Source organism: Paenibacillus algorifonticola (assembly GCF_050481745.1).
Taxonomy (GTDB): domain Bacteria; phylum Bacillota; class Bacilli; order Paenibacillales; family Paenibacillaceae; genus Pristimantibacillus; species Pristimantibacillus algorifonticola_A.
In genome coordinates, this window is sequence record NZ_JBCNGR010000008.1 from 863,728 (window position 1) to 921,398 (window position 57,671).

At 47.1% G+C, this 57,671-nt stretch carries 57 protein-coding genes (2 of these 57 only partly in view); 16 read left to right on the top strand and 41 right to left on the bottom strand.

From position 1 onward, the window contains the following. Positions 1-575: the end of an ATP-binding protein gene (locus ABEW34_RS11365; RefSeq protein ID WP_430158346.1), read on the top strand. It extends 742 nt beyond the left edge of the window; the window shows 575 of its 1,317 coding nt (coding positions 743-1,317); its start codon lies beyond the left edge, outside the window; its stop codon occupies positions 573-575. Beyond that, a complete protein-coding gene (locus ABEW34_RS11370) occupies positions 565-1,461 on the top strand; it encodes a response regulator (protein WP_430158349.1) in 897 nt (298 codons plus the stop codon). The genes ABEW34_RS11365 and ABEW34_RS11370 overlap by 11 nt, the downstream gene beginning before the upstream one ends. 102 nt (positions 1,462-1,563) lie before the next feature. Here ABEW34_RS11370 and ABEW34_RS11375 read toward each other — a convergent pair whose 3' ends face one another. The 3 genes from ABEW34_RS11375 to ABEW34_RS11385 are packed head-to-tail and all read right to left on the bottom strand — an operon-like array spanning position 1,564 to position 3,426. After that, complete coding sequence (locus tag ABEW34_RS11375) at positions 1,564-2,178, bottom strand: ABC-2 transporter permease (RefSeq protein WP_430158352.1); 615 nt, start codon at positions 2,176-2,178, stop codon at positions 1,564-1,566. After that, the gene (locus ABEW34_RS11380) at positions 2,159-3,043 is read right to left on the bottom strand and encodes an ABC transporter ATP-binding protein (RefSeq protein WP_430158354.1); all 885 of its coding nucleotides are present in this window, start codon (positions 3,041-3,043) and stop codon (positions 2,159-2,161) included. The genes ABEW34_RS11375 and ABEW34_RS11380 overlap by 20 nt, the downstream gene beginning before the upstream one ends. Beyond that, entirely contained in the window at positions 3,040-3,426 is a 387-nt protein-coding gene (locus ABEW34_RS11385; protein ID WP_430158356.1) for a GntR family transcriptional regulator, read from the bottom strand. The genes ABEW34_RS11380 and ABEW34_RS11385 overlap by 4 nt, the downstream gene beginning before the upstream one ends. A gap of 310 nt (positions 3,427-3,736) precedes the next feature. Here ABEW34_RS11385 and ABEW34_RS11390 point away from each other — a divergent pair, with 310 nt between their 5' ends. From ABEW34_RS11390 to ABEW34_RS11400, 3 genes are read left to right on the top strand one after another with little or no spacing between them, the layout of a single operon-like run. Beyond that, the gene (locus ABEW34_RS11390) at positions 3,737-4,537 is read left to right on the top strand and encodes a transporter substrate-binding domain-containing protein (protein WP_430158358.1); all 801 of its coding nucleotides are present in this window, start codon (positions 3,737-3,739) and stop codon (positions 4,535-4,537) included. 40 nt (positions 4,538-4,577) lie between these two features. Then, a complete protein-coding gene (locus tag ABEW34_RS11395; protein WP_430158361.1) occupies positions 4,578-5,234 on the top strand; it encodes an amino acid ABC transporter permease in 657 nt (218 codons plus the stop codon). Further along, the gene (locus tag ABEW34_RS11400; protein WP_430158364.1) at positions 5,231-5,953 is read left to right on the top strand and encodes an amino acid ABC transporter ATP-binding protein; all 723 of its coding nucleotides are present in this window, start codon (positions 5,231-5,233) and stop codon (positions 5,951-5,953) included. The genes ABEW34_RS11395 and ABEW34_RS11400 overlap by 4 nt, the downstream gene beginning before the upstream one ends. Positions 5,954-6,075: 122 nt before the next feature. On the opposite strand, the gene gtfA is transcribed toward ABEW34_RS11400, so the two are convergent. From gtfA to ABEW34_RS11445, 9 genes are all read right to left on the bottom strand, one after another. Beyond that, positions 6,076-7,545, bottom strand: a complete 1,470-nt coding sequence (gene gtfA / locus ABEW34_RS11405) for a sucrose phosphorylase (protein ID WP_430158367.1) — start codon at positions 7,543-7,545, stop codon at positions 6,076-6,078. A gap of 11 nt (positions 7,546-7,556) precedes the next feature. Beyond that, complete coding sequence (locus ABEW34_RS11410; RefSeq protein ID WP_430158370.1) at positions 7,557-8,513, bottom strand: carbohydrate kinase family protein; 957 nt, start codon at positions 8,511-8,513, stop codon at positions 7,557-7,559. Positions 8,514-8,538: 25 nt separating this feature from the next. Continuing rightward, a complete protein-coding gene (locus ABEW34_RS11415; protein ID WP_430158372.1) occupies positions 8,539-9,363 on the bottom strand; it encodes a carbohydrate ABC transporter permease in 825 nt (274 codons plus the stop codon). Then, positions 9,363-10,244 (bottom strand): carbohydrate ABC transporter permease, encoded by an 882-nt coding sequence (locus tag ABEW34_RS11420; protein ID WP_430158373.1) that lies wholly within the window; start codon positions 10,242-10,244, stop codon positions 9,363-9,365. Before ABEW34_RS11420 ends, ABEW34_RS11415 begins: the two co-directional genes overlap by 1 nt. Before the next feature lie 110 nt (positions 10,245-10,354). Continuing rightward, positions 10,355-11,710, bottom strand: coding sequence for an ABC transporter substrate-binding protein (locus tag ABEW34_RS11425; protein ID WP_430158376.1), 1,356 nt, complete (start codon positions 11,708-11,710; stop codon positions 10,355-10,357). 228 nt (positions 11,711-11,938) lie between these two features. Next, positions 11,939-12,946: a LacI family DNA-binding transcriptional regulator gene (locus ABEW34_RS11430; RefSeq protein ID WP_430158378.1), complete on the bottom strand. Its 1,008-nt coding sequence runs from the start codon at positions 12,944-12,946 to the stop codon at positions 11,939-11,941. A 219-nt stretch (positions 12,947-13,165) separates the two neighbouring features. After that, entirely contained in the window at positions 13,166-14,110 is a 945-nt protein-coding gene (locus ABEW34_RS11435; RefSeq protein ID WP_430158380.1) for an alpha/beta hydrolase, read from the bottom strand. Positions 14,111-14,136: 26 nt separating this feature from the next. Then, positions 14,137-15,114 (bottom strand): LacI family DNA-binding transcriptional regulator, encoded by a 978-nt coding sequence (locus tag ABEW34_RS11440; RefSeq protein WP_430158383.1) that lies wholly within the window; start codon positions 15,112-15,114, stop codon positions 14,137-14,139. Positions 15,115-15,423: 309 nt separating this feature from the next. Next, on the bottom strand, positions 15,424-16,548 hold the full coding sequence (locus ABEW34_RS11445) for an NADH:flavin oxidoreductase (protein WP_430158385.1): 1,125 nt from the start codon (positions 16,546-16,548) through the stop codon (positions 15,424-15,426). 239 nt (positions 16,549-16,787) lie between these two features. On the opposite strand from ABEW34_RS11445, the gene ABEW34_RS11450 reads away from it, so the two are divergent. Then, positions 16,788-17,384, top strand: coding sequence for a TetR/AcrR family transcriptional regulator (locus ABEW34_RS11450; RefSeq protein WP_430158387.1), 597 nt, complete (start codon positions 16,788-16,790; stop codon positions 17,382-17,384). A gap of 16 nt (positions 17,385-17,400) precedes the next feature. Here ABEW34_RS11450 and ABEW34_RS11455 read toward each other — a convergent pair whose 3' ends face one another. The 10 genes from ABEW34_RS11455 to ABEW34_RS11500 all read right to left on the bottom strand — a co-directional run bounded on the left by ABEW34_RS11455 (position 17,401) and on the right by ABEW34_RS11500 (position 23,551). Further along, positions 17,401-18,333: a metallophosphoesterase gene (locus tag ABEW34_RS11455; RefSeq protein WP_430158389.1), complete on the bottom strand. Its 933-nt coding sequence runs from the start codon at positions 18,331-18,333 to the stop codon at positions 17,401-17,403. A gap of 281 nt (positions 18,334-18,614) precedes the next feature. After that, a complete protein-coding gene (locus tag ABEW34_RS11460) occupies positions 18,615-20,369 on the bottom strand; it encodes a methyl-accepting chemotaxis protein (protein WP_430158391.1) in 1,755 nt (584 codons plus the stop codon). Positions 20,370-20,686: 317 nt separating this feature from the next. Continuing rightward, the gene (locus ABEW34_RS11465) at positions 20,687-20,863 is read right to left on the bottom strand and encodes a hypothetical protein (RefSeq protein WP_430158393.1); all 177 of its coding nucleotides are present in this window, start codon (positions 20,861-20,863) and stop codon (positions 20,687-20,689) included. After that, the gene (locus tag ABEW34_RS11470; protein ID WP_430158395.1) at positions 20,853-21,035 is read right to left on the bottom strand and encodes a hypothetical protein; all 183 of its coding nucleotides are present in this window, start codon (positions 21,033-21,035) and stop codon (positions 20,853-20,855) included. Before ABEW34_RS11470 ends, ABEW34_RS11465 begins: the two co-directional genes overlap by 11 nt. Before the next feature lie 51 nt (positions 21,036-21,086). Next, positions 21,087-21,413 (bottom strand): low molecular weight protein tyrosine phosphatase family protein, encoded by a 327-nt coding sequence (locus tag ABEW34_RS11475; RefSeq protein ID WP_430158398.1) that lies wholly within the window; start codon positions 21,411-21,413, stop codon positions 21,087-21,089. Between the two features lies 1 nt (position 21,414). Next, positions 21,415-21,708, bottom strand: coding sequence for an antibiotic biosynthesis monooxygenase family protein (locus ABEW34_RS11480; RefSeq protein WP_430158401.1), 294 nt, complete (start codon positions 21,706-21,708; stop codon positions 21,415-21,417). A 40-nt stretch (positions 21,709-21,748) separates the two neighbouring features. Beyond that, positions 21,749-21,931: a hypothetical protein gene (locus ABEW34_RS11485; RefSeq protein WP_430158403.1), complete on the bottom strand. Its 183-nt coding sequence runs from the start codon at positions 21,929-21,931 to the stop codon at positions 21,749-21,751. A 61-nt stretch (positions 21,932-21,992) separates the two neighbouring features. Then, positions 21,993-22,766: a glycerophosphodiester phosphodiesterase gene (locus tag ABEW34_RS11490; protein ID WP_430158405.1), complete on the bottom strand. Its 774-nt coding sequence runs from the start codon at positions 22,764-22,766 to the stop codon at positions 21,993-21,995. A 400-nt stretch (positions 22,767-23,166) separates the two neighbouring features. Beyond that, on the bottom strand, positions 23,167-23,313 hold the full coding sequence (locus ABEW34_RS11495) for a DUF3502 domain-containing protein (RefSeq protein WP_430158408.1): 147 nt from the start codon (positions 23,311-23,313) through the stop codon (positions 23,167-23,169). Then, positions 23,288-23,551, bottom strand: a complete 264-nt coding sequence (locus tag ABEW34_RS11500; protein ID WP_430158411.1) for a hypothetical protein — start codon at positions 23,549-23,551, stop codon at positions 23,288-23,290. The genes ABEW34_RS11495 and ABEW34_RS11500 overlap by 26 nt, the downstream gene beginning before the upstream one ends. 277 nt (positions 23,552-23,828) lie before the next feature. Between ABEW34_RS11500 and ABEW34_RS11505 the strand changes: the two genes are divergently transcribed. Beyond that, positions 23,829-25,070 (top strand): aspartate aminotransferase family protein, encoded by a 1,242-nt coding sequence (locus ABEW34_RS11505; protein WP_430158414.1) that lies wholly within the window; start codon positions 23,829-23,831, stop codon positions 25,068-25,070. A 78-nt stretch (positions 25,071-25,148) separates the two neighbouring features. Here the strand turns inward: ABEW34_RS11505 and uxaC are convergent, their stop codons facing one another. Further along, the gene (gene uxaC / locus ABEW34_RS11510; protein ID WP_430158417.1) at positions 25,149-26,555 is read right to left on the bottom strand and encodes a glucuronate isomerase; all 1,407 of its coding nucleotides are present in this window, start codon (positions 26,553-26,555) and stop codon (positions 25,149-25,151) included. Between the two features lies 1 nt (position 26,556). Next, positions 26,557-27,855 (bottom strand): Gfo/Idh/MocA family oxidoreductase, encoded by a 1,299-nt coding sequence (locus ABEW34_RS11515; protein ID WP_430158419.1) that lies wholly within the window; start codon positions 27,853-27,855, stop codon positions 26,557-26,559. Positions 27,856-28,103: 248 nt separating this feature from the next. Here ABEW34_RS11515 and ABEW34_RS11520 point away from each other — a divergent pair, with 248 nt between their 5' ends. Then, positions 28,104-28,955, top strand: a complete 852-nt coding sequence (locus ABEW34_RS11520) for a helix-turn-helix domain-containing protein (protein ID WP_430158422.1) — start codon at positions 28,104-28,106, stop codon at positions 28,953-28,955. Between the two features lie 156 nt (positions 28,956-29,111). On the opposite strand, the gene ABEW34_RS11525 is transcribed toward ABEW34_RS11520, so the two are convergent. Continuing rightward, positions 29,112-31,703: a KAP family P-loop NTPase fold protein gene (locus ABEW34_RS11525; protein ID WP_430158424.1), complete on the bottom strand. Its 2,592-nt coding sequence runs from the start codon at positions 31,701-31,703 to the stop codon at positions 29,112-29,114. Between the two features lie 260 nt (positions 31,704-31,963). Between ABEW34_RS11525 and ABEW34_RS11530 the strand changes: the two genes are divergently transcribed. From ABEW34_RS11530 to ABEW34_RS11555, 6 genes are all read left to right on the top strand, one after another. After that, positions 31,964-32,965 carry a Gfo/Idh/MocA family protein gene (locus ABEW34_RS11530; RefSeq protein ID WP_430158427.1) on the top strand — a complete coding sequence of 334 codons (1,002 nt, stop codon included), beginning with the start codon at positions 31,964-31,966 and terminating at the stop codon, positions 32,963-32,965. Positions 32,966-33,019: 54 nt separating this feature from the next. Next, positions 33,020-33,967 carry a helix-turn-helix domain-containing protein gene (locus ABEW34_RS11535; protein ID WP_430158430.1) on the top strand — a complete coding sequence of 316 codons (948 nt, stop codon included), beginning with the start codon at positions 33,020-33,022 and terminating at the stop codon, positions 33,965-33,967. A gap of 18 nt (positions 33,968-33,985) precedes the next feature. Next, a complete protein-coding gene (locus ABEW34_RS11540) occupies positions 33,986-35,077 on the top strand; it encodes a Gfo/Idh/MocA family protein (protein WP_430158433.1) in 1,092 nt (363 codons plus the stop codon). A gap of 226 nt (positions 35,078-35,303) precedes the next feature. Next, positions 35,304-36,386, top strand: coding sequence for a Gfo/Idh/MocA family protein (locus ABEW34_RS11545; RefSeq protein ID WP_430158436.1), 1,083 nt, complete (start codon positions 35,304-35,306; stop codon positions 36,384-36,386). A 161-nt stretch (positions 36,387-36,547) separates the two neighbouring features. Next, entirely contained in the window at positions 36,548-36,745 is a 198-nt protein-coding gene (locus ABEW34_RS11550; RefSeq protein ID WP_430158607.1) for a DUF6199 family natural product biosynthesis protein, read from the top strand. Between the two features lie 86 nt (positions 36,746-36,831). Beyond that, complete coding sequence (locus ABEW34_RS11555; RefSeq protein ID WP_430158439.1) at positions 36,832-37,317, top strand: hypothetical protein; 486 nt, start codon at positions 36,832-36,834, stop codon at positions 37,315-37,317. A 335-nt stretch (positions 37,318-37,652) separates the two neighbouring features. Here the strand turns inward: ABEW34_RS11555 and ABEW34_RS11560 are convergent, their stop codons facing one another. Further along, positions 37,653-39,464, bottom strand: coding sequence for a glycoside hydrolase family 2 protein (locus tag ABEW34_RS11560; protein ID WP_430158442.1), 1,812 nt, complete (start codon positions 39,462-39,464; stop codon positions 37,653-37,655). Positions 39,465-39,746: 282 nt separating this feature from the next. On the opposite strand from ABEW34_RS11560, the gene ABEW34_RS11565 reads away from it, so the two are divergent. Continuing rightward, positions 39,747-40,757 (top strand): hypothetical protein, encoded by a 1,011-nt coding sequence (locus tag ABEW34_RS11565; protein ID WP_430158445.1) that lies wholly within the window; start codon positions 39,747-39,749, stop codon positions 40,755-40,757. A gap of 235 nt (positions 40,758-40,992) precedes the next feature. On the opposite strand, the gene ABEW34_RS11570 is transcribed toward ABEW34_RS11565, so the two are convergent. The 15 genes from ABEW34_RS11570 to ABEW34_RS11640 all read right to left on the bottom strand — a co-directional run bounded on the left by ABEW34_RS11570 (position 40,993) and on the right by ABEW34_RS11640 (position 56,447). Continuing rightward, the gene (locus tag ABEW34_RS11570) at positions 40,993-42,324 is read right to left on the bottom strand and encodes an LLM class flavin-dependent oxidoreductase (RefSeq protein WP_430158447.1); all 1,332 of its coding nucleotides are present in this window, start codon (positions 42,322-42,324) and stop codon (positions 40,993-40,995) included. Between the two features lie 22 nt (positions 42,325-42,346). Continuing rightward, entirely contained in the window at positions 42,347-42,898 is a 552-nt protein-coding gene (locus ABEW34_RS11575; RefSeq protein WP_430158449.1) for a GNAT family N-acetyltransferase, read from the bottom strand. A gap of 48 nt (positions 42,899-42,946) precedes the next feature. Next, positions 42,947-44,122, bottom strand: coding sequence for an amidohydrolase (locus ABEW34_RS11580; protein WP_430158452.1), 1,176 nt, complete (start codon positions 44,120-44,122; stop codon positions 42,947-42,949). 100 nt (positions 44,123-44,222) lie between these two features. Continuing rightward, positions 44,223-45,239 (bottom strand): LLM class flavin-dependent oxidoreductase, encoded by a 1,017-nt coding sequence (locus ABEW34_RS11585; protein WP_430158455.1) that lies wholly within the window; start codon positions 45,237-45,239, stop codon positions 44,223-44,225. A gap of 40 nt (positions 45,240-45,279) precedes the next feature. Then, positions 45,280-46,032 (bottom strand): amino acid ABC transporter ATP-binding protein, encoded by a 753-nt coding sequence (locus tag ABEW34_RS11590; RefSeq protein ID WP_430158458.1) that lies wholly within the window; start codon positions 46,030-46,032, stop codon positions 45,280-45,282. After that, positions 46,029-46,739 carry an amino acid ABC transporter permease gene (locus ABEW34_RS11595; protein ID WP_430158461.1) on the bottom strand — a complete coding sequence of 237 codons (711 nt, stop codon included), beginning with the start codon at positions 46,737-46,739 and terminating at the stop codon, positions 46,029-46,031. The genes ABEW34_RS11590 and ABEW34_RS11595 overlap by 4 nt, the downstream gene beginning before the upstream one ends. Before the next feature lie 5 nt (positions 46,740-46,744). After that, positions 46,745-47,512: an amino acid ABC transporter permease gene (locus ABEW34_RS11600; protein WP_430158464.1), complete on the bottom strand. Its 768-nt coding sequence runs from the start codon at positions 47,510-47,512 to the stop codon at positions 46,745-46,747. Between the two features lie 48 nt (positions 47,513-47,560). Then, on the bottom strand, positions 47,561-48,421 hold the full coding sequence (locus ABEW34_RS11605; protein WP_430158467.1) for a transporter substrate-binding domain-containing protein: 861 nt from the start codon (positions 48,419-48,421) through the stop codon (positions 47,561-47,563). A 213-nt stretch (positions 48,422-48,634) separates the two neighbouring features. Continuing rightward, a complete protein-coding gene (locus tag ABEW34_RS11610) occupies positions 48,635-49,525 on the bottom strand; it encodes a LysR substrate-binding domain-containing protein (RefSeq protein WP_430158470.1) in 891 nt (296 codons plus the stop codon). Between the two features lie 236 nt (positions 49,526-49,761). After that, positions 49,762-50,427, bottom strand: a complete 666-nt coding sequence (locus ABEW34_RS11615; RefSeq protein WP_430158472.1) for a polysaccharide deacetylase family protein — start codon at positions 50,425-50,427, stop codon at positions 49,762-49,764. Positions 50,428-50,857: 430 nt separating this feature from the next. Beyond that, on the bottom strand, positions 50,858-52,426 hold the full coding sequence (locus tag ABEW34_RS11620) for a PucR family transcriptional regulator (protein WP_430158475.1): 1,569 nt from the start codon (positions 52,424-52,426) through the stop codon (positions 50,858-50,860). Positions 52,427-52,502: 76 nt separating this feature from the next. Beyond that, on the bottom strand, positions 52,503-53,501 hold the full coding sequence (locus ABEW34_RS11625; protein ID WP_430158477.1) for an ABC transporter substrate-binding protein: 999 nt from the start codon (positions 53,499-53,501) through the stop codon (positions 52,503-52,505). Between the two features lie 52 nt (positions 53,502-53,553). Next, positions 53,554-54,423 (bottom strand): ABC transporter permease, encoded by an 870-nt coding sequence (locus ABEW34_RS11630; RefSeq protein ID WP_430158479.1) that lies wholly within the window; start codon positions 54,421-54,423, stop codon positions 53,554-53,556. A gap of 34 nt (positions 54,424-54,457) precedes the next feature. Further along, positions 54,458-55,234, bottom strand: a complete 777-nt coding sequence (locus ABEW34_RS11635) for an ABC transporter ATP-binding protein (RefSeq protein ID WP_430158482.1) — start codon at positions 55,232-55,234, stop codon at positions 54,458-54,460. Then, positions 55,218-56,447, bottom strand: a complete 1,230-nt coding sequence (locus ABEW34_RS11640) for an amidohydrolase family protein (RefSeq protein WP_430158485.1) — start codon at positions 56,445-56,447, stop codon at positions 55,218-55,220. The genes ABEW34_RS11635 and ABEW34_RS11640 overlap by 17 nt, the downstream gene beginning before the upstream one ends. Positions 56,448-56,749: 302 nt before the next feature. Here ABEW34_RS11640 and ABEW34_RS11645 point away from each other — a divergent pair, with 302 nt between their 5' ends. Beyond that, a protein-coding gene (locus ABEW34_RS11645) for an amidohydrolase family protein (RefSeq protein WP_430158487.1) crosses the window boundary here: on the top strand, positions 56,750-57,671 show its 5' portion. The gene runs 332 nt beyond the window's last position; the window shows 922 of its 1,254 coding nt (coding positions 1-922); it begins with the start codon at positions 56,750-56,752; its stop codon lies beyond the right edge, outside the window.

Below are 57,671 nucleotides of genomic sequence, written 5' to 3' on the forward strand. Positions count from 1 at the left end.
AGGTTAAAAAAGATACACAGCGTATTCTCGCTGGGCTGCTAAAGCTGTTCAATAATGAGACACTTACCCAGATGAGCCTCGTAGAGGTCGTCCATTATGTGAGGAAAGGCAATATGGAGTATAGCGAAATGCTGGGGAAAAAGATTGTTTTCAAGCAGCAGGTAGCGCTTGATCTGATTACGCCTCATTATATAGCCCTGCTCACTATATTGAACAATTTGGTGGCAAATGCCGTAGAAGCGATTGAAAGCAGCGGTTCCATTGACATTGAAATCAGCCAGCATGGCGGCAAGCTGATCTTTATCGTTGCCGATTCTGGCAAAGGCATACCGCCAGAGGAAGTGGAGCTTGTATTTGAGCCAGGCTTCACCACCAAATTTGATCAGACGGGAATCGCAGCAACCGGGATCGGATTGTCCCATGTGCGTGATATTATTTCTTCATTCGAGGGCTCGATTCGCGCAGAGCAGCTGGATGCTGGGCCGGGCACCGCTTTTATCGTCGAGCTGTCGCTTGCTGCGTTAAACCATCCTAATACAACGCCAAACTTGAAGGAGGTACTCCATGTCCATTAGCTTCGTAATCGTAGATGATGATGCCGTCAGCAGACGTATGCTGCACAATATAATTGAACAATCTGGTTTAGGCGAAGTATTGGGAACAGCTGGAGGAGGAGTTGAGGCTGTGATGCTGATCGATGAGCTGAAGCCGGATGTTGTATTGATCGACATGCTCATGCCCGATCAGGACGGCATTACGACGATCGACCAGCTCCGGGCCATCCGCTACGCCGGCAAGTTTATTATGATCTCGCAAATAGATAACAAAGATATGGTTGGAAAAGCTTATCGCAGCGGCATTGAATTTTTTATCCATAAGCCCATCAATCGCGTTGAAGTGCAAGCTGTTCTACATAAGATGAATGAAAGCTGGAAATATGAGCGTTATGTAACGGAAATGAAGCAGTCGCTCGCCAAGCTTGATATTGTCGAGCGTCCGCCAGCCGTGCAGGAGCGCAGCATCCGCGAAGCTGCCCGCCACATTTTAATGGATATGGGCATTATTAGTGAAGCTGGAAGCCGCGATATGATCGCCGCCGTCGAGCATTTGGCCGCGCAGCCGCAGCCCGCTGCTTTCCCGCCATTAAAGGGATTGTATGAAGCCGTTGCTCGTACCAGCAAGCAAAGCCAGAGTGACATAGACAAGGAAAGCAAAGCGATTGAGCAGCGGATGCGCCGCGCCGTCTTGGCTGCACTAACGAATATTGCCTCCATCGGGCTGACGGATTACAGCAATCCGAAGTTCGAGCATTATGCCCCGCTTTATTTTGATTTTAAGGATGTCCGGCTCAAGATGAAGATGATGGACGAGGACACCGCGCCCGATAAGGGCAAGGTCAATATCAAAAAGTTTCTACAAGTGTTCTTTATGGAAGCAATGGAAAAAATGAAACAAGCGTAAACGGCTGTCGCCGTCCTCTGGCGGCTAAGCTAACGTTTCGCGGAGAAATAGAGAGAATGGATCCATACATCATATCCTTTCCTCTATTTCAAGCGTAAACGGTCAGGCTACTCCTTTTTTATCCAGAAAGAATAGGGAAAGCCGATAAGAAACAATTAGCAGTAAACAGCCCACCGCTAGAAGGACTGCACTCACTGCAGCCGGAAAGCTTAGCGAATCCGAGCTGCTGGACACACCTCCCAAAGCCATAAGAAAAGTCACAGGAAGGGCAACCGCAACCAAGCCAACTATCCGACTTGCACTAAAACCAAACCGGTAATAGATCGGATAATAAAGCGAAGCATAAACAGCAATAATGAAAAAAATGATTGGAATAAAGGAAGCCGCATACACCATTTCCCTTCCTACTATTGTTATATTGATGGCGTATACGGAAGCACTCGCGACAATCCCTATGAGTGCAAATAAAAGGACGGCTGCATATTTCGCCTGCACGATCGATTTACTGCTGACAGGCAGGCTGGCAATGACGATCATGCTTTTATTTTTGGCATCCAAGGAAGCGGAAAAGGTCATGAGCATAATAGCAGAAAGCGCAGCTACCAAAATGAAGGAAGCTTGGTTATACATTATGAAGCCGAATAAATACAAATAAAGCAGCACATACAAAAAGTAATAGCGCAAAATAAACAAATCCTTACGTAACAGCAGCAGCATAGCCCTTCTCCCCCTTTGCGGTAAAATACATAATATCCTCCAGTGTAGGCCGGCTAAGCTGCGCGCTTGTTCCCACTATGGCAGCTATTGCCTGCCCCTTGTCTGTCAGTCCCTCAAATCCGACCAACGATTCCCGAATGCCGATAATAGAGGCTTTGACATTCGGAGCCTCAAGCAAGCTTGATGGTCCTTTCACCAGCACATACCGCTCCTGAATTTGCTCCTTCGACTCGTTAAAGACCAGCCTGCCGCGATGTAGAAAAGCTATATAATCCGCAATCCTGTCCAGATCGGTCGTAATATGGGTCGAAAATAAGATCGATTTCCGCTCATCCAGCATGATTTCGGCCAGTAAATCCAGCAGCTCGCGCCTGAAAACCGGATCAAGCCCCGCTGTCGGCTCATCCATAATGAGCAGATCCGCCTGATGGGATAGCGCAAAGGCTAGAGCCAGCTTCATTTTCATCCCCTTGGATAGACTTCTTATTTTCATTTTGGAAGACAGCTCAAAGCGCTCGAGCAACCGGGAAAAAGCATGATCGTCCCATTTTTTATAAAACGGGGCAAGAATATTTTTCATCGACTGGATCGATAAATGCTCATAATAATGGCACTCATCGGATACGAAGCCGATTCGCTGCTTAATTTCCGCCTCCTTCAAGCTTTGGGACTGTCCAAAAATCGTGATTTCCCCCTTATCCGGCCGGGTAATGCCCATAATCATTTTAATTAATGTCGTTTTGCCTGCCCCATTCGGGCCAATCAGCCCGGTTATGTACCCCTGCTTGAACGTGAAGGACAGGGGCTCGATGCCGAACATTTTATACTGCTTGGATACTTCGGTCAGTTTAATGATGTCACTCATGTGTCAAAATCTCCTTCCTCATATAGCAGCTGCATATGCTGCTGAATTTCACTCAGGCTAAGGCGTAACGCCTTCCCCTCCTTAATGACCGCCAGCATTTGCTGCTCCAGCCGCTTCATTCGCTGCTCTCTAACAAAATCGGCGTTTATGCCGGCTACGAATGATCCCTTGCCAACGACAGAGTCAATAAGCCCTTCCTTCTCCAATTCCTCATAAGCCCGCTTCGTCGTAATAACGCTGATCTGCAAATCCTTAGCCAGCTGCCTAATGGAGGGCAACGGTTGTCCTGGGCCAAGTGTCCCGCTTAAAATCAGACTGCGAATTTGCTGGGTAATTTGTACATAGATCGGATCATTCGAAGCGTTGGATAAAATAATGTTCATTTCCATCACCATGCTTAGCTGTTTAATGTATATATAGTATATATACACTATGCGATCCGTATATGTCAATAACGCTTGGCTATACAAAGCTTCGAGCATATTATGCGTCTTTTTCTATTTTGGCGAATAGCTGCTCCCACTTGCGTAACCTTATCTAACAGAGTTTATGGCGAAATGGTAAATGTAAAGCGCTTACAAATTTCTCCGACATTATTTTCTGTCGGATTTTATTATTTTTTATAGTCGGATCTTTAAAATAGGTGGCAGAAGGTCAATAAGTCTAACATTAATGGAAATGGGGTTTTCATTTATGAAGAAAATCGGAACATTTTTAATTACCGGCCTGCTTGCTCTTTCCCTTAGCGCATGCGGCAGCAGCAACGAAAAAACACCATCCGCTTCGGACGGCACGGGTTCTTCAAATGAGGTTGTGACGTACACCATTGGAACAGATGCTACATTCCCTCCTTTCGAATACCAGCAGGATGGCAAATATGTCGGCATCGACATCGATATCATCCATGCCATTGGCGAGCTGGAAGGCTTTAAGGTTGATTTGAAGCCTATGAATTTTAAAGGCATTATCCCGGCGATTTCTGCCAAACAGCTCGACGCTGCCATTGCCGGCATCAGTATTACAGATGAGCGCAAGCAGGTCGTGAACCTGTCCGATACGTATTTCGAAGCGGGTTTGTCGCTGGTTGTACGTTCGGATAATGACACGATTACGAAGCCAGAGGATTTGAAAGGCAAAGTCATTGCGATTAAAAAAGGGACGGCCGGCTCTAAAAAAGCCGAGGAATTAGCGAAGCAATACAACATTACCCTCAATTATTTTGACGATAGTCCCGCGATGTTCCAAGAGGTTGTGAACAAAAATGCCGACGCTACCATTGAAGATTATCCCGTTATCTCTTATAAGCTGGCGGTTGATCCGAACGCCAATTTGAAAATCGTTGGCGAAAGGCTGACAGGCGACCATTATGGCATCGCAGTGAGCAAAGACAACGAAGAACTGCTGCAAAAAATCAATGACGGCATTAAGAAGCTGAAGGAAAGCGGCAAATACGATGAAATCATTAACAAATATATAGGAACGTCTGCAAAATAAAGACGAAGATATCCTGTGAAATGAAGGAGCTGTGAATTTCATGATGTCCTCGTGGCAAGTTATTGTGGATGCGATGCCTTTGCTGCTGCAAGGGCTATGGATAACGGTCAAAATTGTTGTCATCTCGCTGCTGATTGCATTCGTAATCGGATTAATTACGGGATTGATGAATTCATCATCAAGTAAAATTTTAAAGTTTATTGCAACACTTTACATCGATATTATTCGCGGTACACCGCTGCTCGTCCAAGTGTTTTTCATTTATTTCGCCTTGCCGGCCTTTCTCGACATCCGCATACCTGCGGAGACAGCGGGGATCATCGCAATCAGCGCCAATGCCGGTGCTTATATTGCGGAAATTTTCCGCGCCGGCATTACGTCGATTGATAAAGGGCAGCGGGAAGCCGCCCGCTCCCTCGGCCTCAGCCAGGTGCAGACGATGCGCCTCGTCATTTTGCCGCAGGCGTTCCGCCGCATGATTCCCGCTTTCGTCAATCAGTGTACGATCAGCATCAAGGATACGTCGTTATTGTCCGTAATCGGGATTAGGGAGCTGACCCAGAGCGGTGAAATTATCATCTCTACCAACTACCGCGCTTTTGAAATATGGGGAACGGTCGGCGTCTTGTATTTCATCATTATTTACGGTATTTCACGCCTGTCCCGTGTGCTTGAAAGGAGGCTGAGCCTGAAATGATTATGGTAGAAGGTTTGCAGAAAAAGTTTGGCGACAACGAGGTGCTGCGGGATATATCCACCACGATTACCGAGAAGGAAGTCGTCTGCATTATCGGCCCTTCCGGTTCTGGCAAAAGCACCTTCCTGCGCTGTCTTAATTTGCTGGAGGAAGTGACATCCGGCGTTGTAACCATCGGCGACGTAACCGTCACGGCTCCTAAAACGAATATTGACAAGCTGCGGCAAAATGTCGGCATGGTGTTCCAGCAGTTTAATTTATTTCCTCATTTGACGGTGCTGGAGAACATTATGCTGGCGCCTAAGCATATTAAGAAGGTGAGCAAGGAGACGAATGAAAAGCAGGCTTTAGCGCTGCTGGATAAAGTCGGTCTTGCCGCCAAAAAGGATGAATACCCCGCCCGCTTGTCCGGCGGACAGCAGCAGCGTGTCGCTATCGCTCGTGCGCTGGCGATGAACCCGCGGGTCATGCTGTTCGACGAGCCAACGTCGGCACTTGATCCGGAAATGGTCGGCGAGGTGCTTCAGGTCATGAAGGCTTTGGCTCATGAAGGCATTACGATGGTTGTCGTAACGCATGAGATGGGCTTCGCCCGCGAAGTCGCTGACCGTGTTATTTTCATGGATGGCGGTTATATTGTGGAGCAGGGTCCGCCCGCTGCTATTTTCGATACGCCCCAGCATGAGCGTACGCAAGCTTTTCTGAGCAAGGTGCTGTAAGAAAAGTAATTTTCACAAAACAACGATGGTTAATGAAAAAGAAGCTTTCACTCCCCTTATACATGTGGAGTGAAAGCTTCTTTAAGCTATTTTGCTGTAGTCTGCTTGCCAGAGTTATCTTGTTATACAACATATTGAACGGTTCTGCCCTCGACATCCGAATATTCAATGACAGACTTATTTGTATGAAGATTTATAAACAAACTGCAGGACCAATCCTCTTTTTTCCATGCCAATCTAATTTCATCCTTAGATGAATCCAACACTGTAAATTTTCCATTAAAAGCTTCATAGTCATTTCTGAACCTGATTAACTTTAAAAGTCTCTGCACGACTTCTTTTTTTAGCGACTGCTCAATTTCCTCCAGGCTAAAATTGTGGCGGTTAATTTCACGGCCTTCTCCGCTTTTCGTTACACCTTCAAGGTCATTTTCTCCTGCAAGTAGACCAACATAATAAACCTGAGGCACTCCTGGTGCAAAAAATTGAATGGCTCTGGCTGCCAAGTAGGCATCGTCATCCCCATTCAGAACAGAGTAAAAACTGCATCTAATTTGATGAACATCAAAGCCATCGTCAGCCTTATGCTCGTCCGATAAAATAAGGCTGAGGTTGGAGCCTCTTTCTAAGCAAACATCCACTAACTTCCTTGCCTCTTGCGTATCGATGAGGTCATCCATATCTGGTTTAACGGGTATTCCATCATGACAGTCCAGCATAGTAAACTGCTTCTCAGGCCGGGTTCTAAGATAATGACAAAGATCATCACTGGACTTATTGATCAGAGCCTCAAGCACTCTGTATGGCAGTATAAAATCATAGATCCAGTAGCCGCGCTCTGCCAGCTTGTATTGGGTCGTATAATGAGCGTGTACCTCGGGAAGCAAATCTATTTCTAACGAATTTGCGAGTTCCATCATCCAATCAAGAAATTCGTATATGTCCGGCTCAACGAAGAAACAGCTCGTTCCAAGTTTTTTAATCACATATCCGACCGCATCGAGTCTGACTATTTTTACATTTTGCCGCTTAAAATTCATAAAGAAATCTGTAATCAGTTGTTTGAACAGCTGGGCGTTTATATCTAAATCAATTTGCTCCGATGGATCTGTTTTTCCGAACGTCGTCCAAACCTTCTCTTCTTCCCCTGTTTCCGCAATGGTATAGGTGGAATAGGGTAATGGCCGCCGCAAAAACATTTTGGCAATATCCTCTTGAACCGGCTCCCCTGCCTCCCAAAGCTTATCCAAGGTTAAAAATAAATCAGCATATTCGGATTTCCGTCCTTTTTGGAGAAAGTCTTGGAAATACTCCGATTGCCTTGAAATATGGTTAACCATTAAATCAACTAATACATCGAAATGATCTCCAATGGCTCTGATATCTTCCCACGTACCAAAGCTAGGCTCGATATCCAGATAAGTCAATGGAGCGAATCCTCTATCTCCTGAAGATGGGAAAGGCGGTAGAATATGAATGCCACCTTTAAACACATCTGTAAAATGCTCAAGAAGGACACGGTTAAGAGCCTTCAAGTCTCCACCCATTGAATCGGGATAAGTGATGAGCTGCACCTGATTTTTCACGGCCATACTAGGTCCTCCTATAATCCATATTGTTCTTTAATGGCTTCAAGCTTTGGCAGATCCACAACCGCTCCCGTATATTTCAGCTGATACGCGCTGACTGCAAAACCTAGGCTTATGGCGTCTTTAATCGTATATCCTTTAATAGCTGCTGTATAAAATCCTGACCAGAACGCATCACCCGCCCCTGTCGTATCTATAACTTTTGTCGCTAAGGAGCTGTATTTTAGCGTCTCTATTCCATTTGAAACGATTGCGCCTTCCTTACCCAAGGTCATAATGACTAGCTTTGCACCCAGATCCAGAAACTTTTTCATCTGGTTTTCATGCGTGTCTTTTCCAAACAATCTTTCTGCATCATCCTCAGAGGGCTTGATAACATCAACCTTGCCAATGATGGATTTTACATATTCGATGCCATCTTCGCCATTTTGCCATATCATTGGATGATAGTTGGGATCGAAGCCTACCAGAATATGATTATTTCTTGCTATTTCAATCACTTTTTCGATCGTATGACGCACGGGTTCCATGGAAATAGGCCAACAGGAAAAGTGAACGATCTTTGAATTCATCAAAGACTCATTAAGGACTGAATTAAAGGCTAAATGATAGTCCGCCCCTCTATAAAATATAGGAACAGGAGTTGCGGTGCTCTTTGTTAAAACAACCATACTGGTTGAATATTTAGCTCGCTGGATGCCACTTGTATCGATATCCATCTTTCGCAATTGATTGATTAAATAAGATCCTAAACCATCTTCCCCTACAGCAGAGGCAACTAGAGAATGGATGCCTAGCTTCTTAACATTCATAGCAATATTCGAAGGCGATCCACCGAAAAACTTATTAAACGTCTGGCTTTCAAAATTTTCATCATATTCTGCAGCTATCATATCGATAAGAAGCTCCCCTACAGCTAAGAGATCGTTCTTTTGATTTCCAAACTTTATTTTATCGTCAAACCCAAACACATCATCTACTCCTCTTGTCTGTACTTTATTTCAGAGCTCCTTCTGTAATCCCCTTAATGATTTGTTTTTGGAGCAAAAGATAAAGAATAAGTACCGGAATAATCGTCATGATTAACCCTGCCATTAATGGAGAAAAATCGACGGAATAGGTTGAGAAAAATCCATAGTTAGAAAGAGGCAATGTCCTCATAGATGGCGATTGCAAAATTAAACTCGGCAGCAAATAGTCATTCCAAATCCAAAGTGTGTCTAGAACAATAAGAGTGACCATAACCGGCTTCAACAGCGGAACAACAATTTGAAAAAAAGTTCTTAACCTTGTACTTCCGTCGATGAAGGCTGACTCCTCAAGCTCAAGCGGCACACCTTTCATAAATCCATGGAAAGTAAATACTGCAAACGGAACACCAAACCCCAAATACATAAAGAGCAAACTTCCTTGGGAATTTAGAAGACCTAGTTCCCCATAGATCAAAACAAGAGGAATCATCAATGCCTGAAAGGGAAGAGTCATAGAGGCCAGCATGGCAAAAAATAATATACTGTTAGCCTTCCATTTAAAACGAACGAACAAATAGCCTGTCATCGACGAAAAGAAAATAATAATAAAAACACTGCTAATCGTAATGATACTGGAATTTAAAAAGCCAGTCATAAAGTCCATATCTTCAATGGCTTTCATGTAATTATTAAAATTAAATTGCTTAGGCCAAGATAACGGATTTTCTACAAATTGCTGAGTCGTTTTAAAAGTATTCAATATCACCAGTAAAAAAGGCAATAAAAACAACAATAGGACGATATAAAGAAGGATTGTTTTTAAAAATGCTAATGGTTTAGGACTCCGCATTACGCTTCGACCTCCAATTTTTTCAGAAAGTACGCTTGGGTCAAAGCAATAACAGCCACAATTACGAATAATACAACGGCTTCAGACTGACCCACCCCATATTCATTTGAAAGAAACGCTTTTTGGACTACATGATAGGATGACAATTCAGTCGAATTAAAGGGCCCCCCTTTGGTTAAAGCCAGGTTAAGATCGTAAGTCAAAAAAGAACGTGAAATGGAAATGAAAATACAAATCACAATTGCTGGCGCAGAAAGCGGCAAAATAATTTTGCGAATTTTAGCAAATCCATTTGCTCCGTCGATGCCTGCAGCCTCTATAACATCAACCGGGACACTCATAAGTCCAGAAATATAAATAATCATTAAATATCCGATTAATTGCCATGCCGAAACGATAACCAATGCCCAAAAGGCTTTGTCCGTATCAGTCAGCCACGAGGTTTCAAATATCGCCCAGCCATATTTTTGGCCCAAATAAGGTAAAACCTGCGAAAATAGAAGCTGCCACAAGTAGCCCAGCACTAGACCGCCAATAAGATTAGGTGTAAAAAAGCCTGTCCGAAGTAATTGCTGTCCTTTAAATCCGCTGGTTAAAGCAAATGCAAGAAAAAATGCAGCAACATTGGCGATAACAACGGTAAAAAGCACATATTTCAAGGTAAACCATAATTGAGTGAGGAATGTCTTATCTTGAAATACCTCTACGTAATTTGCTAAGCCTAGAAAAGTATGATCTCCGCTTCGTACATCCCAGTTTGTAAACGTGAGATACAGCCCGAATAGAAAGGGAATCAGAACAACAGCAAAAAAGGCAAATATGGAGGGACCTCCAAAGATTAGAAAGGTGCCTGTGTTATGAAGAAACTTCTTGTTTGTCATAGCCATTACATCCTCTTATCATTTTAATTGGTAAATTCAACTTCAGATCAGAGAAGGGGATCGGCATATATGCTTCACCCCTATGATCTGTCAGGATTGATACGTATTCATTATTTCCCAGCGGTTGATTTCCAATAATCCTGCACTTCTTTGGTTAGTCCTGCCCGATCGATTTTATCCACTAAATACTTTTGCATAGAAGCACCCGTTTTTGACCACCAATCCGAAGGGAAGTAGTTGATAACCCCGATATTAACTGTTTTACCTTCAGCCACATATTTCGAAATCGCACTAGACATTGGGTTTGAGCTTTCCACCTTGCGATCTTTATAAGGCATAGCAAGGCCCGCTTCACCGATAATGGCTTTTTGACTCGCTTCGCTTGTAATCATCCATTCAATAAAAGCTTTAGCCGCTTCCTGCTGCTCTGGTGTTGAACCCGAATTATCAATGGCAAACAATTTCGGCTCCGTGTAAGCCACTTGCGAATTTCCAAAATCAGCAGCATTATCGCTGATAGGAACCGGAAGTATGCCAAAATCTTTATCACGTCCTTCAAGAGGTCCAATAACGGCCCATGACCAGTCACCCATGAAATAAAAGGCTGCTTCGCCCTTCGCAAAATCAGCACTATCTTTATTGTAGTCGGCAACTAATGGATCAGCTTTTCTTGCATTGTATTTTTTCAACAGGTCGAATGTATCCATCAAACCGTTGTATGCTTGATTCGTCGACAAATCGACCGTGCCTTGTTTAAGCTCTTCTACAAATTTACGGTTTTCCTCCACATTGTTGGATTGCAGCGAGTATGCCAATCCTTGATAGTGAGCAGCTAAGGACCAATCTGCGCCGTGGATAATGACCGGAGCTTTACCAGCAGCCTCAATTTTTTTGAATAGAGCCTCAAGATCACTTCTTGTTTTAATCGTTGATGGATCGAAAGAACTACCAATTGCTTCATCAACAACACGTTTGTTATACAACAATCCATATCCTTGAGCCGTATAAGGTACCCCGATGAATTTGCCGTCCAGCAATGCGCCATCTATAGCACCTGGCAGAGCAAGATTTTCATATTTTTCTTTCTCCGACTCCAGATCAAGGAATTTATCTTTATATTGATAAATCGTTCCCGCATCAAGGTTAGCGATCGTTGCCGGCTTGCCGGAAGCTAAAAGGGATTGAAATTTTTGAAGCTGTTCTCCGCCAATGGCTGTTGGGATCAGTTCTATTGTGACATTTGGATGCTCTTGCTTGTAGACTTTAAAAAGATTTTCAAAAACCGTATTTATTTCAGCGGAGGTGTTAAAAAATGTGAGCTTCACTTCCTTAGACGACTGGGATGAGTTTGACCCGCTGGACGCTTCTGAATCATTACTGGTGCTATTATTTTTGGAACATGCTGCTAATAACGAAAACACTAACGCCATACAAACACCTAAAATTATTACTTTGGATCTTTTCATTGTTACTCCCCCATAATTAGTTTTGAAAGCGCAATCAACTCACTTTCAATTTATATGTTAACCGTTTGACATATAGTATGTCAAGCGGTTGACATATAAATTATAATTGTAGGGTTATTATGCCTCCATGCGGTAGAAAATATTCTCTACAGATGACAAATCCAGACTATGCGGATGAAATTTCTGAGCATGAAAAAGGGGACGTGCTCATCGCTCATCCCCACCTTCCTAGGTCGTCCCTCTCTCTACTAAGGAGACCCCAAGTACATAATCTTTCTTCACCGTCTCACCGTTAATTTGCTGAATAAGGATTTCTACCGATTGTTTGGCCATTTCCTCAATCGGTTGCTTCACACTTGTTACTCTAGGCATAATTAAGGAGGCTAGAACCACGTCATCATAACCAATAATCTTGATATCGTCAGGAATTTTCTTATTAAGCTTTAAACACGCTTGAATGACATAGGCAGCAATGACATCACTCGTTGCAAATATGCCATCAACCTCCTTATTTTCTTGAAAAAATCGAATAAGCTGTTCTACACCGTTATCGATATCTGTATAATCATTGATTTCCAAGTGAAAGTTCACAATCTGGATGTTTCTTTCCTTGCACTCAGCTGAAAACCCCTCATATCTAAGTCCTGAAAATAGGCTTTTATTATTTAATAAGTCACCATTGTAGCCTTTTATGCCACCATATATAAATGCCAGTTTTCGGCATCCCTTATCAAGCAATAACTTTGCCACCAGTCCCCCGCCAGTCTTATTGTCAGAGGTCACCAAAGGAACATGTTCAGCAATATTTCTATCAAATGATACTAAAGGCAGTTTTAATTGCAAATAATCATCCGTTTCTAACAGCATACTCCCCATGATGATGCCATCCACTTGATTTTTTTTCAGCATATCAATATATTGTTTTTCTTTTGTCCGATCATTTTGCGAGTTGCATAATAATAATTTATAACCATTTTGAAATGCATAATATTCAATATGTTGTGTTAATTCACTGAAAAATGGGTGGGCAATCTCTGGAATAATAAGGCCAATCAAATTCGACTTTTTCCTGAACAATGACCGTGCAAGTTCATTCGGTTGATAGTTTAGCTCCTCCATAACCTGATAGACTTTTTCACGTGTAGTACTGCTTATGTAACCTCGATTATTAAGAATGCGAGATACCGTAGTGACTGAGACTCCCGCTTTTTTAGCCACATCATCTATTTTAGGCATCAGGTTTCCTCCCTTATGGTTTAAACAGTAATCGTTCTAGTATAAACAAAAACCCATCTAGGATACTTCTTACTTACAATCCTAAAAATGAATACTCATTACAGTATAGCAGGAACAAATCATTAATGAAGCAAATACAAGGACTTATACGCATTAGAGAATATAAAAAACGGCTGCGAAAGCAACCGTTTTTTATATTCTACCGGAATAAACCAGCGATTAAATTCCCATTTTCTGAGGATGAAATGCTCTATTTAAAGCTTCGACGTAGCCTTTACTAGCCCGCCTACTGACTTCCGCTTGCGGAGCAGCTAATTCGAAAGCGTGGAAGCAGCCTGGATACATTTGAAACTCTACTTCTACACCAGCTTGAGCAAGGCGTGCCACATATTCAATCGTTTCATCTCGGAAAGGATCTAATTGTCCGACACATGTATACGTAGGCGGCAGTCCTGCATAGCTTTCTGCACGGGAAGGAGCAGCATAGGGGGAAATGGTGCCGGAGGCATGCTCACCTAAATATAGCCCCCAAGCTGCCCTATTATTATCACGATTCCAAACCGAACGGTTTGTGGTGATTTCATGACTGGAAGCCGTTACATTACGATCATCAATCATCGGATACAATGGCATTTGAAAAGAGATAGCAGGTCCACCTTGATCACGAGCCATTAAAGAAAGTGCCGCCGTTAAACCACCGCCCGCACTAGCTCCAGCGACGGCAATTCTTGTTAAATCTATATTTAATTCACTTGCAGAAGCCATCCACTTTAGTGCGGCATAACAGTCATCTATCGCCGCTGGATAAGGGTGCTCAGGAGCAAGACGATAATCAACGGAAACGACGACACACTGGGTGTCCAAAACAAATCTTTCGCACAAACCATCATCTGAGTCTGGATGCCCAATAACATACCCCCCGCCATGAATCCATAATAATGCAGGCAAGGCTGTTTCGAGTCTGTTGACAGGCTCATAAATCTTTAACAGCAAAGTTGAGGATGGGCCGGAAATCATTTGGTTTCTCGTTGCCACATGAGGAGACTTCTCTATCTCTTGTACTGGAAAGCTTCGAAAAAGCTGCAAATCGTTTGGCAAGTCTAATGGTGGAAGCTGCTCTAACGTTGCTCGGAGCTCCGGTAATACTCTGCTTTTGAAATTCATATTCATCCTCCTGATTCAATGGGCTTTTAGGTTGTTTCTCTCTCAATCAATTCAATTGGCAATATATTTTCCTGTGATACAGCTTCGCCTTGAATCTGACCCATGATGAGTCTCACAGCCATTTTGCCAATTTCCTTGGTTGGCTGTTTAATCGTTGTAATAGCGGGAGTTATAAGCTTTCCTAATTGAATACCATCGTACCCTACAATTTTCACATCCCGAGGAACGGACTTGCCTAGTCGATGGCATTCTTTTAATACCTGAGCAGCGATGATATCACTGCTAGCGAATACCCCGTCTATATCTGGATTTTCCAGAAACATTTTGGTGACCAGCTGATCATATTCATCATAATCAAAGCCATTCAAATCAGTTTGTAAAACGATATGCTCCATGTCATTGTTTGTAATCACTTGTTTAAACGCATCATGTCTCAATTTTGCCAATAGATTAAGATGAAGATTTCCGCTGATATGTGCAATTTTTTTGCAGCCCTTATTTATCAGCAAATTTGTAGCCAACTCTCCACCCTTATAATTATCGGATGAAATATAGGGAATCGTATCCGCGATTTGACGATCCAAGGTCACCATTGGCAGCTTGATGGAAGTGTATTCTTTGATGTCCATCGTGTGGCTGCCCATAATAATTCCATCAACCTGGCTGGCCTTCAGCATATTAATGTACTCTTTTTCTTTAACCATGTTTAATTGCGAATTACAAAGCAATATTTTGTATCCGTTCTTGTCAGCATAATATTCGATATGATTGGTCACTTCCCCGAAGAACGGGTGTGAGACGTCTGGAATGATGAGACCGATAATATTGGATTTCTTCAGTATCAAGGATCGGGCAACTTGATTGGGTTGATAGTTCAACTCATCCATTGCTTCCTGCACTCTTTTCTTAAGCTTCCCGCTAATATATCCCCTATTGTTCAGTACTCTAGAAATAGAAGTGACGCTCACCCCTACTTTCTCCGCAATATCCTTAATCGTCGACATTGGGCTTCCTCCTTCCCACTAGAATAGAAATTTCTTTCAATAATTACCCCTAGTATAAGTTTGGCAATTCCGTATGTCAAGCGGTTGACATATCATGCAAAGCAAGCTGCCAGCAGCTATCAGCTTGCTTTTACATATAAAAAAAGCAGCTGCAAAAGAGCTGCTTTTTCTATGGAGAAGCATTTGTCTTAACCAAGATTTTATATCATTTGATGCATTATGAGCTGACGGGCTTAGTTTTTTTCACCTTTAATGATATTCTGACTGCTGAAGTATAAGCATAATATTCGCCTAATGGGTATCCCTAGCTTAAATCAAAGCAGCTAACACTTCCGGTTTGAAAGCTTGAAGCTCATTCAGTCGGCCCTCGCGTATTTTTACAGCCCATTCCGGATCGCCCAACAATGCGCGTCCAACAGCTACGAGATCAAATTCATCGTTGCTTAGCCGCTCTAGCAAAGCATCAATATCCGTATGGCCTGCCCCTTTGCCTTCTGTGTAAAGTGACACATAATCCGTATCCAGCCCTACTGAGCCAACGGTAATCGTCGTTTTGCCTGACAGTTTCTTCACCCACCCGGCAAAATTCAGCTCAGAGCCTTCGAATTCTGGCTCCCAGAAGCGGCGCGTCGAGCAGTGAAAAATGTCCACTCCCGCTTGCACAAATACATGCAGCAATTGCTTCAGCTGCTCCGGCGTATCAACCAGCTTCGCGTTGTAATCGTTCATTTTCCATTGCGATATGCGCAAAGCAATCGGATAGTCAGGGCCTACGGCAGCGCGAATAGCCTGGATCACCTCAACGGCAAATTGCGTGCGTTTCATCCTATTGCCGCCATAACGATCCGTGCGCACATTCGTCTGTCCCCATAAAAATTGATCAATGAGATACCCGTGAGCACCGTGCAGCTCAATACCGTCAAAGCCGATTTTTTGCGCGTTCACTGCTGCATCGACGTAGCTCTGAATGACGTTAGCAATTTCTTCTGCTGTCATTGGCTCGCCCACTTTTTTTCCATCCAGATCAAGGCCCGATGGGCTGATCGACAGCACATCCGGGTTGGGCTGGGAGCCCGCAGGACGTGCAATGCCCATATGCCAAATTTGCGGAAAAATTTTGCCGCCAGCTTCATGGACTTGTCTGACCACTTCCGCCCAACCGTTTAAAGCCGCTTCTCCATAAATGTGCGGCAGAGTTGGCTCACTCGTAGCAGCCGGGTGGTTAATGACGGTTCCTTCGGTCACGATAAGGCCGACACCATTTTCTGCGCGGCGACGATAATAGGCAGCAACATTCGGTCCTGGCACACCATTTGGTGAAAAACCACGTGACATAGGCGCCATTACAATACGAGTCGGTATAGTCAAATTATGAATCGTATAAGGTTGAAATAAGGCTTCGGTTAAATGAGTTTCCTGCTGTTTATTGCTCAAGGGTAACGCCTCCTCTATTTAGGCTGTACATTTAATTGCCCTTCATTGCACGCAATCAAATGGGGTACGAGTGAAATATTAACAAGGTTTATGGCCTCATTCAACCGACAAGTTGCCCGATATGTTGCTTAAGCGAGGAGAGGATAACATTGTTGCTTTTCAAAAATCGCTTGTTGCTTAAACAACAGATGTTTATAATAGGAGAAAACTTCAATGTACGAAAAAGGAGGCCCCTTGGAATGTCAGGCGTTTTTGCACCCAACCCCAATGACCCGCGTGTCATTCGAACACGCCAATTAATATTAGATGCTTTCATGTGGCAATTAAATCATATGGACTTTCAAACGATGACCATTATGGACATTGCAAAAAAAGCGACGATTAATCGCGCGACGTTTTATGCCCATTTTCCAGATAAATATGCCTTGCTTGAAGCTTTATTAGCGGATGCCTTTATGGAATATGTTCTGAAGCGGGTCGATGCCGGGGCGCCTTTGACGGAGGAAACGGTTCAGGAGCTGATTTATTCATTATGCGATTACCATGAATCCAGCAATAAATGCGTCAAGAAATACAATTCAGTCGCACCTATTATTGAAAAAAATATAAAAAAGCAATTGGATGATTTTATTGTTCAACTGCTGACGAACGAAAACCCCCATAAGGATCAAAAAACGCTGGAGCATGCTGCCACCTTGTTAAGCTGGTCGATTTATGGCATCACCTATCAATGGAACCAGGAAGGCAGACAGGAATCCCCCTCCGCCTTAGCCAGCAAAATCGTTCCATTAATCATTGGCGGGATTTCTCAATTACATGTAGAAGAAGAGCTATAACTCCCACCGACGGGCGCTAGCTTGCAGCTGACAGCTTTACGACGACAATATCCGGGCGATTGAACAAACGCTGGGGAACGACGCTGTTGCCAAGCCCTCTGCTGACCAGCATATTCGTCGGGCCGTTTACATATTGGCCCGCATCGTACACGGGTAGTAACCCCTGACCTGGAGCGACGAGCCCGCCAATGAACGGCAGCCTGACTTGCCCGCCATGGGCATGGCCCGAGAAGGTCAGATCGATGCCGGCACGGACATAGACGTCAAACCGTTCAGGACGATGGGACAGCAGTATCGTGTAAAGCCCTTCTTCTGTTTGCTTTCCAGCCTCCGCCTTCGTTGCAGCACCCGCCTTCTCTTTCCCGGCTATGTTGGAAAAATCTTCAGTAGCTGTTTGAATATTTTGCTCCGCCGCCTCCGCGTCATGTCCAGCAAACGATGAAAATTTCGGATCATCGATGCCTAGCAATCGGATTTCTCCAGTTCCCGTACCATTACTACTTTCAATGGGGATGCTTTCCGCTTCATTCCGCAGGACATGAACGCCAAGCTCCAGCAGCTTTTTCTCCAGCTCCGGGTAACGTGCATAAGCATATTCATGATTGCCCGTTACATAATAAACAGGGGCCAGCTTCACAATTTCTGCCATTAGCTCAAGGCTTTCCGCCTCGCCTCCACGCCTGCTATCAATTAAATCACCTGTAACGACGATGATGTTTGGCTGCTGATTTTCCACCTTGCGAACGAGCCGCTGCTGATGATCGCCAAATCTTTTGCCATGCACATCGGACAACTGCACGATTGTAAAGTCTTTCAGCCCCTGCGGCAGCTTCGCTGACGAAAGCTGAAAAGACGTCAACGTCAAAGCATTATTTTGAAAATAAAGAAAACCGATGATAGCAGCTACTGCGGCTATGAATATCCCTACTCTTTTTAGTGGCTTGCGCATAAGCTCCTCCTCTTCTTTTTATGCTCCTCTATGATTTCCTGCTCTTTCCTCTTGTCTATTATACCTGTTTCTATTTCTGAACCAAGGTTAACCGGCTGTCGCCGTCCTTTTTACGGCGCGGCGCGTTTCAGTCCGAGAAATATAGAGAAAGGATAGCGATATGTATTCTTTCCTATATTTCAAGCGTAAACGGCTGAAGCCGTCCTCTGGCGGCAAAGCTACTGTTTCGCGATGAAAAATAAGCGGGACGCCCGCAAGCGCCCCGCTCTTATTCGATTGCCTTATACGTTAACCTTTTTCACGGCTTCGCTCATCTCATGCGTCTGCTGCCGAAGCAGACTCGACGTTTGCGCCACCTTCTGGAACATGACCGACTGCTCGCTGGTCAAACGGTAAATCTCATCAGAGCGTTCCGAAACGCCCGATGCAATATGTGCAATCGCATGGACGGACGCCGCAGCCTCCTCAGAGCCTGCTGTCATCTCCTCCGCTGATGCTGAGACCTCTTGAATGCGCTGCGTCACGGTGCGGAAGGCATCCACCACATGGGTAAAAGCTTGCTCCGCTTCCGAGGTAATCGCTACGCCTTGGCCAATCTCTTTGGCTGTAACACCCATCTTCGTGCCGATTTGCTGGGATTCCTGCTGAATGCCAAGCAGCAAATCCGATATCATCTGCACCGATAAGCTTGAAGCCTCCGCCAGCTTCCGCACTTCATCGGCTACAACAGCGAAGCCTTTGCCATGCTCGCCTGCATGGGCTGCTTCAATCGAAGCATTCAGCGCCAGCAGCTTCGTCTGGGTAGCAAAATCCCGTACCGCTTGCAGCGCCCCGCCTATTTCCTGTGAGTAGCCGCTAAGCACATCGACCATTGCAGCGACATCTCCGGCTACCACGGAAATGTTCTCCATCTGATTTTTCATCTGGGTCATGCTTTCTTTGCCAGATTGCGCTGTAGCCAGCGCGCTTGTCGCCGCATCCGAGACGGCGGTCGAGGACTCGGATACGCTGGTGATTCCTTTAGCGATTTCCTCCATCGCATTCGCGCTGTCGCTTGCGCCTTGCTTCTGCGTATGTGCACCCTGCCGGATATGCTGTACGGAATGGTCAACCGTCTTGCTCATGACCAGCATTTCCTCCGCATTGCGGCTGAATTGCTCTGTCGAATCAACTAAAATATCCGTCGTTGCAGCGACACCTGCAACCATATCGCTAATGATTTTATTCAAGTTGCCCGACATATGAATCATCGCTTTAAACGTGCTGCCGATTTCGTCCTCGCTTCTGAGATGGTACGCCGTCAAAATCTGATTAGCCTGAGCCAGCTCGCCATGCGCCATTTTATCGACACTGGCCTTCAATACTTTCAGCGGTCTGAGCCCCTTTACAACAAAGCGCAATACGATCGCAATGGCCGCAACCGTAATGAACAGTAGCAGGACATAAAAGGGAATGCTCGACTTAATAATATCCGATTCAATATCGCTAACAACGGACACAGCCGTATCAATGCCAATGACGCCAATCAATGCGCCGCTGCTGTCCAATAAGGGAGCGTACGAGGAAATATATTTGCCGTACTCCTCATTATCAATAATCGGCGAGCTTGCTGTGCTTCCTTGCAGCAGTTTCTGAACCGCATCGCCCGGCATATCGGTCACTTCATTAATCGGTGATGCCTTATCCGCATCCTTCATGCCGTCCACCATAATAAGCGGCGTGCCCTTGTCATCGATTTTCACGAAATACACATACATGGCGCCGATGCGCACGCGAAAATCATCAAGCTCATCACGTATGGTCAAAAATAAATCATTTTCCTCCGGTTCTTTGGCAAACTCAGCATAAGCAGCTGTATCCAGCTGGTTGACGTAGCTCTGAGCAATCTGGATGTTATAGCTGGAAATGGCCTCCTGTGCAGCTGACTTCATGTTCGCCAGTTGGAGCAATACGCTGCCGGCAGAAATAATAACAATGACTAGCGTAACTACCGCAACAATGCGTGCCACTAAACGTTTCCTGAAAAATCCGATCATTCGATCCTCTTCCTCCCGCATCAAACCCAGCCTTTTTTACTAGTCCGCTACCCAAATCTAACATGCTTCAAGCACTATGTATGTTGAAAATATTAAACGAATATGTCGAAATTCGCAAGAAATTATTGGACCATCGCTTGCAATCGCTTATGAAACAAGAGGGGAATGGAAGGCACCATTTTGACGGGAGGAGGGCCATGCGGTTAGCCTCGAATAGGAGTTACGCAAGAAGCAGCATGGCAATTCTAGTTTACTCATACAGCCAAGAAAAACGGCGAAGCTCCTAAGCCCCGCCGTCTACCTCTACCTTTCCTTGCTTACGCCTTTTCCACTTTAAAAACAAACTTCCATTTTGCTGCGTTGCCGGAGTATCGGCCTCTGTTTTCCACGACCTTTACATCAAGGGCATGCTTCTTGCTCGACGTCACCGTCGAAGCCTTGAAAGACTTATTCGCTGTGCCGACATCCGGAATTTTGTCCTGCTCAGTTGCCATTGATCAAAACCTGCGTCTCCCACTCATTCCCCACAGAATCGTTCGACACCAAATCTTCACTAACGAAGGTGACCTTAATCGTCACCGTCTTCGCAGCTGCCGCAAGCGGCTGCACAGCAATTGCAGTAAGCAGCGCGACCATGAGCAGCACGCGCAAGCTTTTGACCAGCATGCTGAAGTTCCTCCTTTCATTTTTTTAATAAATTTTCCTTTTATGCCATTATCAATCAGGCATATAATCTAGAACGGCAGCTTGCAGCAGTTGTATAAGATCGGCATTCATATATTCGTATTCATCGGGAATGTGCAGGCAAATGACCCGCTTCTCGCTTATCGCATGGGGAAACTTCTCCTGCATACGGCGCAAATGCTTTTTCTCCATGACAAAAATAACGTCAGCCCAGCCGATGTGGCCTTCGGTCACTCGCACTCTAGCCTGCGGCTCTGTTCCGGCAGAACGCACCTCATGTCCATCAACACCATTCAGCACCGTTTCAGCTGTCAAGCTGCGCCATTTGTTCCGGCTGCATATAAATAATAGCTTGCTCATCCTACAGCTCGATGCTCGTGTAATGCTCCACGACTGGAAACGGATCATAATAATGATGCAGCAGCCGCTTCCATTCCTGATATTCCGCGGAACCGCGGAAGCACTCTGTATGATCCTCCAGCGTCTCCCATTTCACGAGCAGCAGGTATTTATTTTGCTCCTCCAGGCAGCGCTGCAGCTCATGATGCACGTAGCCTTTCATGCTGGAAATAATTTGCGAAGCTTCCTTGAAGCTGGCCTCGAACGAATCTGCGAGCCCTGCCTTGACCAGTAAAATAGCAACCTCCAAAATCATAAGTGCACGGCCCTCCCGCTGCATTTTCAACCTGCTATTATTATTTTGCCGAAATAAATTGAACGACACCAATAGACATCAATATCAAAAACATGACAACAACAAAACCGATAGCGAATTTCAGTCCGCCAGGCAGGCCTTGCCGTTTTCCGTGCTCCTGCTCCAGCTTCTCCAGCCGCAGCTTAATTTCATCCAGCTCTCTTTCCTTGTTCTCCTCCATCATGCGCCACCTCTTCCTCCTAGTAGATATCCTTATTCTACCACAAAAGGAATCGCCATCATCCCTAGCTCCTATCCAGCAGCTGCTTTAAGCGGCCGGGAAAATCCGTAATAATGCCGTCCACCTGCTTGTCTAGCAAGGCCAGAAAATCTTGCTCTTCATTCACGGTATAAGGATAGACAGCGATATTTGCCTTTGCGGCTTCCGCCGTATCCTCGGCGTCAATGCTGCTGTAATGCGGATGCAGCGAAAATACTTCGCAGCCCATCAGCCCGGCATAAGCCGCTGGCGCAATTAATGCCGCCCCATAAAGCAGACCGATCCGCAGCTCCGGCATTCGTGCCTTCAGCCGTGCCAGCAGCTTATGATCGAAGGAGGAAACAACCGTGCGCTCCATACGTCCAGGCTGCTGCAAAAAAGCGTCCAGCGCTTCATCCAGCGCGCCGTTATAGGAGTCCTTCGCTTCCACATTAATTTGAATATGCTCCGGAAGCAGCACATAAACCTCCTCCAGCAGCGGTGCCCGCTCTCCGCGAAACGCTTCGGCAAATTTGCTGCCCGCATCCGCCTTGCGAATCGCCTCATAATTCATGCTGCGGATTAGACCAGTCTGTGTCGTCGTCCGATCCAGCGTCGCATCATGACAGACCACCAACTTATCATCGGCTGAAAGATGAATGTCCAGCTCGACCATATCACAGCCTTGATCGGCAGCTAATTGAAAGGATGCGAGCGTATTTTCCGGAGCTTCGCCCGCTGCTCCCCGATGCCCGATTATAAGCGGGCGCTTCGCTCTTTCGTTGTTCTTCAAAGCCTCTCCTGCTTGCTGCTTATTCATCCTAACACTATCCTCTCTACTACGTATTAGTGCAAATATAAGCATTTATAAGCTTCATCCTTATAATGGGCTTATATTTCACCTTCGAAACGGTAGCATTGCCGCCAGAGGACGGCTTCAGCCGTTTATGCTTGCTATTATAGCAAATTTTTGAAATGGGCTGAGAACGGCACCCCTGGGAGTTTTATTTTGTGCTGTTCCGGCAGCAGCATCTTGGCCAGCTATCCTATCAGCTTGCTCCACACGCCTCCCTTCTGCTGAAGCTTTCCGTCTAATAACGTGAAGAAGTCCCTCTCATGGCCAACTGACCGTCTAATCACGAGGGGGACTCTTTCGTTTATGAATAGACGGTTGCGCTAGCCTTGGTGATACAGCCAACGACTGCTAGCTCTGATTTCAATTAGATACCGCCATTGTCGAGATACGCCTGCATTTGCTTCTTGAGCTCTTCACGGATGGTATCCAGTCCGAGCGCACGAAGCTCCTTGTTCAATTTCTCGGCGGATTGCTTCCAGTTCGGATCAAGCCCGTGCCTGAAAATTTGCACCGCTTGGTCGAACTTCGGACAGCAGCGTATTAATTTGCTTCATCTCTATATAAGTGAAGGAACCGCCATACATCGCGTTATAAACAATCTGGTTGACGTCCTCCGTCAAATTATCCGAAACCTTATCGATAATGACATAAGCAAATACCCCAATGAGAATAAATCCGACAGCTACATACGAAAAGATCATTTTCAGCAGCAGCTTCCGCTTCATGATAAAGCTCTTTACATTGTTCATTGCCTGAACTCCCCCACGTTTGTATAATCTGCTGACGCTCTGTTTATATTTTGCTGTTTTCTGATAATACCATGAAGTCGTCGGAGCGAATACCTTCAGACGAGTATTCCTTATGTCTGCGCTACTATAAATATTAATGATTTGGTTACTATTTGAAGAACAACCACAGGATATCCGCCTTGTGACGGAGCACTCAGCAAATATGCTGCTGCACATTGTATTTTTATTTATTTAAGTGTATATTTATACATAACGAGACTTATACGGAGGTTAGACGATGACTAATTCGAAAAACAACAACGATACAGCTGCCTTGCTGGCAGCGGCCAAAAAATCAGTGCTGTTCACAGCAAGCAGACCCGAGGTCGTGATGGAGCGCGGGGAAGGGATGTACTTATGGGATACGGGAGGTAAAAAATACCTCGATTTCAGCAGTGGCTGGGCGGTCACCAGCTTGGGACATTCGCCTAAAGCTTTGCAGGAGGCCCTTGCCAAGCAAGCAGGACAGCTCGTGCATGCAAGCCCCGCTTTCTATAACAAACCAATGGTTGAGTTCGCGGAGCTGCTGACAAGCGTGTCCGGCTTTGATAAAGCCTATTTCACCAGCAGCGGCGCCGAAGCGAACGAAACCGCGATTAAACTCGCCCGCAAGCATGGCACCCTAAATTTAAACGGCGCTTATGAAATTATTACCTTGACGAACAGCTTTCATGGCAGAACGCTCGCCATGATGTCTGCAACGGGCAAAGCGCATTGGGAAAGCCTTTATGCCCCTAAGGTTCCAGGCTTCAAGCATGTGCCTATTAATGATTTTGACGCGTGCTTTGCTGAGATAAACGACCGTACCTGTGCCATTATGCTGGAGCTCGTCCAAGGGGAAGGCGGCGTCCATTCGGTGGATGCGCCTTACCTGCAGGCGCTGCGGAAGGCATGCGATATTTATGGCATTTTGCTTATTTTCGACGAGGTTCAGACCGGTATTGGCCGGACAGGAAAACTTTTTGCTCACGAGCACTATGGCGTTAAACCAGACGTCATGACGCTGGCGAAAGGAATTGGCGGCGGCTTTCCGTTATCCGCGACGCTAACGATGAAGCAATACGATATTTTCGAGCCTGGCGATCAAGGCGGAACGTATACGGGTGGACCGCTTGCGATGGCAGCAGGCCAGGCAGTCGTAGAGGAGATTATTCGTCTGGACTTGGCCACCAATGCGAAGCTGATGGGTGATTTAATGACGGAGAAGCTGGTTGAGCTGTCCCGCGAGTATGCCATCACCGATGTTCGCGGCAAAGGCTTGCTGCTTGCCTTCACCGTAGCGGAAGGCATGGCGCCACAGCTTGCGGCTTGCTGTATGGAGGATGGATTGATTATTAATGCGCTTAACGCTTCCACGGTACGGATTACACCCGCACTCACGGTAACCGAAGCAGAAACGGACGAAATGTTCGAGCTGCTGGAGCGTGCCATGAGCAAGCTGGGACTAAAAACTGTACAGAAAGCAACGGCTAACGCCTAGCCGACAAAAAGAAGCCGACAGCTGCCCCATGGCTGTCGGCTTCTTCTTTGTTAAATATTAACGATTAAATGTTAATGATTAAAATTTAAAATAATTTTTCGCATTGTAGTAGCTGATATTGCGGACAATGTCACCAAGCAGCTCGCGGTCATCCGGCACTTCGCCGTTCTCCACCCATTCGCCAAGCAAGTTGCACAAAATCCGGCGGAAATATTCATGCCGCGTATAAGACAGGAAGCTGCGCGAATCCGTCAGCATGCCGACAAAACGGCTCAGCAGACCGAAGTTCGCGAGCGCCTTCATCTGCACGACCATGCCGTCCCGCGTATCATTGAACCACCAAGCGGAGCCCAGCTGGATTTTACCCGGGATGCCGTCGCCTTGGAAGCTGCCGATAATCGAGCCAAGCACTTCATTATCCATGGCATTAAGCGAATAGAGAATCGTGCGCGGCAGCGCCTCATCCTTCGCCAGCTCATCAAGCAGCTTAACGAGCGGATAGGCAAGCGGACTATCACCGATCGAATCATAGCCCGTGTCAGGTCCAAGGCGATTAAACATCGCCGTATTGTTGTTGCGCGCGGCATTAATATGAAATTGCATCGCCCAGTCATGCTTCGCATACAGCTTGCCGAGGAAGACAAGCGTATACGTTTTGTATTTTTTCTCATCCTCAAGGCTTACACGGTTTCCGGCAAGTGCGCTAGCAAAAATCGCCGCCGCCTCATCCTTCGTCGTCTCTCCGTAAGGCACGTAATCAAGGGCATGATCCGAAACGCGGCAGCCCACCTCGTGGAAGAAGGAAACCCTTGCTTCCAGCGCAGCTAGCAGCGCCTCATAGCTATCCAGCTTTTGGCCTGCGGCCTGCGCAAGCTTCGCGATCCACTCCAGGAATCCAGCGCGATTAATTTCCAGCGCCTTATCTGGACGGAATGAAGGCAGCACCGCTACAGGAAAGTCCGGCAGCTCTTTAATTTTCAAATGGTATTCCAGCGAATCCGCAGGATCATCTGTCGTGCAGACGACCTCAACCTTGGAGTTTACGATGAGATCGCGGGCCTTGAAGCCCTCGCCCGCCAGCTTCCCATTTACTTTTTCCCAAATCGCTGGCGCATTGCGCTCATTAATCACTTCATCGACGCCGAAGAAACGCTGCAGCTCCAAATGCGACCAATGATAAAGCGGATTGCCAATCGCCTGCGGAACCGTCCTTGCAAAAGCGAGGAAGCGGTCATAATCGCTGACGCCTTCGCCGCCTGTCACATATTTTTCTTCAATGCCGTTCGAGCGCATCGCCCGCCACTTGTAATGATCGCCATACAGCCAAGCCTCCGACAAATTCGAGAAGCTGATGTTGTCGTAAATTTGCTGCGGGCTCAAATGGCAATGATAATCGATAATCGGCATGTCCTTTGCATAGTTATGGTACAAATCCCGCGCCGTTTCATTTGCCAGTAAAAAATTGTCGTCCAGAAACTTAGCCAAGTTAGTCCCTCCTGAATTTAACTAATTCGTCCACCTTCACAGCGAGTCCCGTCTGAATCGATTTATTAGCAGCAATTCCTGTCAAAATCGAACGGGCACCGTCTACATGATTCGCCGCGCGATTGAACTTATCCTCTACTGGCGTGCCAAAAATATCGTTGAGCAGTACAGGATCGCCGCCGCCATGGCCGCCAATTCCTTCTTCAACCTCCACATTGTAAGGAGCGCCAAACATTGGATAAACGATAATGCGCTTGCCTTTCAGCGCGCCCTCTTGCGATTTTTCGCCGCCGGAATTAACATAGGATTGCTCGACAATTTCCATCTCAATCCGGCCCTTCGTGCCGTTGAACGCGATGCGGTAGCCTTCCCATGGCAGATAAGCATTAAGCGAATAAGTCAAAATTGCATTGTTTTTATAACGTACCATTACGCCCATCGTATCTTCGATGTTAATGCCGTCGCTGAATACGCTTTGGTCGCGGCGGTAGCCGTCTTCATGCTCCGCATCAAGATACATCGCTTTGAGGTTCTCATTGCTGTCCATATGCAGCGCAAAAGGATCTTCCTTCGCATTGGGGTGGCCTGTCGCACGGTCGTAAAACTTCGTTTCGCCACGCTCTTCGGCATTTTCCTTACCATAGAACAGCAGATCGCCGAATGCAAAGACGGTATCCGGCTGCGAGCCGATCCAGAAGTTCACCAAGTCGAAGTGATGCGTCGATTTGTGGACAAGCAGGCCGCCGCTGTTGCGCTTGTCACGGTGCCAGCGACGGAAATAATCCGCGCCATGCTGCGTGTTGAGCAGCCATTCAAAATGCACCGAATTGACTTTGCCAATTGTGCCGTTCTCGATCAGCTCTCTCGCTTTCGTATGATGCGGCGCATAACGGTAGTTGAACGTTACGCGAACATTTTTCCCTGTGCGCTCAACAGCATCAATAATTTCCTGGCATTTCTTCTCATCTACAGTCATCGGCTTCTCGGTAATGACATCGCAGCCAAGCTCCAGCGCCCGAATAATATACGTATGATGCGTGCGGTCTACGCTGGTCACGATAACGGAATCCGGCTTCTCAATCTCGATCATTTCCTCGAATTGCTCTGCTTTATATGTGTTAACGGAATGATAATTATATTTATCGGTTAAACGATGGTTGGCGTGGTCAAGTCTCGTTTGGTTCGTATCACAAAATGCAAGCAGCTCCGACGTATCTCTGAAATCGGTTGCAATTGCAGCATAGAAAAACTCAGCTCTTCCTCCCGTTCCTACCAATACGTACTTTTTCTTTTGTGTCATTGCGGCTCACCCTTTGTCTGATTTTTTTGAAATATAAGAATTCATAAGTTTCACACGTATAAATAGGCTTATATTTCTCGGACTGAAACGCGCCGCGCCGCTAAAGGACAGCGACAGCCGTTTCACCTTGACTGTTTAATACGCTTTCATTTTACCGCATATAAGTGTTATAATTCTCCTCATATAGTGCTTAATTACTGAAATATGCCGCATATTTTGCGTTTTATATGAAAGGAGCTTTAAAGGCTATGATTGTAAAAACGCCAGCTTCCTTTGATTATGGGAATTTAGCGAATTTGTATATTGAATATATGAAGCGCTCCGAGCCCTTTACGATGCCCAATGATCATTTTCATGACTATTATGAAATTTATTATTTGCTCAGCGGCAAGCGGATTTATTTCGTCCATGACCGTTCTTATCCGGTGGAGCAGGGCGATCTGATCTTCATTTCCCGCCAAGTCGTTCATAAAACGCTGTACGCTGGCGAAGCCTCGCATGAACGGGTCATTATCCACTTCGATCACCATTTTCCTGAATCGTTTGCGCCCGAGCTTCGCGAGCTGATCTTGTCGCCGTTCGAGCAGCATATTCATGTGCTGCGGCTGCCGCGTCAGGAACAGCTGGTCATGGAGCAGCTTATTCGCAGACTGCTGGAGGAAATTCAGCAACGCCCTCCCGGCTATGAGCTGTATCCGCCAATCGCAATTACCGAGCTGCTGCTGCATGCGGCCCGTTATTTGCAAAAGCACGAATTCGTCCCGCTTTCCCATGCTACACCGATGCATGCGAAAATTACCGAAATCGTTCGTTACATTAACCACCACTTCAGCGAAGAGATTAGGCTGAGCGCCATTGCCGAGCAGTTTTATATCAGCTCCTATTATTTAAGCCGCATCTTTAAGGAAATTACCGGCTTCTCCTTCTCCACCTACTTGACGATTACCCGCATCAAGGAAGCCCAGCGCCTGCTGCGCGAGACCGATCAGTCGATTACAGAAATTGCCGCCGCCACCGGCTTCGACAACTTCTCCCACTTCGGCAAAACGTTCAAAAAAATAACGCGCCTCTCACCGCGGGATTATCGCAAGCATTTATAGGCAGCTGAACGGATAAATAGGTACTATTTCATTTAAATAATAGATTGTGTCCTGCAAGAAAGCTACTTGATAATTTGCCTTCATGCAGGCCACTTTTACTTGACAAATAATGCTTATTTGACTTACTTAGTGTGCCTTCTTTTAAATTCTATCATTTTACTGTGTATAATGTTTACTTAACTCTTCTTTTATATTAAAGGTGTTCTCTGGTCTGCCATATTTACAGAGCAGTTCGACAGCTTTTACAAATGTATAAGTCCAAGATTCACCCTTACTATGGGTAAGTTGATTTAATGTATTTGCATAGCATGTACTATGCATGTAGGCTAATTCAAGCTGTTCTTTTCTGAAATCGCCAGTCCTTAAGTATAATTTCAGCTCCATTTCCGAACTGATTTCTCCTATTGTTTCCACAGCTTCCTCTATTACTTCTATTGGCAAAATGGATAGTAACAATGCATAATTGTAAAATGCGAAGCTATAATCTTCAAGGGGATCGGTCATTTTCATTCTAACGATCTTCCATATCCCGTTTCTACTTACCCAATCACTTACCATAGCACGAATGTTTTGAATATCATTTTCCTCACTGAACGCCCACAAATTGAATGCACTTTTAACATCATCGTCTGAATACTCAAGCAGCACTGAAAGGTCCATATGAGCAAAAATATATTTTTGAGCCCACTCACCCTTTTTTATACCATTATTATTTAATTGTGCTGCAATCAACAAACCATCTTTGTAGTTTGATAAAATAGACGTAACTTTTTCATTATCACTATCTTCTTTTATTAATGCTTTAAACATTTCATTTATAAAAATTTTCATCTGCCTATTAAATTTCGTAAGATCTTGATGCTGATCAAGAACAAATTTTAATATTTTCATGTTTTTCTCGACCTGCTCTGGAGCTATATCCAGCCACAATTGATGAAAAAACTCCTCACGATTCAAATCAGTTACTAGCTCCTCGTATACCGCTCCCCCCTCGTGATCGCCGTCCAAAATCGCAGTATAAAATTTCTGAAGCTGCTCGTTGGACACCATTAAAGAAGGCACAGCATATTGAAAATATGTATCGAAATGCACAGAAGAGCAAATTAGTTTATTTTTGTTCGACAATAATTTATTTACACTTGAATCCCCGAGAGCGGGAAATAACTTGTTTAATAAGGAAATATAAGACGGAAATTGAATGTATAGCTTCTCACGCTGCTCTTTGAGAACGGCTTCATCTTTTTGCTCACCCAGAAATACGCTTGAGTTTTTATATATGAATGCAAATAATTCAGGATTATCAATCTTAATCGCTAATAAGGTTAGAAGATCCTTCGGGTTCGTTTCTTTTTTTAACATAGGCATATGAACCATCGCGATATTCGCAACCCTCTCCATATTCCTTGGTGTGAACTGAAAGTGATTAGCAATTCCTCCTAAAAAATCGATGTAATCATTTTCGACTTCAATTGTATAATCGTTTATTATCTTCATCATTGACGTTTGAAAAGCTTTAATCATCAGGTAGGAATCAACTCTTGGCAGGTAAAGCTGCACATGAATAAACTTTGAAATATATTCAAGCCCTACCTTTTCCTCATAGTCTTTAGAATAGAGCTGGGATAACGATTTCGCTACGTGCTTCTCATCCATAGCAAGAACATAAGTGATATTAGGAAAGTCGGCAATAAGCCGTACTAATTTAAAGATCATTTGAATTTCCTTATTGTCCAGACGATCTATATCATCTATGAAAACTACCATAGGCATACGGGCCGCTTTCAGCAACTCAATAATATGTTCCCTCATGCCTTGAGCATCTTCAAAATCTTTGGAAAGTTCAGGATTGCTCATATAATCTTTAAAATTCACAATAAACCCCGGTGGTCTTATGCTAATCGTTGTCAAAAATTTCAAATACTTCTTTAACCCATAAATAAGCTTTTGCTGGGAATTAGATTGACGATTTTCCAGATGCGATATTAACAGCTTTAAAAATTCAGGAATGATATTATTTTGATCCTTCCCCATATACCAAGGCTGGAAACGAATAATTTTCTCTTTACTAATATGTTGCTTTTCGATTAGATCAAAAACAGAGGATTTTCCTGACCCCCACGGCCCATATAGCCCAATAGTCAACGCATGATTCGTAGGAATAGCCATACGATCAATGAGGATTGCTGCCAAATCTTTCGCAAATTTCTCGCGCCCCAAGCTGTCAACTCCATCGACGCCCAATGAAGGACTGGAATTAAACTGGAATTTTTGTGCTTTGTCTGCAGCATCAGGGTTGGGCTCACCTTTTTTAGCAGGCAACTTTTTGAGCGTCAAAATAATTGCATATAAAGAAATAGCTATTACATTCACATCATATAAATCAGACCAAAACCCCCCTGAAAAAAGTCTGTTCTGGTCATTAAGCCCATAATCCAGGATGAGTGAGATTAACACTGACGGCAGCAGTTTTCGACGTATAGTTTTGAATAACAATAGCCTGACATGCTGCATAAATTCAAAATAAACAATGGCTGACCAAATGGCTGTGTAAATGATGACAATAATCTGTATAACGTAATTTGTTGGGACAGTATTTAATATGGACTTAAGCGCTAAACGGATACATAAGAGAAGCGCGTATGATATAGCTGTGCTAAACAAAATAAGGAAAGCAAATTTAGAAAGATTAGTTTTTCCTTTTCCAAAATAATCTTTTAATCTTTTGACCACACTAACTTCTTCTTTCATTTCCTCATTTACCCCTCTCATATAACTTCCTTAATCATACAAATGTTATTTTTCTAAAGCAATGATCCCTTCATAAAATAAAAACATTCCGTTTCTAGGTTGTATTTGTAGGCATAATTATTGCAGATTATTAGCGAAAGAATTCACGTCGTAATCTTATACACACAAAGTCACTTAATTAGACTAATAAAATTAAAATCTCTATGATAAATTTACTGTGATGTCTCAATTTTGTATACTAGGTTGGGAGAAGTGATGAGATGATTAAATTGGGTAAAATTAGCTACTGGCATGTACATGCTTGGGATTATACGAAGGAAGCGCAAGCGCATCCAGGTACAGAAATTACTGCGGTATGGGATGAGCTTCCAGAGCGCGGCCAAGCGGCTGCTGACAAGCTAGGCGTTCCCTTCTACAGCAACTTGGACGAGATGCTCGCAAGCGACATTGATGCGGTAATCGTAGACGCTCCGTCCAACATCCACCGCGACGTTATTATCGCGGCTGCACGTGCGGGCAAGCATATTTTCACGGAAAAAGTTATCGCTCCTACTCTTAAAGAAGTGAATGAAGTCATCGAAGCGGTATCCGCGAATAACGTGAAGCTTACCGTTTCCCTGCCAAGGCTGAATGCTGGCTACACGCTGGCGATTCAGGATATTTTGGCACAAGGCCTGCTTGGCAAAGTAACGCTTGTGCGGGTAAGATTGTCGCATGATGGCGCTACAAAAAACTGGCTGCCGGAGCATTTCTATAATTTGGAGCAATGTGGCGGCGGCGCCTTGATCGATCTGGGCTGCCACCCGATGTATTTGACTCGCTTGTTCCTCGGTGAGCAGCCTGTTGAAGCATCTGCCCAATACGGCTATGTAACAGGCAAAGAAGTAGAAGACAACGCCGTCGTTCTGCTTAAAACAGCATCCGGTGCTGTCGGCATCGTTGAAGCTGGCTTCGTCAACGCCTTTTCGCCTTTCACCATTGAGATTCATGGCACGCAAGGCACATTGATGTACGGCACACCGGATGACCGCCTATTGCTGCGTACGAACTTGAACGGTGAAGACGCTGCGAAGCAGTGGCAGGAGCAGACGCTGCCAGACTCACGCCCAGGCGCTTTCAACCAATTTGCCGATCATATTGTGAACAATACAAAAGCTGAGGAAAATGTACAGCTTGCGGTTGAATTAACGAAGCTGGTTGAAGCGGCGAACCGCTCTGTGCGTGAAGGTAAATCGATTCGTATCGACGAGTTGGCGCAATAATAGACTACTGGATTATTTTTCAGCAATAACGACTTGAAGGGAGGTTTGGCGCGATTGCAGCCTTTTCCATACGAAGTGATGCGTGAGCGCCAGGATGCGCTCGAAAGGCTTGATCTTCGCATCCGCTGGGGCTATTACGATATTCATGTGCTGCGTTTTCACCTGACCCAGTTTCTTCCCGGCAAAATCGTCAACTTTCACAAGCATGCCGAATTCGAGTTTCATTTTATACCGCAGGGCAAGGGGACTGTTATTCTGGTCGATATGCCGTATGCGCTGAACGAGGGCATGTTTTATTTAACGGGACCTGATGTGCTTCATTATCAGGAGGCAAGTCCGGATGACATTATGGATGAGCTGTGCCTGCATGTCGATATTATTGATCGCAGATTGCAGCCTGGCTCTTCCCCTGTTACGGAAGCGGATGATTGGGAAATTGCCGAGGCCGATGATTGCATCAGCAAGCTTCGCACGCTGCCGCTGTTTCCGGCAGATGATGTGCATCAGGCTATGCCTTTGTTTTTGGAAGCTTATGAAGCTTGCTCAAGACATTATACAGGCAGCTATACGACAATCAGGCAAAATGTCATTCAAATCCTTCTGCGGGCCGTGCGTGCTTATGACACGGTGAAGGAACCAGAGCAGGCTCACTTACCTACCCGGGATATGAAGGCTTACCGCTATCGTCTCGCAATGGAATATATACAGGCCAACTACTCTGGCGAAGTCACGCTTGAGGACGTGGCCGACAAGCTGAATTTAAGCTCGCGGCATATTCAGCGGGTGTTCAAGGAGGCCGGAGACGGCCAGTCCTTCAGTGCCACGCTCGAAAATATGCGCCTCAAGGCGGTATGCCATGCGCTTGCCGAAAGCACGCAGTCGATTGAAAAAATCGCCCAGCAAACGGGATTTGCCAATGCCAACTATTTGCATGCGGTGTTTCGCAAACGTTTTGATATGACCCCTTCTGAATACCGCGCACAGCAGATGACCATCATGTAGTAAAGGATGATACTCGTAATGTCCAAGACGCTAAAAATCGGAATTATCGGCAGCGGCGGCATAGCAGGCGCCCATGCCAGAGCGTATAAGCAGATGCTCGGCGTAGAAGTTGCAGCTGTAGCCGATATTATTCCAGGCCGCGCCGAGCAATTTATTGAGAATTGGGAGCTGCCCCATGCGGCGGCCTATGACGACTATCGGCAGCTGCTCGATACGGAGCTTGATGGCGTCAGCATTTGCACGCCGAATGTGGCCCATTTTCAAACGACGGTCGATGCGCTAAATGCAGGCAAGCATGTCATGCTGGAAAAACCAATGTCGGTCACGCTTGAAGAAGCGGTGACGATGGCGGAAACAGCACTCAAAACAGGCTATATGCTCAACATCGGCTTCCAGCCGCGCTATGACCCGAATATGGCGATCATTCGCGACCTGATCTCGTCCGGCGAGCTGGGCAAAGTGTATTATGTAGAAACGGGAGGCGGACGCCGCCGCGGCATGCCAGGCGGAACCTTTATCCGCAAGGATATTGCCGGAGCTGGCGCGATGGCCGACATCGGCTGCTATTCGCTCGACATGGCGATGAATGCGCTCGGCTATCCGAAGCCGCTGACGGTATCGGCGTTTACGTCTAACCATTTTGGCACGAACCCACTGTATCATAAGGAAGCAGATAAGTTTGACGTCGAGGATTTTGGCGTGGCAATGATTCGTTTCGAAGGCGATATTGTGCTTAATTTCAAAATTTCTTGGGCGATGCATATGGACTCGCTCGGTGCCGCTCTATTCCTCGGTACCAATGCCGGGCTCAAGGTCACACCTTCCGGCTCCGGCCCTTGGAGCGGCGTGTTTGATGGCAGCGTAGGCTCCATCACGATGTTCCATGATGTGCAGGGTCATCATACGGAAAGCCCGATTCCGGTTATTCAGCACCAAACGGATCTATTCCACGCTAAGGTGTGGGATTTTGCCGAAGCCGTGCGCGACGGAAGACCGGCCCCGATTCCTGGCAGCCAAATCGTGCGGAACCAGGCGGTTATCGACGGCATTATCCGCTCTGCTCAGACGAAGAAGGAAGTCGATATCTTTTTGCCTTCCCCGTTTGCGTAAGAGCCTATTAAAAAGGAAATTCGCTGCGTGAAAGGTTTGGTTTTCGATCGCTGTTGCCCTTGGATTTCCTTGAATTAGACGCCTTCAGCGGTGGAAATCCAAGGACAAAGGCGAACGCTCCCGCTTCTCAAATCCAAACCTTTCACTCCGCTCACCTATTTAAAAACTTCTTAAAGCATGTGCGGAAGTGCTTCAAATGAAACTAAAATTCAAGGAGGATTTTATTATGTCTAAAACTCATCGTATTGCGATTATCGGCTGCGGCGGTATTGCCAATGGCAAGCATTTGCCGAGCCTTAGCACCATCAAAAGCGTGCAAATCGTCGCTTTCTGCGACATCGAAGAGCATCGCGCACAAGAGGCTGCCGCGAAGTATGGCGCGGAAGGCGCTCGCGTATACACCGACTACACGGAGCTGTTGAAGGACGAAACCATTGAAATCGTGCACGTCTGTACGCCAAATGATTCCCATGCCGTCATCGCGATCGCTGCGCTGGAAGCTGGCAAGCATGTGATGTGCGAGAAGCCAATGGCGAAAACAGCAGCAGATGCTAAGCTTATGATGGAAACGGCACGCCGTACTGGCAAAAAATTGACGATCGGCTACAACAACCGTTTCCGTCCAGACAGCCAGCAGCTGAAGAAAATTTGTGCAAATGGCGAGCTGGGCGAAGTGTATTACGCGAAAGCACATGCGATTCGTCGCCGCGCCGTACCAACATGGGGCGTATTCCTTGATGAAGAAAAACAAGGCGGCGGCCCGCTAATCGATATCGGTACTCACGCGCTGGATCTGACATTGTGGATGATGGACAACTACAAGCCGAAGGTTGTACTTGGAACGGCTTACCACAAGCTGTCGCAGCGTGAAAATGCAGCCAACGCTTGGGGCCCTTGGGACCCTGCCAAGTTTACCGTTGAAGATTCCGCTTTCGGCATGATCGTCATGGAAAACGGCGCGACGATTTCCCTTGAGTCCAGTTGGGCACTTAACACACTGGATATTGACGAAGCAAAATGCTCGCTGTCCGGTACAGAAGGCGGAGCAGACATGAAAGGCGGCCTGCGAATCAATGGCGAAAATCACAGCCGTCTTTACACGACCGACATCGAGCTGAAATCCGGCGGCGTCGCTTTCTTTGACGGTGCAGATTCCGGCCGCGACTCCGATCTGGAAATGAGAATGTGGCTGAAGGCGATTGAGGACGACACCGATCCGGTCGTAACGCCAGAGCAAGCCTATGTCGTGTCGCAAATTTTGGAAGCCATTTATGAGTCGGCTCGCACGGGCAAAGCCGTTTATCTGTAACAGCTAGCTGCTTCATAAAGCCGAGCCTAAATTATATAAGCCTGCTCCCCATCCGAATGCGGAAGGAGCAGGCTTTTTTCACTAGACCATTTCAGTTATAATCATTAATCATGTTATTATAGAACTACACTTACACTCATCTTTCAAGGAGGCGTCCGATGATGCTTTTTATTGGGATTTTATTACTCTGCTGTGGACTATTAATGGTGGTCCGACCAGCTTTCGTATGGTCACTGACAGAGAGTTGGAAATCTAATAACGGCACGGAGGCGTCCAACCTCTACCTTGTATCAACAAGATTCGGTGGCGTATTATGCACGCTAGCAGGTCTTGCAGCTATCATTGCTTATTTGCTGTAGGGACTATTCGTTAATCAAGCACACAAATTTAACCGATCCGAAGGAAGGCTGGCAGCTCGGAAAGGTAAGCAGATAGGGGAATTCAGTTGCAGGGCTATCAGGAAAAAAGAGATCTCGAACGCACGGCTGTCCGCATTTTCATCAATCTCTACAACCATAATTATGAGAGCAAGCTCCGGCTCCTCTATCAGCGTGAACGACCGGATGCCGTGCTTCAGCATCGGAACCAACATATGATCGGCGTTGAAATTACCCACCTGTTTTATGATTCTGAAGAAGCGAAAAGGCTGCTGGGCCGCTCGCAATCGCGCAATCTCAATCAAGAGGTTGTCGAAATGCTGATCGCCGAGCTGAATAAGCGCATTCAGACGAAGGAAATAAAAATAAACAATTACGCGACTGCGTATCCCATTGCCTTAATCATTCGAAATGCTTCCCCTGCCTTCGGCATGTCTGACATTTTGCGCGCCAAGGAGCTCATTTATAAGCCGCAGGGCCGATTTACCCATGTATGGTTCTTATCTCGCGATGGGTCAGACGAGTGGTTGATGAAGGATTTGCAGCAGCTGTAGGATGAAAATGAAAAAATTTAAATCGTCCCTTTCAATGAGCTATTACTCAAATATCGAATAGACCTGTTGTTGCCTCATACATTTTCACACGTCTATTTAATTGATCCATGACTAAACGCTCCATGAATAAAAAAAACCTTTAATATGGTACGATTATTTTGCATAATCGCATTTCAAATTAAAGGTGATTTAATCATTTCATAATTTAATTCTTAGCAGTATCTGTTTTCTTGTCATCTTTATTTTCTTTAGCTTCTTCTCCATTGTTTGTGGATGCAGCTTTATGAAATCTCTACCAAGACGGGAAACGGCTTACCGCTCCAATTCATCGTCACCTACAACCGAGCTTTCCCCCGAAAATATTTCTTTACCACCTCATAAGCCAGCTTCGGCCTGCGATAGCGGTCCACAATGCCTTTGCTGTTCTGCGTACCTGCGCGGGCGAGCAGCCAGCCCGTTCCCTCGGTTACGCGGCAATCGCAAAACTGCCAGATGAACATGCCGGACATGTACGCCCGAGAGGTGTACGCCTGTAAATTCGCTTCTATAATATCTGCTTGACGCTCCTCTGTACCGCGTACCCGGTTCGGATCGCGCAAGCCGTAATGGCCGTCGGCGCCAAACTCGCTCATAATCATCGGCTTGCCTGCACCGCCTGCAGCATCGGCCCAGCCTCGCGCCGCATCGCACAGCTCGCCTGGATCTTCATCGCCGTACCAGCCCGGATATAGATTGCACGAGACTATATCAGCCAGGTCAAAGCAGATTTCCTTATCGCGGTGATGGGAGGCAAACGTCAGCGGCCTGCTGCTGTCCAGTGCCCGAATTTGCTCCAGCTGCCGTTTGTAGTGAACACGCCCTTCCTCCAAGTCGCTGGCGCATTCATTCAAAATCGCCCAAATGACAATCGAGGGATGATTATAATGCTGCTCCACCATCTCGCGATTAACCTGCTCGCACTGCCAAATAAAATTCGGGTTGCGCATTTGCTCAATCGACAAGCCCCGGGCATGATTTTCTTCCCATACGAGCACGCCGTGCTCATCGCATAAATCGAGGAACCGCTCATCATTCGGATAATGGCTCGTACGCACCGCGCTTGCGCCCATATCAAGCATCAATTGCAAATCCTGTGCCATGAGCGGCAGCGGGAATGATGACCCCGTCAGCGGATGATCCTCATGCCGATTAAATCCTTGAAGTACGATATCCTCGCCGTTCAGCTGAATGCGTCCATGCTCCGTCGTAACCGTCCGGAAGCCGACCCGTTCAACTAAATCATCGACAGGAGCCGCTTGCCCTTCGATTTGCAGCAAAACCTGCAGCAAATACAAAGCCGGATTTTCCTGCGACCAAGACTGCACCTCATCAATGCTGAAAACGCCGCCTACTGTAGCCGTCTCTCCCGGCTGCAAGCTTACACTGCCAAGCTCCAGCGTCTGTCCTGCAATCGTTGCCGTCAGCTTAGCAGTCAACTGCACCTGCGTATGCTTCTTCGATAGCGCCGGATAACGGACGCAAGCGCGAATGTCTGCCTGCCAGCTGCCAGCACTTTGCTGCCCTGCTTCCGATTCGGATTCTATTTCCATTTCTGATCCTTTTTCTGATCCTAACTCTGCTTTCGTTTCGGTTCCTTCAATTAACCCTTTCAATGGGGTAAAAGATAGGCGCTCAACAAACAGCTCCTGAATTTCCTCAAGCATGACAGGACGAATAATTCCGCCGTATGTATAATAATCGTTAGGAACGTGGAGCGATGAGGCTTCGCTAAAAGAATTATCCACGAGCACGGCAAGCTCATGTGTGCCCGCTTCAACATCGCGAATGACGGCATCGAATGCCGTATATGCATTATAATGGCGGGCAACCGGCTTCCCATCGAAAAACACATTAGCTGTATGGCTGACGCCTTTAAAAATAAGGCGAAGCGACGTCCTTTTTTCTACGGTCACCTTCGTGCGGTAAACGCCTCTGCCACTGTATGTCAGCAGCTCCGGATGGGTCTCCCAGCAGCCCGGAACGGCTAGCTTATATCGATATTCCAATGCTTCAAGCTGAATTTCCCCATCTGGTACCGTTACAAAATCCCACATACCACCGAGCTCTCTTACTTTTCGAATCGTATTGGTCTGAAATAATCTGGACATGCTTTGCCTCCCCAATATGGCTTTAACGCCCCTATTGTAAACGCTATTATTTTATCACTATTTCCGTTTTTTGCAAGGTGCCTCATTAACAGAAAAAGCAGTCTCCCCTCCAAAAAACGGTCATTTCATAGGCGTGCTTGCTTTAACTGGGGGACTAGCTAACGAGCTATTTTCTAAAACGCTAAGCTGCCATTCAGCGGAGCTTCAGCTTCTATTCAGCTTTCTAGCCGATACATAAATGGTGGGCCTGCCGGCAGTGATAATGATAAAGGAGAATGGAATATGTCTGTATCCATTAATACGTATTATAAAAATTCGTTGCAGCAGTCGTCGCTGCTTGATCAATCCAGCACAGCAGCCAAGCAATACCAGCTTCAAAGCGATGATAAAAAGAAATCAGCCGATTCCCTGCAGCTCAGCCAAGAAATGCTGGGTTATATGAGCGGTTATCAGCAGCAATATGCCCGTTCAACAGAAATATACAGCCCAGACTCCAGCGAAAGCGAGTTAACGACTGAACAGAAAAAATCCATTCTGGTCCATTTGCAGCGGCAGTTGAATGTATCTCTTTCCTTACCACAGAGTGATGACGGTTCGGCTCTGGGGACGGATACAGACAGCGGCCCATTAGGTCTGCTGAAAGATACGCTATCCGGCATCGACCTGTCCACAGCTACCGATGAGGAAATTACGAATTTGTTCGACAAAATAAAGCAAACCATGAATGCTAATAGGCCAGCTCCTCCACAGGGGCCTCCGCCTGCCCCTTCTGAGGAAGCTTTTTCAGCCAAAGAGCTGACGACCGAGCAAATCCGCTCATTGCTGACGGATTTACAAACTCAGCTTGGGAATATCGATCTAACCGATAAGAATGAGGACGACGAAGATAGCAATGATATTACGGATAGTACGTTGCTTAGCACCATTAAAAATGCCGTGTCTGAAGTGGATATATCCAGCGCTACGGATAAGGAGATTTTGAATCTGCTTGATACGATTACGGAGCTATTGGAAAGTAAGCGCCCAGAGCCGCCACCGCTTCCAGACAGGGCTGAGTTAAATGAGCAAGCTGCAAGTGATAGCGCGGATACAAGCGTTGGATTGCCTCCCATGCTTAGAGCGCTGAGCGGTGTGCTGCCTCCCTTTGCATGGCATATAGCTGCTGATGCGGAAGGAGATCTGGATGCCGATGAGTGGGCAGACGATTCTACTACGGAGACTGATCTTCGTGCGGATTATAGACAGCAATTGATCCAAGACCTCCAAACCCAGCTAAGCAAGTTCAGCTTATAATAAATGAATCAGGCATAAGCCTGCATTGAACGGCAAGGCCCACACATGATTGACCAAACGATCTACTATTGAACGGACGTCATACCGGGGATCGTTGAAGGAAAAAGTGTAAATAGCAAATACACGAGTCCCCGTACAGTGAACACTTCTAAAATGTCCAGCATGCGGGTACTCGTGTATGATACAAACGCATTTACTATTCTTTCTTATCCTAGCAGCAGCTAGCAAAATGTCCTTAAGCTTCGCTTAGCGCCTTTGCGGCATAGCGGTTTTCAGGAATTGGCAGCTCCAAATTGCCACGCAGCGTATCATGCTCATACTCCGTCCGGTAAATGCCTCGCTCCTGCAAAATCGGCACGACTAGATCAACGAAGTCATCCAGCCCCTTCGGCACAGAGGAATGAATAATGAAGCCGTCAGCACCCTCTTCCTCATGCCACTGCTGAATCAAGTCAGCGATTTTCTCCGGCGTACCGATAAAGTCAGTTCGCGGCGTGGCTACGCTTAGCGCGACCTGGCGCAGCGTCAAGCCGTGCTCCCGAGCTTTGCTCTTGATTTTGTCCGTGCCGCTGCGGAAGCTGTTGCTGCCGAGATCGCCAATGTCCGGGAACGGCTCATCGAGCGGAAACTGCGAGAAGTCAAAATGCTCGAAGAAGCGACCCAAAAATTGCAGCGCCTTATCAATGGACACGAGGCTCGCCAGCTCCTCGTATTTACGGTCTGCTTCTTCCTGCGTATGTCCGATAATGGGAGAAATGCCGGGAAAAATGCCAATTTCATCCGCGGATCGGCCATACGCTGCCGCTCTATTTTTCACATCGAGATAGAACGCCTTCGCTTCCTCCAAGGACTCATGCCCCGTAAATACCGCATCGGCGCTTTTCGCTGCCAAATTGCGTCCATCCTCCGAGGAGCCCGCTTGAAAAATAACTGGCTGGCCCTGCTTCGAGCGGGCAATATTGAGCGGCCCCTGCACGGAGAAAAACTCGCCTTTATGATTCAGACGATGCAGCTTCTCCGGGTCAAAAAACACGCCCGACTCCTTATCGCGCACAAAAGCATCATCTTCCCATGAATCCCAAAGACCGCGCGTCACCTCCAAATATTCCTCGGCAATGCGGTAGCGCTGCGGATGCGTCGGATGATCCGCCTTGCTGTAGTTTTTCGCTGAGCCTTCAAGTGGTGAAGTAACGACATTCCAGCCGCCGCGCCCACCACTAATATGATCGAGCGAAGCGAACTGCCGGGCTACGGTGAACGGCTCGCTGTAAGACGTCGACAGCGTGCCAACCAAGCCGATCTTCGAAGTAACCGCCGCTAGCGCAGAAAGAATGGTTAACGGCTCAAACCGATTCAAGAAATGTGGCAGCGAATGCTCGGTAATGTAGAGTCCATCAGCAATAAATACAAGATCGAATTTGCCTGCTTCCGCCTTCTGCGCCTGCTGCTTGTAAAATTCAAAATTAACGCTGGCATCCGTCACGGCCTCCTTATGTCTCCAAGCTCCAACATGCCCGCCAACCCCATGAACAATTGCACCAAATTTGATTTTTTTCCGTTTTGTCATAACCCATTCCTCCTCTGAATTTTTATGAAGACAATAACGCCGTTTTCTGAAGCTGCAGCTTGTAGCATTTCACCAACACATCGCCGTTGTACATTTCCTTGTCCATCGCCCGTTCAAAGCCGAGCTTCTCATACAGCTTGATCGCCGATGCCATTAAATCCGAGGTGTGCAAATGCAATGTGGAAGCTCCTAGTGCGAGCGAGCGGCGAATGCTTTCCTTGATCAGCTCTGTCGCAACGCCAAGCCCGCGGGCCTCTGGCGCTACCCCAAGCAGGCGGATAATCGGGGAATCGATTTTCAGCTCTGGACGTCCATAGGCGGTAGCAGACGAAGTGAACAGCAGCACACTGCCGACGATTTCCCCATTTACCTCTGCAACAATGCGCGCCTGCGGTCCTTCCTTATCAACTGATTCAATAATAGATGCCTTATACTCGGCCCAGCGATCAGGTGACATAACAGCCTCGTACTGCGAATAAGCAGCCACGACGATGCGCTTAATCGCTTCACGGTCTTTCGCTACCGCATCCCGAACGTCAACTTTGATTTTTGTCACATTATACACACCTTTCATATGATTTTTGTCGGAATTGCAGGGTAAAAAGAGCCTTGCCCTTTTCATTTATTGTGCATTCGTTTCACTGAACGGCTCCAAATAACGACTTGCCAGGTTGGCAAAATAAGCAGCCGTTAGCGGCAGCGCCCGCTCATCGATATCGAAAGCCGGATGATGCCATTCCTGCGGGCCCGCTGTTCCCATGAAAAAAAACAATCCCGGCACTTGCTTCTGATAGAAAGCGAAGTCCTCACCTGCGGAAGACGGCAGCGGCTCTACAATCTCAAGCTTCGTGTCTTGAGCTGCTGCGACTGCTGCTGCGACTAAAGCCGCGTCATTTTGAACCGCTGGCGGCCCTTTAATCCAGCGTACCGCCGCAGTTGCGCCGAACGCTGCAGCTACATTTTCCGCCACCTGCTTAAAGCGCTCCAGCACATGCTGCCTCACCTGCTCGTCAAAGGTGCGAATCGTCCCGTCGAAGACGGCCTTTTCGGCTATGACATTCCAGGCAGTGCCGCTTTGAATGCGCGTCACGCTAACGACCGCGCTGAGCAGCGGGCTGACATTGCGGCTGACGATCGATTGCAGCGCCGTCACCATATGCGCCGCCGTCACAATCGGATCAATGCTTGCTTCCGGCACAGCCGCATGGCTGCCTTTGCCCGTCACCTCAACAACAAAACCGTCAGCTGCTGCCATGATCGGTCCCGGCTTAATGCCGATCGTGCCAACGGGCAAATCCGGCTTATTGTGAATGCCATAAATCGCCTCTACCCCTTCAAGCGCGCCGCTGGCGATGACCACTTGCGCTCCCGTCGCCTTTTCCTCCGACGGCTGAAAAATAAGGCGCACCGTTCCCGCAAGTGTCTCCTCGCGCTGCTTCAGCAGCAAAGCTGCACCGATGAGCGAAGCGGTATGATAATCATGCCCGCAAGCATGCATTTTGCCCGCCACCTGCGATGCATAGGGCAGCCCCGTCTCCTCTTGAATCGGCAGCGCATCAATATCGGCCCGCAAAGCAAGTACAGGCCCGCTATTTTTCCCTCCTACTTCGGCGACTACACCCGTTTTCAGTCCATAATCGACGATGCGAATGCCCGCTTCCATAAGCCAGCCTTGAATCGCCTTCGTCGTGGCGAACTCTTCATTTGATAATTCGGGATGCTGGTGCAGCTGGCGCCGTATTTCAATCAGCTTTGCGCCTAGCTGCTGCTTCCTCTCAGCCGCCTGTGTATCTGCCATGCTAAAGACCTCCCTTCGCCTTGCACTTTTACTCCAGCCTATTCATGCTGCCTGCCCTGCTATTCATTTTTCATAGTAACCGCCCTATATGATAAGTAGTCTAGCTTTCTACAGCAAGCTCAGCGAATGCCTCAGATAACAGCTCATAGGAACGAATTCTAGCTGCAAAATCCTTCACCGCCGTCGTTATAATAAATTCATTAACGTGATGCTTCTGCTGCCATTCCAGCAGCCGCCTCCGAACGGTCTCCTTCGAGCCTTTCGTAATTTCAGCTTCCTTCACTTCAACGGTATAGGTCTGGCCCGATTGTCTGCCGAATTCTTCCGCCTGTTCGACGGTTCCGACTGTTAGCGTCTTGCCATTTTCCAAATGAATTTTAACGTTTTTATGATCAGAGGCCAGCAGTGCTGCTTCCTCATCGGTATTAGCTGCAATAAGCGACAACGCCAAAATCGCCTGCGGCTGCTTGCCTTTATCCGAGCGGAACTCCGCATGATAGGCGGTTAGCGCCTCTTCCGCAACAGCTGCATCGCTATTAATAAATTGGGCAAACACATATGGATAACCCGCTTCCGCTGCCAGCTTCGCACTAGCCACGCTGGCGCCAAGCACGAAAATCTCGGCCGGCTGCTCAGGCACAGGGGAAGCCTGAAGGCCAGCAAGCGCATGATCTGCGGGCAGCGTATTTTGCACAAAATGCTCTAGTTCCACCAGCTTATCCTGCAAGGACTGCTCCTGTGAAACGCCTTTCTGCAAAGCCTGCGTGGAACGCGGCAGCCCGCCTGGCGCGCGGCCAATGCCCAGATCTACGCGGCCTGGAGCGAGCGTCGCCAGCAAATTAAAGTTTTCCGCAACTTTATAAGGGCTATAATGCTGGAGCATAATACCGCCTGATCCAATGCGGATACTTTCCGTCTGAGCAAGCAAAAACGAAATCAACACCTCAGGCGAGGAGCCGGCAACTTGCGCCGAATCATGATGCTCGGATACCCAGAAGCGGTTGTAGCCGAGCTGCTCCGCCTTTTTCACCAGTGTAAGTGTATTTTGAAAAGCCTCTGCCGGGGTGCTTCCTGGAAAAACAGGGCTTTGGTCTAAAATGCTGAGCTTAATCGCCATTTTCATTCTCTCCTATCGTCGATTACCTCGTAACGCTCGTTTATATGCTGTAGCTAGGTTCCGGCGCGATTCGCTTCAGAAACTGCTTCGTTCTCTCTTCCTTCGGCTTGCCGAACAGCTCGCTTGGCTTGCCTTCCTCGACGATGACGCCGCCATCCATAAAGACGACATGGTTTGCGACATCGCGGGCGAAGCCCATTTCATGCGTAACGACGATCATCGTAATGCCTTCTCCAGCGATTTTGCGAATGACGTCAAGCACCTCGCCCACAAGCTCCGGGTCAAGCGCCGACGTCGGCTCATCGAACAAAATCACTTCCGGGTTCAGCGCAAGCGCCCGGGCGATGCCCACCCGCTGCTGCTGTCCGCCGGACAGCTCGCTTGGGTAGGCGTCAAGCTTCGCCGCAAGGCCTACCTTCTCGAGCATTTGCGTGCTGCGCCGCCTTGCTTCATCCTTGGGCAGCTTCTGCACAATGAGCAGTCCTTCCATCACATTTTCCAGCGCCGTCTTATGCTTGAATAAATTATAATGCTGGAACACCATCGCGGAGCGCTGGCGCAGGTTATGAATATCTTTTTTCCCTGCTGCCTTGAAGTCCAGCTCGAATTCGCCAATGCGGATTTGCCCATTATCGGGCTTCTCCAAATAATTGATGCAGCGCAGCAAGGTTGTTTTACCTGAGCCGCTTGGGCCCAATATGACAACGACCTCGCCTTTCTCCACCATCAAATCGATGGATTGAAGCACCTGATTTTTCCCGAACGACTTAGAAATTTGTTTCAGTTCAATCATGCTACGCCACCTCGATTGTATTTATTAATTCTCCGCTCAAGCCAAGCTGTTGCCTGCTCGATTAATATGGTCATGCCCCAGAACAGCACCGCTGCTGCAATGTAGGCTTCAAGAAACTTCCAGTTTGTGGCGGCGACAATTTGCGCTTGGGCATTGATTTCAACGACAGATACGGTAAAAGCAAGCGTCGAACCATGCAGCATGCCAATCAAATTGTTGGATAAATTCGGCAAGCAGACGGCGAGCGCCTGCGGCAGTACAATACGGCGCAGCGCCTGCGGTGTCGTCATCCCGATGGAATAAGCGGCCTCCATCTGTCCGCGGTTCACCGCAAGAATGCCTGCGCGTACAACCTCCGACATGTAGGCGCCTGCAGTAATCGAGAAAGAAATATAAGCAAATCCGATTAACGGAATGACTGTTGAATTAAAGCCAAGCCCCAGTGCGCTTGTCAGCCCGTCGATTATGATCGGAAGGCCGAAATAGATTAGCAGCAAATGCATGAGCATTGGTGTGCCACGAATGAATAGCACATAAGCGCTAGCCAGCGGGTATAGAATCGGAATGCGATAAATACGAATAAGGGCAATTGCCGTGCCAATAATAAAACCGACAAACACCGAAACGATGGTAATATAAAGGGTATTCGGCAGCGCCTTGAACAAGCTGAGAAAGGCCGTCCATATAAATCCAGGGTCTAGTGACATCAGGTTCAGCCTCCTTTCTCCAAGCGCGTGACAAGCGTCCGCTTCCACAGTCTTCTTTTTCCATAACGCACCGTCGGTTCAGCCACTTGTTTCTCATGACGCAGCAGCCTGCGCTCCAAATAATGGAAGGTCCGCTCCAGGATGGTGCTGATTACAAAATAAATGAGCGACAAGGCAATATAGGTTTCAATAAAATGCTGGGTTGCCGAGGCTAGCGTCTGCGACTTGCCCGTCATTTCCATGGCGCCCAGCGTGAACGCGAGTGACGTGTCCTTCAGGTTGCCAATGACGAGATTCGCCAATATCGGGATCGAGATCGCCAGCGCTTGCGGCAGCACAATTCGGGTAAACGCCTGATAGCCGCTCATTCCAATGGCATAGGCCGCCTCTACCTGCCCGCGATCTACTCCATTGACCGCCGCCCGAATCGCCTCTGATATAAAAGCGCCGCTATGGAGCGCATAAGCCAAAATAACGAAAAGAAGCACATTGGCCCGCGATACATCAATATGAACCAGCTTTAACAATTCCGGAAGGCCGTAATAAATGAGAAAGAGCTGAATCAATATTGGCGTTCCACGGAAAAAGGATACATACACCTGCGAAACCCGCTGCAATACGGGAGTTTTGTAAAGCCGGGGCAGCGCGATGATAAAACCAACCACGATGCCCAGCAAAATGGAGGCAGCTACAATAAACAAGGTGATATGCAGGTAAGACAGCAATTTGGGTATGAAATCTAGCAAGTAATGAATATCAAATTTTCTGCCCATCGGTTTCCCTCCGTCTTACACCCTTGACCAGCAAGTTAGCAGCACCATTTATTTTTTTACAACTTCATCAAGCGGTTTTGTATAGTCTTCGCCAAGCCACTCTACGCTCAGCTTCGACAGCGTTCCGTCTGCTTTAACCTCTTTAATTGCAGCATCCAGCTTGTCAGCCAGCTCCTGGCTGTCTTTGCGAAGCACGAACAGTACATCGGATTGAATAAGCGGGTCGCCTACCGTCTTCATCGCAGGAGCACCATCTGTGTCAGGGTAGAACGGAAGCGAGAAGTCAGTAGCAAGCGTTGCATCTATGCGGCCGCTCTTGAGCAAGGCAATTCGGTCGTTGGCTGCGCCGCTGGAGTAAACAATTTCATACGGATTGTTATGATCCTTGTTGTATTGCTCCAGGAAAAAGGCCTGATTGCTCGTTGGCGATGTGAACACTTTTTTGCCTGTCAAATCGTCGATTGAATGAATCGTCGTATTGTCTCTATACACGGCGATTTTGGAAAGGAAAATGCTGTACGGCTCTTTATTAAAAAGGAATTTGGCCTCACGCTCTGGATTTTTCTCCATTTGGTGAGCGACAAAATCGATTTTTTTCGTCTCCAGGCTTAGCAGCAGGCTGGAAAATTCTTGCGTTTGGAATTCAAACTCATATTCCGGCAGACGCTTATCGAGCTCTCTAACGAGTTCAACGTCAAAGCCTGTCAGCTTGCCATCCTCATCGATAAAGCATACATTCGGGAACTGGGTACCCGTGCCGACAATAATTTTCTTCACTTCCTGCGCCGGGCTAGCACTTGCTCCTGCACCGCTGCTTGCTGTTTCATTCGTACCATTATTTGCAGCTCCGCACGCCGTCAGCGTAAAGGACAAAACCAGCAGCGCAGCTAAAAAAGTTCTTTTTTTCATAAAAATCGTTCCCCCATGTCATCTCGTTTTATAAAACCTATAATTCCTACCTACTAAGTAAGAATTTATCTGTCACTAATTTATCATCCGCCCATTAAACCGTCAATGCCTCGGATAATAGGTTTTTTCTATTCTCTTATCTAAACATTCGATAGGTCGGCTTAGAAGCAGCTCTGTTCGTGTGCCGAATTCAATTGCTTTACGCTTTACGCTTCAGGTCCCGCTGACGAAAGGCAATGCTTTGACAAGCTTCACCAAGCTTTCGAAAAAAGGACTGCTCTCCCCGTTAAGCATAATCAGGTTCGTATCCAGCGACAGTCCCTCCACTTCCGGAATCGCAATCGGGAAAAGCTCGCCCGCCTGAACCTCGTCATAGGCAGACAGACTTGGCAGGAAGCAGATCCCGAGCTTTTGCAGGACGAGCTTCTTCGCCGTTTCGAGATTATCGGTTTGGCAGGACATTTCCGGCGGTTCATTGAGCGATTCAAAAACCCGCTGCAATCTTACCCAATCGAGCGCTCCGCATTCAAAAAATACCAGCGGCTGGTTGCCTATCGCCCTCAGCGTAATCTGCTTTTCTTTCAGAAAAGGATGACCCTCGTACACATGCAGCCGAATCGCATCATCCAGCAGCTTAACCGAGCGCAAGCCGGGATGGGTTGTTTGACGGACAAAGCCGATATCGACCTCTTTGTTCAGCACCTTTTCCACGATATCATCCGTTGGAGCCGTCACCGTCTTGAAGCGAATGCCGGGATGCTTCTCCTTCAGCGCTGGCAGCAGCCTCGGCACCAAATAGTTCGCTGCTGACACGGTGCAGCCAATTCTCAGCTGGGCAGGCATCTCCTGCTTCTGATGCAGCTGCTTGCGGCCCTTTTCCAGCGTCTGCAAAATCTGCTGAGCATAGGGGAGGAATCGCTTGCCTTCCTCGGTCAATTGAATTTGCTTTCCCATACGGTCGAACAGCTTGCAATCAAGCTCCCGCTCCAGCGACTGAATTCTTGCCGTTACGGAAGGCTGGGAAAGAAACAGGCTTTCAGCCGCCTTATTAAAGCTGCCGTAGTAAATGACATAGACAAACGCCTCAATATTTTCAATATTCATAGGGAGAGCCTCCTCAAAAAAAGACAACTTAACCAACTTGTTAACTAGGAATTATATTGTGATAATGGTAATCCACATCTACCTAGGTGTCAATGGGCGTATGAGAAATAAATATCCCCTGCCGGACCATTCATCGCCCGCGGTTCTGTGAAGGCAAGAAAAACGGACACCTCGCGGGTGTCCGTCATTGGAGTATACCATGATCCGATAAAAACGGAAGTGCCTGAGCTTCAGGTCTATCCTTCTAACTCCTCTGGGCTCATCGTCAGACCGCTCTCATCCGGATCGGCCATATCCAGCAGTTCACTGGTGGTGACAAAACGATATCCTTCTGCAGCCAGTTCTTCCACCAGCACCCGAACCGCTTCAATGGTCTGGGAACGGTCCCCGTACCCGTCATGGAACAGTAATATACTGCCGGGCGCGACCACCTGCCGTGTATGCTCCAGAATATAATCGACGCCTGGAGTTTCCCAGTCCTTGGCCGCTCCATTTACCGTACCGATTGTCCGGTATCCGTACTCTGCAGCCAGAGACAGAATGTTGTCATTCACGCCAAAGAATGGCGGTCTGAAGCTGCGTACCTCTTGCCCCGTAACCTTCCGGATAAGGACATCCGTTCGCTGCAGTTCCTCATTAGCTTCCTCCAACGTCAGTTTGGTAAGGTCTGGATGGGAATACGTATGGTTCCCGAGCTCGTGGCCCTCCTGATGCACAGCGTCCGCCATTTCTGGGTGCGCCTCCATCTCCTGACCAATCATAAAAAAGGTTGCTCGTCCACCCACACTGCGGAAAATATCAAGCAATTGGCTCGTATATACCGGATTCGGACCATCATCAAATGTGAAGGCCACTGCCTTTTCCCTTACAGAAATCTGATGTATCATTGATAATTTGACCATGAAATGACCGTCTCCTCTTCATAATTATAACTTGTCCACTCTCTATCATTTTGACAGAAACAAAGCGATTTCGCATCCTCATTTGGAAGTATTCCAATATTGGAACCTAAACCAAATATCTGATTCAGTTGCGGGTTTGACATATAGAGGCGAAGCGTGGATGTGTAAAACCACAATCCGCCGGAGTATGTTGTTGAAGATTTTTGTGAGGTGGACTGAATCTCTACAAACGTTCAAACGCTTTACCTATTTGTGATCTCGTTAAATAAGTTACATAAATATTCAATTAATCACTTAATTCATCTCCTGAAAATTGAAAACTCAAAATCATAGACGTTTCATTGTTAATTTTTCGTCTGAACTGCGCTTAGTCATAGAAAAACTGCACCTCCAACTGCTAGATGGTGTCTAACAAATGGGGTGCAGTTCACTAATCCATCATTCGCAAAAATAACACTGCCAGCCGCAGCTTCATAAAATCATTCGGCTTCTTGAAATCTAGACCGAGCAGCTCGCTCAACTTCTCGAGGCGGTAGCTCACCGTATTCCGGTGAACATAGAGCTGCTTGGCCGTATCGCCAAGCAGACCCTCGTTATCCACGAAGACGTTCAGCGTCTGAAGCATGTCCTGCGCCTGTACGGAATCGGATTCGAGTAGTGGTCCCAGAACCTGTCGGCAATAGTGCTGCATGCTTTCCTTCGGAACATATTGGAATAAGTGAGCCATCTGGATCGTGTCAAAATGTACAATACACTCCTTCGTACGGAGCTTCCGGCTCAGCTTGATCGTTTCCTTGCATTCGTTATAAGCTACCGCAAGCTGTACAGCTGTATCCTTCGGCGTACTAAATGCAAATTGAATTTGCCCGTCCTTTGGACTTACCGCTTCAAGCGCGGAGACTAGCGCCTGAACCGTTCCTGTACTCGAGACCGGATAAATCGATAACAGCCCGGCTTCCGTTACGATATGGTAGCCCTTCTTATCCCGAATAGCCGGATTGAACTCCATCTCCTGCCGCACAGCCTTCAGCTGGTCCGGCTTCTGCTTCAGGTGGTAATCTTGGCCCTCTTCCGCTGCACATAATACACAGACAAACTTGCCCTCCAGCACCCGTACGCCTACTTTCTCGGCCTGATGCAGCACGGTATCGAGCGGCGTACCAACCTCCAGATAATGATTAATCATGGCACTAAGGTCCTGATGCCAGAACGTGTCCGATCCGTTCTCCATCATCTTGGACAAATAATAGGCGAGCATCTCGGAAGCCTGATGGAATAACCCTTCTTCTAATTTCGGTTTATAATCAACAGGCAGGACAAATATAGCAAAGCCAATCAACTCATCCTCATGAAGGAGCGGCAGCCGGTATAACTGGCGGTCATTCATGGTCAATCTCCGCAGATCCACTTTCCAGGGCCACTCACTCATCAGCTCCCCTTCCGAGCAAGGGGTATCGTTGAACAGGATATGCCCTCTCCCCCCCACAATGGCCATCGGATATTCTAAAATCGCAGATATGCGCTGGAACGGATTATCTGACATGCTTTGATAGAGAGCAACATTCATCAGCCGTTTCTGCTTCTCAACAACACGCCTCAGCCACAAGGTATTCCGATTAATCTCGTCTTGCAGCAGGCCGTTAATCTGGTCCGAGAAGGCAAACGGATACGGCAGCTCGATTAATGGAAAACCTAACGCATCCGCCTCCTCAATTAGTGCAGCGGGCATCTCCGACCAGTACCGGCCAAGCTTGATGCCAAGTCCCGCGGAATGGCGCTGATGAAGGCTGCGTATCGTGGCAATCGCTTCATCTACCGAGTCTTTGAACACGTAAGCCGTTGTAAAAAAAAGATCCCCCTCCCGTGCCCATTGCACAAAGTCTGGTGCATCAATAATATTAACGGCCTTAAGCGGCCGGGAGCTTCCTGCCTTACCGGCAATCAGTCTGCCTTCGGATAACGGAAATACGTGCATGGCATCTTCAACAGTCAACAACATATAATCCCCTCCTGTTAGCTCCAAAAAAAGAGATAAAGGGCTCCTCCACCGTGGAGGAACCCGTCCATTCAATCTATTATTTTTCCTGCAAAAACTCATTCGTATAAAATTGATCCACCTTCATATCCTCTGTCACCAGGCCCGCTTCTTTCATCTGGCCAAGCAGCGTTGTCCAGCGTTCTTCGGACATATTACCTGTACCGTGTGAAGCCGCATCGCCGCCGAAGACAAAGTCCTTCGCCACTCCCTGTGCATAGGCGAGGTGGTCCAGAGCGTAATCCTTGTTGTAACTGTTGATGACCTTATTCACTTCATCGCCATTCTCGTAATAGTAATCCCAGCCTTCTGTGGTTGCCTTCAAGTAGGCTTTGATCAGCTCCGGCTTTTCTTTGATCATTTTCTCGGTAGTAATGACCACGTTGCCGTACGGATTGTAGCCAAGATCGGCGTTTAGAAACCAATCGACATCGATATTTTGACCCTTCAGCACATACGGCTCATTTGTTGCATAACCTTGCTGCACTGCATTCTTATCTGCCACAAAGCCAACGAGGGAGCCGTTATAGGTCTGCACCTTCACATCATTCAGCTTATATTTGTAGGCCAGATACTGCCAATATGGAAATCCTGTTGACACATAGACATTATGGCCGTTCAGATCCTCAATGCTTTTAATATCGGACCCTTTATGGAAGATTAAGTTCTGGGGATTCGTCTGCAGATCCGCATAAATCGCTACAACCGGTATACCTTCTTGTCTGGCCAAAATAACTTCATCGGCTTGTGACATTGCGAAGTCGACTTTACCGGATGCGACAAGCTGTACATTAGATACTTGAGGACCGCCTTGCTGAATCGTGACATCTAGCCCAGCTTTTTTGTAAAGGTCTCCAGACAGGGCTGCGAAGTGTCCGCCCATCTCCGGCTGCGCGAACCAACTCATTTGCTGGATCACTTTCGCAGGTTTTTCCGGCGAGAAAGCAGCGTTGCTGCCACCATTACTGGAGCAGGCAGTTAACGACGATACAACAATTGCAGCAATAATTCCCGTTTTGATAACTAATGACTTCTTCATCTTAATGTCCTCCTAAATGATCATCTGATTTAAGCTATTGCTGTAAACGAATCTATTCACTATCCGTACGAATCGCGGATTCATGCCAGTGATGTAAGGAGTAATGGGAAATGGCTGCGATAGTCAGGTAGAACGCCAACCCCAGCAGCGAGGCTGCAATGGCGCAGGCAAACAGGAACGAGGTCTGCATCTGCACAGCTGCCGAGGTAATCGCCATCCCAAGGCCACCTTTTCCTCCTCCAATGCCAGCTACAAATTCTCCAATGATGGCGCCAATAACCGCCATACCACTCGAAATCTTTATACCGCCAAGCATATAAGGCAGCGCATAAGGAAAGCGGAGCTTCCAGATCATCGTCCAGGTACTGGATTTATACATCTGCATAAGCTGGATCAGATTGCGGTCCGTCGATGACAACCCCAGGTTTGTATTCGAGATAATCGGGAAGATCGCAACGATAAGTGAGATGAAGACAATGGAATTCATCCCTGGGCCGAGCCAGATCACGACGAGTGGTGCAATGGCAACAACGGGTATCGTCTGCAGCACAACTGCGTAAGGTTGAATACCCCATCTGATCCATTTGGACACCATCATCAGAAGCGCGACAGCTGTTCCAAGTACTACACTAAGCAGAAAACCAAGCAGAGCGGATATAAAGGTATTTCCGGTAGCCTGCATCAGATCTGGAAATCCCTCGAGGGTAGCCTGCCATATATCGAATGGTGCCGGCAGCAGATACTTCGGCGTATCAAAGATCCGAACTCCAAGCTGCCATAAAGTCATCAGGATGATTATAAAAGCAATAGGCGTTACCGTTTTGTAAATGAGAGTCCGGTATTTCTTCAGGCTGGCTGAGGATCCTTCCTGCGCTCGTACTGTTACAACAGCATTCGTGGCCTGTCCATTTGCTTGCGTCATTGCTGTCCACCTCTTTCCGGGCTATTAAGATTAGTTAGGTTAACGTATTTGTAATCTCCCGAATCTTTTCTCCAAATTGAGGAGAGGTCATGAAAGCATCTGTACGCGGATAAGACTCTCCGATTGGAATGATCTGCTTGATCCTGCCCGGATGCGCCTCCATTGCCACCACTCTGCCTGACAGGAACACCGCTTCAAACACACTGTGCGTAACAAATACAATAGTCAGCTTGGAATTCATCCAGATGTTCAGAAGCTCTTCATGCAGCCTGTGGCGTGTCATCTCATCAAGTGCGCCAAACGGTTCATCCATGAACAGCAGCTTCGGCTCAGATACAAGAGCTCGGGCGATCGATACCCGCATCTTCATCCCACCGGACAGCTGGCGTGGATAGCTGTCTGCATAAGCAGTTAAGCCTACCTTCTCAAGTACAGCAAGCGCTCTTGCTTTACGCTCTGCAAGCGGTACTCCGCTTATTTCCAGTGGCAGTGCCACATTATCCCGCACCGTTCGCCAAGGCATCAGATTCGCTTCCTGAAAAACAAAGCTTGCTTGCTCCTTATGCGAAGTCGTATCACTCTGAATGTTCACCTCGCCTGAGGTCGCCTGATCCAGTCCAGCCATAATGCGCAGAAGTGTAGATTTCCCGCAGCCAGACGGGCCAACCAGCGTGACGAATTCCCCTTCGGCTATCAATAATTGAATGCCGCTTAATGCGATTGTGCCGTTCTCATACTGCTTAGACACATATTGTATTTGAATAGCGTCCGCAACTTGCGCGGTTGTCTCATAATCAACGATTGTACTCATCAGGCCATTCACTCCTCTCAGAAATATCCTTCCATACCGCTGTGCCGCTGTTACCTTGCCACAAACTTCCGGCAACTGGAATCCCAGCTTTGCAGACTAGTTGACGCCTTGGCAGAGCAGCAAGGGCATGAGGCGCGTTCAACGCCCGCACAAGGACAAAGTCTGCTGCGTCTCCAGCTTCAAGCTCTAGCGATCCGCGTGACATCCACTCAAACACCGAAGCCATCCGCACATCATCATTCCAGATATACTTTTCTGCCAGCAGTCTGCCGCGGCGTAATATATCCGGATGACCGTACGGCGTCCAGGCATCAAGACCAGTATGATCCGTCGCAAGCGATATCTTCACACCTTGCCCCGCAAGCAGCGACACTGGCGGCATAGCCGTATCAAACGGAGCACTTGTCACCAGATCCATCGCTTCGCCGGCCATCCGGCTTCCAAGCTCGGCAACAAGCCCGCTGTCTACCTCACCAAGTCCATAGGCGTGGCTGACGGTCACTTTGCCGTGCATCTTCGCGTCCATGGAATAATCGAGCATTTTCTCAATTGTATACACCGCCAGATGACCCGGATCATGCAGGTGCAGATCAATTCGCTTATCAAATTCCGTTGCCAGCTCGAATATCGTCTCAAGCGAGCGGTCAACGTGGCGGTCAACACCAGCCGGGTCGACTCCGCCTACCAGATCAGCCCCCATACGGAGTGCTTCCTTTATATAAGGAATGGATTGTGAACGGAGCAAGCCCTGCTGTGGAAAAGCAACAAGCTCGATCGCCATCCGCGAAGCATATTCTTCTTTTAATTGAAGCATCAGCTCCAGATGAGATAATCCAAGGTCCGGATCAATATCGACATGAACTCGGGCTTCAGTGGTACCCGAGGCAAGCATAGCCTCCAACGTTCTAATGGCCAGCTCCTTACGTTGTTCCTTGCAGCCCGCCAGCAGTTCTTTCTCCAGTTGGAATTGTTCAAAGAGCGATGAAACGGGAGTTCTTGAGATCCACCGTTCAGATGGAAATGCTTTATCAAGATGAACATGTGCGTCGCGGAACGCCGGCAGCAGCAGCAGCCCATTGGCATTCCAGACCGAATCGCCAGGTCTTATCACAAGGTCTGGCGTACCGACCTCCGTAATGCAGCCTCGAGCGATTGCCAGCATACATATACGACCGTTCATATTTACTTGTTGGATAAGTTGTCGTTCAGCCATCATGCGTCCCCCTGTTGCAGTTGTCGTTTTAGCACCACATTACAATTTATATCTATTCGTGACACTGGGATATGAAATTCCATTCCATATTAGGTAATTGGCTAATCTCTTTCGAATTATGAGGGCATTCGACCAAAACGTCAATTATCTATGTTAAGTTTTATGACATGTCATAAAGGAAGCACTTACATTTGTGCACAGCTAAAAACAACTTTTATCCACCTACCCAATACGATTGCCCGTATGCATACTATTAGGAAGAAGTTTTTTTGTCATAAAATATAACACAAAGGATGATTGCTATGCTGGATATTCTGTTTACCAAATCAGCCGATTTACATACCAACACATTAAGAGATATCGGGGTAAAGGACGGTAAAATAGTGTATATCGCCAATCACTCCTCTGATGCCGCTCCCGAGAGCAGAGAAATTTGCCGCCTGGAAGGCAAGCTTCTGCTGCCCGGGCTAGTCGAGCCGCATATCCATCTGGATAAAGCACTTCTATTAGACCGAATGGTAGAAGATGTGACGGAGCTTCGCCGTGCCATTGAGGTAACCTCCCACTTGAAGCAATCGTTTACTGCGGAAGATATTTATGAAAGATCGATGAGAGTGATCCGCCAAGCCGTCAGCAAAGGAATAACTCATATGAGATGCCATGCAGAGATTGATCCGGTCATGGGATTAACCTCTATGGAAGCGATGGTGTCGCTGAAGAAGCAATTGAAAGGAATTATAAATATTCAGGTTGTCGCCTTCCCTCAGGATGGCTTATTCCATGACGAGAGAATGCCTATGCTGATGCAGCAGGCAGTTGCGTTAGGAGCAGATGTTATCGGTGGGATTACTTATATGGATAAAGATGTGAGCAGCCATCTGGATTTCGTCTATCAAATGGCAGAGGAACAAGGTCTTCCGGTAGATTTGCATGTAGATTTCTCCGATAATCCGAAGCAGCTGGCTATTAAGGAGGTCATCCAGGCAACCACGAAGTACGGCATGCAGGGTAAAGTGAGCGTGGGCCATTTGACTTCCCTAGGCGCTGCCGAGCAAGAAGAGGCCGAGCGGATTGCTGCAGATATGGCCGAAGCTGGCATTCATGCGATCAGCCTTCCTCTGACTGATTTGTACTTGAACGGCAGAGGAGACTATAAAGGGGATTACCGCGGGCTGACGCCAATCTCCCTGCTGCTTAAGCATGGCGTTAATGTTATTTATGGCA

Excerpts from the sequence above, each read along its gene's own strand:
- ABEW34_RS11370 (WP_430158349.1), top strand. The coding sequence starts at position 565 with ATGTCCATTAGCTTCGTAATCGTAGATGATGATGCCGTCAGCAGACGT.
- ABEW34_RS11375 (WP_430158352.1), bottom strand. The coding sequence starts at position 2,178 with ATGCTGCTGCTGTTACGTAAGGATTTGTTTATTTTGCGCTATTACTTT.
- ABEW34_RS11380 (WP_430158354.1), bottom strand. The coding sequence starts at position 3,043 with ATGAGTGACATCATTAAACTGACCGAAGTATCCAAGCAGTATAAAATG.
- ABEW34_RS11385 (WP_430158356.1), bottom strand. The coding sequence starts at position 3,426 with ATGAACATTATTTTATCCAACGCTTCGAATGATCCGATCTATGTACAA.
- ABEW34_RS11390 (WP_430158358.1), top strand. The coding sequence starts at position 3,737 with ATGAAGAAAATCGGAACATTTTTAATTACCGGCCTGCTTGCTCTTTCC.
- ABEW34_RS11395 (WP_430158361.1), top strand. The coding sequence starts at position 4,578 with ATGATGTCCTCGTGGCAAGTTATTGTGGATGCGATGCCTTTGCTGCTG.
- ABEW34_RS11400 (WP_430158364.1), top strand. The coding sequence starts at position 5,231 with ATGATTATGGTAGAAGGTTTGCAGAAAAAGTTTGGCGACAACGAGGTG.
- gtfA (WP_430158367.1), bottom strand. The coding sequence starts at position 7,545 with ATGGCCGTGAAAAATCAGGTGCAGCTCATCACTTATCCCGATTCAATG.
- ABEW34_RS11415 (WP_430158372.1), bottom strand. The coding sequence starts at position 9,363 with ATGCGGAGTCCTAAACCATTAGCATTTTTAAAAACAATCCTTCTTTAT.
- ABEW34_RS11420 (WP_430158373.1), bottom strand. The coding sequence starts at position 10,244 with ATGACAAACAAGAAGTTTCTTCATAACACAGGCACCTTTCTAATCTTT.
- ABEW34_RS11425 (WP_430158376.1), bottom strand. The coding sequence starts at position 11,710 with ATGAAAAGATCCAAAGTAATAATTTTAGGTGTTTGTATGGCGTTAGTG.
- ABEW34_RS11430 (WP_430158378.1), bottom strand. The coding sequence starts at position 12,946 with ATGCCTAAAATAGATGATGTGGCTAAAAAAGCGGGAGTCTCAGTCACT.
- ABEW34_RS11435 (WP_430158380.1), bottom strand. The coding sequence starts at position 14,110 with ATGAATTTCAAAAGCAGAGTATTACCGGAGCTCCGAGCAACGTTAGAG.
- ABEW34_RS11440 (WP_430158383.1), bottom strand. The coding sequence starts at position 15,114 with ATGTCGACGATTAAGGATATTGCGGAGAAAGTAGGGGTGAGCGTCACT.
- ABEW34_RS11450 (WP_430158387.1), top strand. The coding sequence starts at position 16,788 with ATGTCAGGCGTTTTTGCACCCAACCCCAATGACCCGCGTGTCATTCGA.
- ABEW34_RS11455 (WP_430158389.1), bottom strand. The coding sequence starts at position 18,333 with ATGCGCAAGCCACTAAAAAGAGTAGGGATATTCATAGCCGCAGTAGCT.
- ABEW34_RS11460 (WP_430158391.1), bottom strand. The coding sequence starts at position 20,369 with ATGATCGGATTTTTCAGGAAACGTTTAGTGGCACGCATTGTTGCGGTA.
- ABEW34_RS11465 (WP_430158393.1), bottom strand. The coding sequence starts at position 20,863 with ATGGCAACTGAGCAGGACAAAATTCCGGATGTCGGCACAGCGAATAAG.
- ABEW34_RS11470 (WP_430158395.1), bottom strand. The coding sequence starts at position 21,035 with ATGCTGGTCAAAAGCTTGCGCGTGCTGCTCATGGTCGCGCTGCTTACT.
- ABEW34_RS11475 (WP_430158398.1), bottom strand. The coding sequence starts at position 21,413 with ATGAGCAAGCTATTATTTATATGCAGCCGGAACAAATGGCGCAGCTTG.
- ABEW34_RS11480 (WP_430158401.1), bottom strand. The coding sequence starts at position 21,708 with ATGATTTTGGAGGTTGCTATTTTACTGGTCAAGGCAGGGCTCGCAGAT.
- ABEW34_RS11485 (WP_430158403.1), bottom strand. The coding sequence starts at position 21,931 with ATGATGGAGGAGAACAAGGAAAGAGAGCTGGATGAAATTAAGCTGCGG.
- ABEW34_RS11490 (WP_430158405.1), bottom strand. The coding sequence starts at position 22,766 with ATGAATAAGCAGCAAGCAGGAGAGGCTTTGAAGAACAACGAAAGAGCG.
- ABEW34_RS11500 (WP_430158411.1), bottom strand. The coding sequence starts at position 23,551 with ATGAACAATGTAAAGAGCTTTATCATGAAGCGGAAGCTGCTGCTGAAA.
- ABEW34_RS11505 (WP_430158414.1), top strand. The coding sequence starts at position 23,829 with ATGACTAATTCGAAAAACAACAACGATACAGCTGCCTTGCTGGCAGCG.
- ABEW34_RS11515 (WP_430158419.1), bottom strand. The coding sequence starts at position 27,855 with ATGACACAAAAGAAAAAGTACGTATTGGTAGGAACGGGAGGAAGAGCT.
- ABEW34_RS11520 (WP_430158422.1), top strand. The coding sequence starts at position 28,104 with ATGATTGTAAAAACGCCAGCTTCCTTTGATTATGGGAATTTAGCGAAT.
- ABEW34_RS11525 (WP_430158424.1), bottom strand. The coding sequence starts at position 31,703 with ATGAAAGAAGAAGTTAGTGTGGTCAAAAGATTAAAAGATTATTTTGGA.
- ABEW34_RS11530 (WP_430158427.1), top strand. The coding sequence starts at position 31,964 with ATGATTAAATTGGGTAAAATTAGCTACTGGCATGTACATGCTTGGGAT.
- ABEW34_RS11540 (WP_430158433.1), top strand. The coding sequence starts at position 33,986 with ATGTCCAAGACGCTAAAAATCGGAATTATCGGCAGCGGCGGCATAGCA.
- ABEW34_RS11545 (WP_430158436.1), top strand. The coding sequence starts at position 35,304 with ATGTCTAAAACTCATCGTATTGCGATTATCGGCTGCGGCGGTATTGCC.
- ABEW34_RS11550 (WP_430158607.1), top strand. The coding sequence starts at position 36,548 with ATGCTTTTTATTGGGATTTTATTACTCTGCTGTGGACTATTAATGGTG.
- ABEW34_RS11560 (WP_430158442.1), bottom strand. The coding sequence starts at position 39,464 with ATGTCCAGATTATTTCAGACCAATACGATTCGAAAAGTAAGAGAGCTC.
- ABEW34_RS11565 (WP_430158445.1), top strand. The coding sequence starts at position 39,747 with ATGTCTGTATCCATTAATACGTATTATAAAAATTCGTTGCAGCAGTCG.
- ABEW34_RS11570 (WP_430158447.1), bottom strand. The coding sequence starts at position 42,324 with ATGACAAAACGGAAAAAAATCAAATTTGGTGCAATTGTTCATGGGGTT.
- ABEW34_RS11575 (WP_430158449.1), bottom strand. The coding sequence starts at position 42,898 with ATGAAAGGTGTGTATAATGTGACAAAAATCAAAGTTGACGTTCGGGAT.
- ABEW34_RS11580 (WP_430158452.1), bottom strand. The coding sequence starts at position 44,122 with ATGGCAGATACACAGGCGGCTGAGAGGAAGCAGCAGCTAGGCGCAAAG.
- ABEW34_RS11585 (WP_430158455.1), bottom strand. The coding sequence starts at position 45,239 with ATGGCGATTAAGCTCAGCATTTTAGACCAAAGCCCTGTTTTTCCAGGA.
- ABEW34_RS11590 (WP_430158458.1), bottom strand. The coding sequence starts at position 46,032 with ATGATTGAACTGAAACAAATTTCTAAGTCGTTCGGGAAAAATCAGGTG.
- ABEW34_RS11595 (WP_430158461.1), bottom strand. The coding sequence starts at position 46,739 with ATGTCACTAGACCCTGGATTTATATGGACGGCCTTTCTCAGCTTGTTC.
- ABEW34_RS11600 (WP_430158464.1), bottom strand. The coding sequence starts at position 47,512 with ATGGGCAGAAAATTTGATATTCATTACTTGCTAGATTTCATACCCAAA.
- ABEW34_RS11605 (WP_430158467.1), bottom strand. The coding sequence starts at position 48,421 with ATGAAAAAAAGAACTTTTTTAGCTGCGCTGCTGGTTTTGTCCTTTACG.
- ABEW34_RS11610 (WP_430158470.1), bottom strand. The coding sequence starts at position 49,525 with ATGAATATTGAAAATATTGAGGCGTTTGTCTATGTCATTTACTACGGC.
- ABEW34_RS11615 (WP_430158472.1), bottom strand. The coding sequence starts at position 50,427 with ATGGTCAAATTATCAATGATACATCAGATTTCTGTAAGGGAAAAGGCA.
- ABEW34_RS11620 (WP_430158475.1), bottom strand. The coding sequence starts at position 52,426 with ATGTTGTTGACTGTTGAAGATGCCATGCACGTATTTCCGTTATCCGAA.
- ABEW34_RS11625 (WP_430158477.1), bottom strand. The coding sequence starts at position 53,501 with ATGAAGAAGTCATTAGTTATCAAAACGGGAATTATTGCTGCAATTGTT.
- ABEW34_RS11630 (WP_430158479.1), bottom strand. The coding sequence starts at position 54,423 with ATGACGCAAGCAAATGGACAGGCCACGAATGCTGTTGTAACAGTACGA.
- ABEW34_RS11635 (WP_430158482.1), bottom strand. The coding sequence starts at position 55,234 with ATGAGTACAATCGTTGATTATGAGACAACCGCGCAAGTTGCGGACGCT.
- ABEW34_RS11640 (WP_430158485.1), bottom strand. The coding sequence starts at position 56,447 with ATGGCTGAACGACAACTTATCCAACAAGTAAATATGAACGGTCGTATA.